Source organism: Brevibacillus borstelensis (genome assembly GCF_036700025.1).
In the GTDB taxonomy this organism is placed as follows: Bacteria; Bacillota; Bacilli; order Brevibacillales; family Brevibacillaceae; genus Brevibacillus; species Brevibacillus borstelensis.
The window spans coordinates 1,183,188-1,240,858 of sequence record NZ_CP144922.1; the positions used below are offsets into that span (position 1 = coordinate 1,183,188).

Genomic DNA, 57,671 nt, shown 5'->3' on the forward strand with positions numbered 1-57,671 from the left:
GGCGGAGGTGACTGGCAATCTCGAATCCGTGCAGGCGGATGACCCGCTGATGAAGTACGTGGACTGGCGGGAAGTGCATGTATCCAAAAGCGCTGTCTGGGGTTCGATTCCCGGCTTGCGCACACTCGTGCGGGCGGGAGAGAACGAGTTGATTGCAGCAGGTACGCTGGAGGGCAAAAAAGTTGTCATCATCGGCTTTGACCTGCACGACTCCGATTTGCCGCTGCGGCCCGCCTTCCCGATCTTCATGCAAAATGCCGTCACCTGGCTCTCTTCGGTGCAAAGCGTCCCGATTGGTCCCGCGTTGCCGGGCGAAGCGCTTGCGGTCTCCTTGACGCCAGGCGCGGCCAAGCGGGTGCTGACGCTGCCTGACGGCACATCGCAAACGCTGGATGTACAGGGAACGACCTGGCTGTTCCAGGTTCCCGAGCAGACCGGGCTGTACCGGCTGACAGAGGAAACAGACGGCGGGTCGGCCCCTGTCGAACGCTATTTTGCCGTCCACATGAGCGAGGCGGAGTCCGATATCGCTCCGCGTATGCTGCGTGTCTCTTCTGGCAAAGCCGCAGGGACGGACAACGATGAGGACAGCATAGAGGGCGATGCCGCTGGACAGAGCCTGGACGGCAACGCACAGGCGACGGGGGCAAGGGAGCTTACGTATTGGATCGCTGCGCTGGCGCTTTTGATTGTGTTTGTGGAATGGAGGGTGTATCGCCGTGGGTATTGACGTACAGCAACCGTGGTTTCTGCTGCTCCTTCTCCCGGCGGTATACGCGGTGCTTCACTGGTGGCGCGGGCAACAGCAGATGCCAGTCAGCCGCAAAAGCGTTATCGCCGCGATCCGGACAGCGGTCTTTTGTCTGCTGATTCTGGCTTTGGCCGGCATCCAGGTTCTCTACCCGGTACGGGCCGAGACCGTTGTTTTCGTCTGGGACAGCTCGGCTTCGATCAAGGACGATCAGCAGCCCAGCCGTTTTCTCAGGGAAGCGGTGGAAGGCAAGCGGGCAGAGGATCAGTACGGCATCGTCGCGACAGGGGCCAACGCGGCGGTAGATCAGCCGCTGACGACGAGCAGCCAGGTCCAGCCTGTCTTTGTGGAAGTAAACCGCCACGCCACCAATCTGGCGGAGGGAATCCGGCTTGCGCAAGCGATGATTCCTACCGGCGCCCGCGGCAAGATCGTGATCATCACCGACGGGATGGACACGCACGGAGATACGGCGCGCGAAGTCAAGCTGGCCAAAGAGCGGGGGATTGCGGTAGAAAGCGTCCTTTTCGAGCAGCCGCAGGGCGATGAGGTCGTGCTGTCTGCCGTTCAGGTGCCGGATCGGCTGTACGCGGGAGAGGAATACGCGATCAAGGTTGAGCTGGAAAGCACCGTTGCGACCAAAGCGGTGCTTCGCCTCTACGAAGGAAACCGCGAAGCCGGGACACAAGTCGTTCAGGTCGAAAAGGGGAGGAACCGCTTTCTCTTTTCCCAAAAGGCTATGAATGAGGGCTTTCACCGCTACCGGGTGGAAATCGAGCCGGAGCGTGATACGGTGCAGGCCAACAATCAGGCATTTGCCTATACGCAAGTGACGGGGACGCCGTCTGTTTTGGTTCTGGAAGGACATCCCGGTGCCGCCAGCAACCTCGTCCAGGCTCTCCAGGCTGGCAATATCAAGGTTGAGACGAAGGACGTGGCGCTGCTGCCAAAAGAGCTGGAAGGCTACAAGCAGTACGCTTCCATCATCCTGGCCGACCTGGCCGCAACACAGGTCAGCGATGCCGATATGGAGCGGATCAGAACGGCTGTCCGCGATCTTGGCGTCGGGTTGATCATGACAGGAGGCTCCGACGGTTTCGGTATGGGCGGCTGGTTCCAGACTCCGATCGAAGAGGCGCTTCCCGTGCATATGGATTTGCGCAGCAAGGAAGAGCAGCCTACGCTGGGACTTATGCTGGTCATCGACAAATCGGGCAGTATGGCATCCGATGCGTATGGCGTCGACAAAATGGAGCTGGCGAAGGAAGCCGCGATCCGGGCCACGACCATGCTCAACCGCCAGGACGAGATCGGTGTGATCGCGTTTGACGGCAGCCCGTGGGAAGTGGTGGCCCCTCAAAACGTCACCGATCTGCCTGCGATCCAGGGGCAGATCGGGAGCATATACGCAGACGGAGGCACCGATATATTCCCGGCGCTGCAGATGGCCTACGACCGGATCAAGACAATGAAGACGAAGCGCAAGCACGTCATCCTGCTCACAGACGGACAATCCGGCCGCGAAGACAATTACCAAGGCATGCTGGAGCAGATGATCGGGGAAAACATCACGGTTTCGACCGTTGCGGTCGGGGATGATTCCGACACAGGGCTCTTGCAGGACATCGCCGATTGGGGAAAAGGACGCTACTACTTTGCGAGCGACGCGACCTCGATTCCGAAGATTTTCAGCAAGGAAACGGCCCTCGCCAGCCGGACGTTTATCGTTGAAAAACCGCAATACCCCGAGCGCACGGGGGCAGGCGACTGGGGGACGCTCCGGCAGCCGCTTCCGCTGCTTCGCGCCTATGTGGCGACGACGCTCAAGCAGACGGCAGAGCCGGTCTTGATGAGCCAGGACGCCGACCCGATCCTCAGCCGTTGGCAGTACGGTTTGGGCCGAGCCGTCGCCTGGACGAGCGATCTGGAAGGCAAATGGGGACCGGATTGGGTCGCATGGCCGGGCAACAGCCGTCTCTGGACGGAGATCGTCGGCTGGACGCTGCCCCAGGTCGAGACCGGACGTTGGCAGGTCGAGACGCAGCTTGACGGGTCCAGAGGAAAAGTGACGGTATCCTTGCCAAAAGGCGAAAAGCTGCCGCAGGAGCTGGAGGCTGTCGTCGTCAACCGGGAGATGAAGCGGGAAGTGGTCCGGTTGAAACCTGTCGCTCCAGGGACACTGGAAGGAAGCTTTGACGCCGCTGAGCCGGGCAGCTACCTGATTCAAGTGACGGAGAAAGCGAATGGAAAGGTGACGGCCGGGCAGACAGCCGGGCTAAGCGTATCGTATTCGCCTGAGTTCGGATTGCAGCAGGACGGCGAAGGGCGGATGCAGGAGTGGCTTTTGGCTGGAGGCGGCACACGAATTGCCGATCCGGCAGAGGTGTTTACCGGAAAGCTTCCTGCCAAATGGGAAACACAGCCGATCGGCGACTGGCTGCTGATGCTTGCGGCTCTCCTGTGGCCTCTCGACGTTGCGGCCAGGCGCTTGCAGCTCCCTGAGCGTTGGTGGGCAAGGGTGACTGGATGGCTTCGGAAGCGAAGGACTGCAGAAGCTGTGGAAGAGACGGAAAGCGCCGCCGTGTTTGCTCGACTCGGGGAGAAACGGGGACAGCGTTTTAGAAGCAGCGAGAGCGGTCAAGACGGGCAAGGCAGCCAAACCAGCCAAACCAGCCAGAGCAGTCATAGCACTTCAACCAGCCAAACGAACTTGGGCAATCAGGCCGGAGGACAATTGGACAATGACTCCCATGCAGCCACTAGTTCCAACGGAGCCACTGGCTCCAACGCTGCCAATGTCTCCGCAGGCTTGAATGCCCGGGATCAAGGCACATCCGCCGGTTCGCTTTTTGACAGACTGGACAGGGCAAAGACCGAGCGCGGGAAAAAAGGGACTGGCACACCAGCGAGCGGGCTGGGGCCGTCTGCAGATTCCTCACGACCGTCCAGTGCTCCCCAGTCGGACCAGCCTCAAGCAGAGAGCAAGGGGACGGAGCAGACTGGAGAGACCTTCAACAGGCTGCTTGCCGCCAAAAAGAGAAAGCAAAAGTAATCACATTCATTAATTATGAAAGTGTGCGTTGGCGCTGAACTCCTGGATATAGAAGTTCTTTTGGGGAAAGAGGAGGAAAAAATGGACCGACAAAAATGGTTTGACTGGTTGCTCGAAGAAGCCAAAGTACCGTTTGAAGGCTGGGATTTTTCCTACGTCGGGAAAACAGGACGGTTGAAGGAAGCGCCACTTTCCTGGAATTACACCGGCCTCGTCATGCGCAAGCTGCCGGAGATCGGCAGCCTGCTCGATATGGGTACGGGGGGAGGCGAATTTCTCTCCATGCTAAAGCCGCTTCCCGCTCAAACATACGCCACGGAAGGCTACAAGCCCAATGTGGCGGTTGCCAAAGGCAGGCTGGAGCCTCTGGGCATTACGGTAGTCGAAGCGGATGGGGAGGACGCCCTGCCGTTTGCAGATGAATTTTTTGACCTGGTTATCAATCGGCACGAGTCTTTTGATGCGGCCGAGGTATTCCGTATCGCAAAAACAGGGGCTTCCTTTCTGACGCAGCAGGTCGGGGGAGAAAACGATCTGCTGCTCAACCGGCTCCTCGGGGCGCCCATTCCAGAGGAATATTTGCATTGGAATGCAGACTACGCAGTCAAGCAGCTAAAAGAGGCGGGCTTTGCCATCGAGGATTGCCGCGAGGAGATGGTGCCGACCCGGTTTTACGATGTAGGAGCGGTAGTCTACTATCTCCGTGCGGTTCCGTGGCAGATACCAGACTTTTCGCTGGAGAACTACGCGGACGGCTTGTGGGAGATGCACTGTCGGATGGAAAAAGACGGATATATCGACATCCCGAGCCATCGTTTTCTGGTCGCTGCAGTCCGCCAGTAATCACGCGAGAAGCAAAGCATAGGCAAAACATTGCAGGCACCTGCTCAAATCAGAGCGGTGCCTGTTTCTGTCTACCCTTTGATTTTCAATCAAGCCTGCTGCTGCCAGTCCCATTCCGGCTTTCATGCGTGCCTGCCGTCGTTTATCGATGACATTCGCTCAAGATGACTTGGGCTCGTTGGTCCATGTCAGAGCAATGGTCCCTTGCCCGCCGTGAACGCCCAGTACCGGACTGAGCGGATACACGAGCACCTCGATATCCTGATACTTGCTTTTGATCGTTTCCTTTAATTCCAGCGCTTTGTCCATGACATTGCCGTGCAAAATTTCCACTTGGGTAATTTTGTGGATTCCCCGGGCCAGGTCAAGCTGATCCATGATTCGCCGGAAGGCTTTTCCTTCGGTTCGAACTTTTTCGAACAATTCGACAACACCGTTCCTGATGCAAAAGATCGGCTTGATTTGAAGCAGCGTGCCAACGATCAACTGAGCGTTTGACAACCGCCCGCCTTTATGCAGCTGTGACAGCTTTCCGATCACGATGTAGTTTTCGTTTTTGCTCGCCTCTTCCCTCAGGGTGGCGGCTATCTCCCGATAGTCCATGCCTTGCTCCGCCAGCGAAATCCCTTTCAACAGCAAGGTGGTGATCGGATAAGAGACGATTTGGGAATCGACGAGCTCGACGGGAAACTCGCTCATGGCAGCGGCTGATTTGCTTGTATTGTACGTGCCGCTCAATTGGCTGGAAAGGTGAATGGCGATCGCGCAATCATAGTCCTCCGCCAGTTGCTCATACAGCTCGACAAATTTGCCGATTGCCGGTTGCGAGGTTTTCGGTACGGTTTTGGAGTGGTCGATTTTTTCATACAGCTCGCTGGAAGATAATTGAATCCCGTCCGCGTAGGCGCCGTCTTCAAAGATAACGTCCAAGGGAACGACGTGGATGTCGTATTTCTCCCGCAATTCATCGGGTACAACGGCCGTGCTGTCTGTAATCCAGGCAATTCGCTGTTTCAAAAAAGAAAGCCCCCTTTGCGTTCACTAGCCCTATCATACTAGAAACGCCAACGCAGGGGACGAAGAGATTATTCCAAAACGTTGACAAGTTCCTGGTAAATCAAGCCAACCGGGTTTTTCACCGATTCTCGTGATATAGAAGATTGTACACAACTGACCGACAGAGTGAGGGCCTCCAAAAAGGAAAAAGCCCACAAGCAAAATAACGAGCGAATGGGGCAGGGCCGGGCAAATTCAGGTGTAAATCGGTGAATTACCTTCCTGTTCCCACAGATACTATATCCGTACATGTTCATGCGAGGCTTGTTTCACAGGAGGGAGAAAAGATGGACAGCTTCGGATTGGTTCTCCAGGGAGGAGGCATGCGCGGAATCTATACGTCGGGGGTTCTCGACTGCTTTCTGGAGCACGAGCTGATTGCTCCGTACATCATCGCTGTTTCCGCAGGGGCTTGCAATGCCCTTGCTTACGTGGCAAGGGAAAAGGGAGTGGGGAAATACATGTTTATCGAGCATCTGTGCGACATGCGGCATTTCTCTCTGCGCAATCTGTATCGGCATGGCTGCATGGTCGGCATGGACTTCATTTTTGAAGAGCTTCCCCGGCGGATTCTCACCTCTTCCTTTCAGGGACTTGCGCAAGCACCGGAGAAATTGGTTGTCGCCGCGACTGATTTTAAGACAGGCGAGAGCATCTACTTTTCCAAGGACGAGCACGATCAAGAGCTGTTTCTCCTTGCGGTTCGCGCTTCGTGCAGCATCCCGCTGCTATCGGGAACGGTCTGTGTTCAAGGGGCGAAAATGCTCGATGGCGGCTTGGCAGATCCGATACCGATCGGCAAGGCGATAGAGGATGGAAACGAGCGGAACATCATCGTGCGGACAGGTACGGAGGAATTCATCCGGCAGCCAGCCAATCTCGCGTGGGCCACAGACCGGCTATTTCCCCGCTACAAGCATCTGATGCGGGTCGTTTTCGATCACCATCGGCGCTACAACGATACGCTTGCCCGCATCCGGCAACTCCGTGAGGAACAACGGGCCTTTGTCATAGCGCCGAGCAGACCGATGAACATCCGGCGTGTGGAGAGGAACCGAAATCGTTTGATGGAGCTGTACACGCTCGGCTACGAGGATGCGAAGAGGTCGCTTCGCCCTCTCTATCAGTGGCTGGAGAAAGTCCGCCTATAGCGGGCTTTTTTTATTGCCATTTTGAAGTGTGCCAGGCCCGTTTGGACCAGGTCCGTTTGTACTGGATAACGTGTTCTTTCCATTCCGCTCCGTTGCACATTTTTTATAGAAATAATGAAAAATCTGGTCAGCGGTACAAGCAATGAAAGCGAGACGGCATATACAAGTAGTATGAGTCCGGAGGGGGTGGGACCTTGACGCCAGAGCATCAGAAGACGCAACAGGAGAATGTACTGCGGATTTCACAACGATTGGACAAATTCGAAGAACGGATCGACAAGCTGGAAGTTCAGATGACGGTAGCGACCAAGTGGCTGGAACGGATTGAGCATCGATTGGTAAAAATGGAAGAATCGCGCTCAGAACTTTTGCAAGCGATAACCAAATTGCAGACAGAGCTTGAGCTAAAACGGGGATCGAAAGAGAAGGAAATTATTTTGCAGATGTTGGACAATGACAAAAGCGATATGGAAAAACTCACACAGCTCATAGAAGGAGACAAGAAAAGAAAACAAGAGAGATTTTTACGAGTATGGGCCGTCCTGGGACCGGTAATCGCCTCCGTTCTCTCTTCTTTTTTCACCAAATACTTCATGTAATCCGTGCTGGTTCGCATTGTGGAAAGGTTGTGGAAAAAGGATTCCATCTTTCTTCCGTACTCTGTGTCTATTATAATGGCACAAGGGATGAGAGAAGAAAGAGAGGACCAATGATGAAGAAGTTCGATTTATCCATGCTAACCATAGCCATACTGGTTTTGGCTCTTGTGATTGTCGGCGTTGCATTGAAGCCGGCTGATGATCCTGTCATTGCAACTACGGGCAAATCTCAAATTACGCAGGGGCAGCTCTACGAGCATATGAAAGAAAGCTACGGAAAACAGACGCTTGGCATTTTGGTCAGCCGCAATCTGGTGGTGGAAGAAGCCAAGGAGCTCGGCGTGTCCGTCCAGGAAAGCGAAGTCGATCAGGAAATCAACAAGCTGAAAGAGCAGATCGGCTCCGAGGAAGTTTATCAAAAAACGCTGAAAAGACAGGGCTACACCGAAGCAAGCTTCCGCGGTACGCTGCGGACACTTCTTTTGAGGGACAAGGTATTCGCAAAAGCATATCCGGTAACGGACGAAGAAATCCAAGACTACTACAATAAATACAAGAGCAACTTCGGAGATCCCGCGCCTGCTTTGGAACAGTTGCGTCCTACGATCGTTGAAGAGTTGAATGCGTCCAAACGCAAAAAGTACATGGACGAATGGCTGGACGGCCTGGAGAAAAAGTTTGGGGTGCAATATCTCGATCCGTCGCTCTCCTTGAAGAAGGAAGAGCCGAAAGCGGAGGAACAGAAAACGGAAGCTTCCAAAAAAGAAGAACCGAAGACGGAAGCTCCGAAAACTGAAGCTCCGAAAACGGAAACGCAGAAAACAGAAACCCCAAAAACGGAAGCACCGAAAAGTAATTGATCCGTTTGGGAAAGGTAAACCTGTGCCGAGTGCAATCGGCGCAGGTTTTTTTATTGACTTTTTTTACTAGTGCCCGTACCATAAAGCAATTCAAGCAACAACAACGGCATACACAACACCCTTGATCGGAATGTTGTCTGGCTTATGTGGAGGGAAGGAAATACGGATGAAACCTGTAACAAATAAGCGTAATGTGACGATTGCGGTTATGATTGCGACCTTTTTGGCCGCTATTGAGGGAACGATCGTCAGTACGGCGATGCCGACGATCGTCAGCGACCTGGGCGGCTTTCACTTGATCAGTTGGGTCGTTTCGATCTATTTGCTCACCTCGGCGGTGACGACGCCCATATACGGCAAGCTTGCCGACTTGTTTGGGCGCAAGCCTGTGTTCAACATTGGGGCGATCCTGTTTTTGCTCGGATCAGCGCTGTCCGGCCTGTCTCAGACGATGGAGCAATTGATCTGGTTCCGGGCCTTTCAGGGACTGGGAGCGGGTGCCATCATTACGATTACGTATACGATTGTCGGCGATATTTACCCGTTTGAGGAAAGAGGAAAGGTACAAGGGTGGATGAGCGGCATCTGGGGCATATCCGGTATCCTGGGGCCGTTGACCGGAGGCCTTCTGGTCGACTATGTTTCCTGGCACTGGATTTTCTACATGAATATCCCGTTTGGCATTGTCTCCATCGTTTTGATTTGGTTGTACCTGCATGAAAATATCGAGAAAGTCCGCAAGCACATCGACTATGCCGGAGCAGCAGTTTTTACGATCAGCGTTTCCGCGCTGCTGTATGCGTTGTTGAGCGGCGGGACTGAACATCCCTGGAGTTCGCCGCTGATCGTCGGTCTGCTGATCTTTTCGGCTTTGGGCCTCCTGCTGTTTATCTACTTGGAAAAAAGATCGCCGGAGCCGATGCTTCCCTTGCAGCTGTTTACGATTCGGAAAATGAGCATCGTGAACTTCGCCGGATTTCTTCTCGCTTCCGTGCTGGTGGCTGTCTCGTTTTATCTTCCGCTGTGGATTCAGGGCGTGTACGGATTGGGTGCGACCGGTTCCGGGCTGACTTTGATTCCGATGTCCGTTGGCTGGCCGATTGGTGCTGCGCTGAGCGGGCGTCTGCTGGCCAAGATCGGGATTCGGCCGACATCGCTCTTTGGCGTATGCGTCTTGATTGTCGCTACCGTCTGGCTGTCCATGATTGAACCGGCGACACCTCATGTCATGCTGTACGGGATTACGTTCCTGTTTGGCCTAGGCTTTGGCTTCGCTTTTACTTCCTTTACCGGAGCGGTACTGAGTGTGTCCTGGAATTTGCGCGGTGTTGCCGTTTCTACGAACTCCTTTATCCGCACGTTGGGACAAACCCTCGGGATTGCGCTGTTTGGAACCTTGCTGAACTCTTATGTACAGAGCGCACCCGGAGCGGAAAACATCGACGTCAACAAGATCCTGAATCCGCATGAAGCAAGCCTGCTGCCGCAGGAGCTGTTGCAAACAGTGAGGGAGCTGGTAGCCGGCGGGCTGCACCAGATTTTCGTCATTCTGCTCGCATTGGCGGCAGTCAGCCTGATCGTAACCTTGGCTTACCCGCGAGAAAGAGAGCAGGAAGCCGCCTAGTTGAAGCGGTCCAGCCAATCATAGGGCGCGTGGGAGGGGCTCGATGACATCCCACGGCACAACAAACGGCTGTTTTTGCTTCGACTAAGCGATTCTGTATACGGGCATACTGTGAAAACCTGAAAAAGGAGGAAGCATGCCTGTGTACGGATTGCTTGTCAAGCTGATTACTGCTCCGCTCGTAGTCGTCCTGGCCGATGCGCTGTTCCCCGAGGTAGACTATGCAACCCTTTACCAGTCCATCGGCGTCGGCCTGGTGCTTGGCGTTGCCGGACATATGCTGGAGCTATTGCTGCTTCGGCGCGGGACGCTGTGGATGAGTACGGCAGCCGATATGATTTTGGCTTTTCTGGTCGTCTGGCTGAGCAGCGGCCTCTTGGTGGGAGCGAGAATCACGCTGATCGGTGCCGGTTTTACTGCGATTCTGTTTGGTGCAGTTGAATACATTCACCACGTCTCCCTGATCAAGAGCGGACGTGCAGAAAAGACATAGGGCACATCTTTCAAAAGGTGTGCTCTATTTTTTTCGGGATTTTGACAGCGAGACTGCAGAGTTATATGCTTACAATTGAGAATCTTCAGAGAGTGGAACTGGAAAGAGGGAGTCAACATTTGAAGGCGATTGTACTTGGAATTGTCGCTGCATTTTTCTTCGCTTTTACATTTGTATTAAACAGAGCGATGGAGCTGGACGGAGGAAGCTGGATCTGGAGCGCATCCCTGCGTTATCTATTTATGGTGCCGTTTCTGCTGCTGATCGTGGCCATCCGGGGCAACCTTGGGCCGCTGTGGCAGGAAATGCGGAAGCATCCGTGGCAGTGGCTGCTCTGGAGTTTTGTCGGGTTTGGCTTGTTTTATGCTCCGCTCAGCTTTGCCGCTGCATACGGTCCTGGCTGGCTGATCGCCGGTACCTGGCAAATCACGATCATCGCCGGGTCGCTGCTCGTACCCTTTTTCGGGCAGAGGATCCCGTACAAGGGGCTGGCCATGTCTGTCCTGATTTTGGCGGGAGTGGCGATCATGCAACTGCACGAGGCGAAGATGCTGGGAGCGGCGGAGGTGCTGTACGGGATCGTGCCGGTCGTGATCGGAGCGTTTGCCTATCCGCTCGGGAACCGGAAAATGATGGCCTTGACCAGTGGGCGAATTGACGCGTATCAGCGCGTTCTCGGAATGACGCTTGCCAGCTTGCCGTTTTGGCTGGTCCTCGCAGGCTTTGGCGTGACGACGGCGGGAATGCCCAGCATGGGTCAATTGGCGCAGTCGCTGCTCGTCGCGATCACATCGGGAATTATCGCGACCGTGCTGTTCTTTCAGGCTACAGATCTGGTCAAGGGCAATCCGGTTCAGTTGGCCGCGGTAGAAGCTACCCAGTCTGCGGAGGTCGTCTTTGCCGTCCTTTTGGAAATCGCGATTCTCGCGGCCCCGCTGCCCTCGCTGTGGTCCGGTACGGGCATGCTCGTCGTCATGATCGGCATGGTCCTGCACAGCTATGTCTCTCATCTGCCAAAGCAGCCTTCCGCTCCGGTGAAATCGCCATCAGCCGCCTCATGAACGAGGCGGCCGCATCTGCTTATTCACCAGCGTCTCAAACCAGCGCCAGGGAAGCCACTGCTTGGCGAGGATGGAAAGCCTGACCCCGCTCCCGACAGGGTAGCGGAAGGAAGGCCGTGGAGCCAGAGCCGCGCGAACGATTACTTCTACCACTTCATCCGGGGCAGGGGCCCGCTCGGCTATTTTGGTTACCATAGTTGTCAGGGACTCCATTTGCCTGCTGTAGGGAGAAGCGGGGCGAGAGGGGGCATTTCCGAGTCCCTTTTCCCAGATGCTTGTCTTGTACGAGCCCGGCTCGACCAGGACGACATTGATGCCATGCGGGAGCATCTCCAGACGGAGCGACTCGCTGAAGCCTTCCACCGCATGCTTGGAAGCGGCATAGGCGGCCAAACCGGGAAAGCCGATTCGCCCGCTGATGCTGCTTATGTTGATGATCGTGCCGTATTGGCGTTCGCGCATATGGGGCAAAACGGCCTGTGTCACGCAAATCAATCCGAACACGTTGACTTCAAATTGCTCCCGCCATGCGGCAAGCCCGATTTCTTCGACAAAGCCGCCGCAGGCAAAGCCCGCGTTGTTCACGAGCAAATCAATGTTTTGATGACGCGCGAGCACGCCGGAGACTGCAGCTATGACTTCGTCAGGCCGGGTCACGTCCATTTGCACGACTTCCAGACAGTCGGTTACGCCATTTTGGGCAGCCAGCTTGTCAAGCTCTTCACGCTTTGAGATGTCCCGCATCGTGGCGATGACGAAGAAGCCCGCTTTGGCGAGAGCGACAGAGGTGTGCAGCCCAAAACCGCTGGAACTTCCTGTAAGGAAAGCGATTCGTTTGGATGTGTTGGTAGCCAAAACTATCACATTTCTCCCTTCTACTACCTGAATATCCGTCTGCTGGTAGTAAACTTTACGAAAATGTTCATAAATTTGTTAACAGAATTATAACAAATGGACTCCGATATTCAGATAAATTTATGTATACTGAAAGAGTTAATCGCAAAGGTAGTATTTTACTGCGGCCCTTACTCCTTCTTTAAATGTCTTTAAACCGATGTTGCTATTCCTTTTCGCTATTGGTTATCATAGTGGAGGAAAGTAGCAACTCCGACTATTTATTGGCAGCGGAGGAGTACGAAATATACGCTCCCGCCGTACATACGACAGGGCGTAATCAACATGAAAGAAAGAGGGGTTCATTGGTATGAAGAGTTGGCAACAATCATGGCGTCAGCTTTTCCTGTTTGGGTTGCTGGCGCTGACGCTCTCCGGTTGCGGCATGAGAGAGCTCTCTGCACTTCAGCCGCAGGGGCCGGTTGCAGCCATGCAATTCGACTTGATGAAGCTGTCGGCTTCCATCATGATCGGGGTCTTTATCGTCGTTATGCTGATCCTCACCTACGTACTTATTCGTTACCGCAAGCGTCCAGGACAGGAAGGCATTCCCAAACAAGTGGAAGGCAGCCATACCCTGGAGATCATTTGGACGGTCATTCCGTTCCTGCTGCTCATCGTAATGGCAGTACCAACTGTTACTACAGGATTTACTCTTGGTAAAGAATACAACAAAGATGAAGCGCTTCAAGTTCGTGTAACCGCTCACCAGTTCTGGTGGGAATTCGAGTATCCGGACCTTGGCGTATCTACAGCGCAAGACCTGGTATTGCCTGTCAATCAAAAAGTCCAGTTCACTTTGACATCTGCTGACGTTATGCACGCATTCTGGATCCCTGCCCTCGGCGGAAAGATCGACACCAACCCGGGACTGGAAAACAAAATGTGGCTGCAAGCTGACAGAACCGGTGTCTTCTACGGAAAATGCGCAGAGCTCTGTGGAGCGTCTCACGCATTGATGGACTTCAAGGTTGACGTCCTGGAACAAGACGAATTTGCTGCCTGGGCAGAAAAAATGAAGGGCGTTCAATCTGCAGAACCTGCAGCGCCAGCTTCTGCAAACGCTGTCCAAGGACAACAAATCTTCGAAAAGAGCTGCTTGGGCTGTCACGCTGTCGCAGGCAAAGGCGGAAAACTGGGGCCGAACCTGACAAACTTCGCCGATCGCCAACGCGTAGCCGGTATCATGCCTAACGATGCTGAACACTTGGCCAAATGGCTGAGAGATCCGCAAAAAGAAAAGCCGGGCAACAACATGCCAAATCTGAACCTGAGCGAAGATCAAATCAATTCGCTGGTTGAGTACATGTCTACGCTCAAAGTACAGGAAATAAAAAGATAAAGTTAATGAATGGAATCGTCATGAGGCAGTGACGCTAAAAAGGAGGTAAAACCGTGTCTGCACATGCTTCTCATGCACCCAAGCGGTCGGGAATCGCTGATTGGCTCACTACCGTGGACCATAAGAAAATCGGCATTCTGTACCTGATCGCCGGTGGGATCTTCTTCTTGGCCGGCGGTCTTGAAGCCCTGCTTATTCGCTTGCAATTAATGTATCCAGAGCTCCAAGTGGTCGGTGCGAAGACGTTTAACGAACTGATCACCATGCACGGAACTACGATGATCTTCCTGGCAGCGATGCCGGTGATCTTTGCACTGATGAACGCGATCGTACCTCTTCAGATCGGTGCGAGGGACGTTGCGTTCCCGTTTGTGAACGCACTCGGTTTCTGGCTCTTCTTCTTCGGGGGCGTCCTTATCAATACAAGCTGGTTCCTCGGCGGCGCGCCGGATGCCGGTTGGACGTCCTACGCAACTCTTGCTTTGAATCAATATAGTGGATTCGGGATCGACTTCTACGTACTCGGTCTGCAGATCGCAGGTCTGGGTACCCTGATCGGTGGTATCAACTTCCTGGTAACCATCATCAACATGCGTGCACCGGGCATGACCTTCATGCGCATGCCGCTGTTCACCTGGGCGTCCTTCGTGACATCCGGATTGATCCTGTTTGCTTTCCCGGCGATTACCGTCGGCCTTGTACTTCTGATGTTCGACCGTCTGTTCGGGGCAGCGTTCTTCAACCCTGATGCAGGTGGTAACGTTGTTATCTGGCAGCATCTGTTCTGGATCTTCGGTCACCCCGAAGTGTACATTCTGATTCTTCCTGCCTTCGGTATCATTTCCGAGGTAGTAAGTACCTTCTCCAGAAAGCGCCTGTTTGGTTACAGCTCCATGGTATTTGCGACAGCACTGATTGGTTTCCTTGGCTTCATGGTGTGGGCGCACCACATGTTTACGACTGGTATGGGTCCGATCGCCAACACCTTGTTCGGTCTGGCAACGATGCTGATTGCCGTTCCGACCGGTATCAAGATCTTCAACTGGCTCTTGACGATGTGGGGCGGGCAAATTCGCTTCCCTACCGCAAACCTGTTTGCTGTTGGTTTTATCCCGACCTTTACAATTGGTGGTATGACAGGGGTTATGCTCGCGGTTCCGCCTGCTGACTACCAATACCATGACAGCTACTTCGTAGTTGCTCACTTCCACTACGTAATCGTTGGTGGTCTCGTATTCGGTCTGTTCGCCGGTCTTTACTACTGGTGGCCAAAAATGTTCGGCAAAATGCTGAATGAAACGCTCGGGAAATGGAACTTCTGGACCTTCTTTATCGGGTTCCACCTGACCTTCTTCCCGCAGCACTTCCTCGGCCTGATGGGTATGCCGCGTCGCGTATTTACGTACCTGGCTGGCCAAGGTCTGGAACTGGGCAACTTTATCAGTACCATCGGTGTCTTCGGAATGACGATCGGTACGATTCTCTTCCTTGTCAATGCATACGTTTCCGCGAAGAGCTCCAAGCGCGCGCCTGCGGATCCGTGGGATGGCCGTACGCTGGAATGGTCGATTCCTTCTCCGCCGCCGGAGTACAACTTTGCGCAAACTCCGCTTGTTCGCGGTCTGGATGCTCTGTGGGTAGAAAAAATGGCTGGCAACAAAGGCATGACTTACGCAGAACCGCTTGGTTCGATTCATATGCCGAATGGCTCCTTCCTGCCGTTCATCATGTCTCTGGGCCTGTTCATCGCAGGTTACGGTTTCATGTACCACAATTACGTTGTAGTCGGAATTGGTATGGTAATTACGTTCGGATGCATGCTGATGCGTTCTTTGAAAGACGACCCTGGCTACCATATCGAACCAGATGAAATCGAAGAAAAGGGGGTTAAGGCGTAATGGCGACCCATCACGTAAATGCGGTTCTGCCTGATGAACCGGAAAAAGCCACCCTTGAAGGCAAGAACAAGATTCTCGGCTTCTGGCTCTTCCTTGGTGGAGAGACCGTCCTGTTCGGTTCGCTGTTTGCGACGTTTATCGCGCTGCGCGACCAGACAAATGGCGGGCCAACCTCCCAGCAGCTGTTCGATATGCCGCTTGTGGCGTTGGCTACCTTGCTCCTTTTGACCAGTTCGCTTACCAGCGTGTTTGCGGTTCTGGCCTTGCACAAGAAAGACCTGAAAAAAATGCAAGCCTGGATGACTGTCACGGTTATCCTTGGCCTCGGCTTCCTGGCTTTGGAGATTTACGAGTTTATGCACTACGTCCACATGGGACATAAAATGACTTCCGGTGCATTTGGATCGGCCTTCTATACGCTGGTCGGATTCCACGGAGCTCACGTGGCATTCGGGATTCTCTGGATCTTGACCGTTCAACTGCAGACCGTGAAAAAAGGTCTGACAGTGGTAACGGCTCCGAAGTTTTACGTAGCCAGCCTGTACTGGCACTTCATTGACGTCGTGTGGGTATTCATCTTTACCGTGGTATATCTCATGGGTATGATCGGTGGAAAGGTGGGATAAGACGATGGGAGCACATGTACATGATGAACCGCGTAAGCCCAAGGTAAAGCACGATGGTGCGAAAAAGCATGTCATTGCGTTTATTGCATCTCTCGTCTTGACCGCACTGGCATTTGCCGCTGTAGCTTTTGAAGCGATTCCGGTCGGATTTACGGTTCCGTTTATCGTCGGTCTCGCATTTGTCCAGGCGCTGTTCCAGTTGTTCTTCTGGATGCACATGGACCAAAAGGGACACGAGTTTGCACGAATTTCGATTTTCGCCGGATTGACCTTTATCCTGATCGCGATTATCGTGTTCGTATTCTGGGTTTGGTGGTAAAAAGAGAAGAGGCAGACGAAATTTCGTCTGCTTCTTTTTTTGGTGCGCCCAGCATGGGCGATAGCTATAGGGTGAAAGTCCCGAACGGGGGTTGGCTGTACCAACCGTTAGCTCAAGGCAAGGGTGTCGACCGCGAGGTCGAATCTGAAGGAAGCCGGCGGCAAAATCCCGACCTGAGGTACACGAACCCAATTTGAGGCTGTTGTATCCGGGCGAGTCTGCCAAACAAGACAAAGCCCCATACAGCCAAGGGATACAGTAGTAAACTTGGGCAGGTACATGGGATGAAAGTTATCGTTCTTACCTGGGGAGGTCTGCATGAAACGCCTTCAACTGTTGGTAACCGTCTCCGTAAGGAGACGCTGAACATGCAGAAGTCAGCAGAGGCCATAGTACCCGAGTAGAGGACGCTTGAATGGGGAAGGGCCGAACATCAAGTCAGCATGCGATCCATGTCTTTTGATACGGTACGTCGAAGCAGAATTCTGTCAAGGAACTACTTTTGAAGAGCAGGGGTGAAGCCCCGAGGGTACAAAAGAGGGCTGAGTATCGTACAGCAAGCACGGAGTCCGCATGTGCGAAGGAAGGAACATCATTATGGATTTGCTGGAAAAAGTCTTATCACGGGAAAACTTACGGATGGCACTCCAACGAGTGGAGGAAAACAAAGGTGTCGGTGGAGTCGATGGTGTTTCAACCGAACAACTACGCGATTATCTACGTGAACACTGGCAAGCCATCCGCGAGAAGATGGAAAGGGGAACCTATAGACCTTCACCTGTTCGCAGAGTCGAAATCCCGAAACCTGACGGTGGTGTAAGGTTATTAGGCATTCCCACCGTGGTAGACCGCTTTATTCAGCAGGCCATCCTCCAAGTGTTAACGCCGATCTTCGACCCCACCTTCTCGGAATCTAGCTATGGGTTCCGTCCAAAACGTAGCGCTCACATGGCAGTAAGGAAAGCGCAAGCGTATATCTCCGAAGGATATCGTTTCGTGGTGGACATCGATCTAGAGAAATTCTTTGATCGCGTAAATCATGATATTCTAATGAGCCGTGTGGCTCGAAAAGTTCAGGACAAGAGAATTTTAAGACTGATTCGTTCCTACTTGAATGCGGGGATCATGATAAATGGCGTCTGTACAACATCAAGTGAAGGAACACCGCAAGGTGGGCCGTTAAGCCCACTTTTGGCAAATATCCTACTTGATGATTTGGACAAGGAACTCGAAAAGAGAGGCCACCGTTTCTGCCGCTACGCAGACGATTGTAATATCTACGTGAAAACAAAACGGGCAGGGGAACGAGTAAAGCGGTTTAACCCCTTAAAATTTGAGTCTTTCTCCCTTATTCTCGCATTTTCATATGCTTCTTCCCTCCTTCAACCACCTAGGAGTCTAGGAAGGAAAACGCCTAGCGTCAAGGAGATCACTTGACCCCAGACGTTTTCCTTCCTGCTTGTCAGCTAGGTTGAAGTAGGGATCATTCTGCAATCCTTTGCCATACTACACTTTCACAACAAATGGTGTAATGAGTTGCAAGGCAAAGGCTTTACCAAATTCTACAGGTGATAAATCGTACAAGCTTCCATGAATCCGTCGCTGATTATAAAAGAGCAGATAGTTTGTCACGATTTCATAGGCTTCTTGATAGCTCTGAAATTCATTCCGCTGCAAACATTCTTTCTCCAAAACACTGTGAAATGACTCAATGTGAGCGTTTTTATTGGGTGTCTTTGGAGGAATTCGCTCATGCACCGTTTGGAAATGCTGACAGGCTTCTTCAAAGGCATGGCTAATAAACTGTGGACCGTTATCCGTACGGATAACAGGGCGATCATCACAATTGAATTGCTGCCGTTTCCACAAAGCACGTTGGAGAATCTGAGCAGCATGTTTTCCTTCGCAGGTCAGTCCGAAATGGTAGTCCACGATCGCTCGATCATAGACATCAATGAGACTCATCAGGAAAAAGAAACGCTGTTCTCCTACGATAAATCCGTATTTTACGTCTATCTCCCACAATTGATTCGGAGCGGTAATCTCTCGGTTGTTTGCCAACTTTCGAGGATGTTTCCTTTTCTTTTGTCGTTGTGGTTGCAGGAGTTCTTCTTCTTTCAGCAAGCGGTAAACCTTTTTCTTGTTGATGACCAGTTGGTGGTCTCGCCGTAGGCAGACGGTAAGCTTTCGATATCCATAAGCAGATTCTTCATCGGCAATCAACTCGGATAGCCATTCTTTGATTTGTTCGTCACTGACAGGTTGTCCGTCTTTTGACAACGAATAACCGGGTATAGGTCTTCCTCCGTGATAAACGCGAGGTTTTTGGGAGGCTTTGTTTTTTCGGTAATAGTAGGTTGCTTCCAGGATGCCGACAATACGTAGCACTAGTTTGGCTGTGTACCCCAGCTGTATCCACTTGTCGGCTATTTCCATTTTGTCCGATAAGCTGGGTTCACCTTTTTTACAAGATCACGAAGGATCGCGATTTCCAAGTCCTTTTCTCCCAGTAATTTCTTCAGTTTATCATTCTCCGTTTCCAGTTCCCGAAACTCTCCTGGACTTGGTGTATAGCTTGTTACAGCTTTAGCTTCGGAAGACGTATTCTGCCAATCTGCGTGTTTGGAGTCACGTATCCATCGATACAGCATTTTAGGGTCTATCCCATGCCGTCTGGCTACTTGGCTAGCGTTTCCTACTTCGTGGGCTTCCTGGATCAATTGTTGTTTGAACTCGATTGAATAGCGTCTCCGTTGCATAAAAATATCCCCCTGTTCTTCTGATATCAGCTTAACAAGATAAGGGGGTATGACTCAAATCCAATTTTGGGGCTTAAAAGAAGAAGAGTATTCAAAACCACTTGGAGAAGGTACTAAGGCTAAAAGTAAATGAGGAGAAAAGCGCGATAGACCGACCATGGAAACGAAAATTCTTGGGCTTTAGTTTTACCTTTGCAAAACAGACAAGGATTCGCATCCACCCCAAATCCCTCCTCAAGCTAAAAGAGAAAATCCGCACGATCACGAATCCGGTGTGGAGCATCTCGATGGAGAAGCGGATTGAAAGAATAAATCAGTACCTCATGGGCTGGATTGGATATTTCGCCCTTGCAGACGCGAAGGGCATTCTAAAATCCATTGAGGAATGGACAAGGCGCAGGCTCCGTCTTTGTTTGTGGATGCAGTGGAAACGCGTGAGAACCAGATATCGAGAACTTCGTTCTCTTGGCATATCTCACGTAAAAGCCATTGAAATTGCAAATACCCGCAAGGGTGCATGGCGTACCACAAAGTCTCCGCATATACACAAAGCCCTCGGCATTGCCTACTGGCAACAACAAGGGCTGAAAAGCTTAGTGCAACGATATTCTCAAATTCGTCAAGCTTGGTGAACCGCCGTATACCGAACGGTACGTACGGTGGTGTGAGAGGACGGGGGTTAGTCGCCCCCTCCTACTCGATATTCTGTGGAGAAAAAGAGTCTTCTTGAAAACGGCTCTGTTATACTCCGTCAATAGCTTGTTCATGTCAAAAGGTGACATGAATTTTTTTTGTATCATGAACAAATTTCCCTACTTTAAAATTTTTTATGAGAGGGGGCAGCTCCCTTTTTCGTCTATAGTAGTGTACAACCAAAAAGGTACGGCTGCGCAGCAACCTTTTTGCGAGGAGGTAAAAACATGCAGGACGATCGGGAGATCATTGCGGAGGTACTTCAAGGAAACAAAGAAGCTTATGCTCTGATCGTCAACAGGTATAAGGGAAAAGTCGCTTCGATTCTGCGAAAAGCGATGGGGCATTCCCATGAAGTCGAGGACATCGTGCAGGAAGTGTTTATCAAGGCGTACTACAGTCTGCCCGACTATCGACCGGGACACTCCTTTTCGGCCTGGCTCTATCGAATCGCCATGAACCGGGGCATTGACGAATTGCGAAAGCGAAAACGAATGCCTGGTGTAGCCGAGGTGAGCAGTGAACTGAAGGACGAATCTCCGATCCCGGAGGAAGTTTTTTTGGAAAAAGAGCAACGGGTCGCTTTGCGGCAGCAAATCATGGCGCTGAATAAAGACTACGGGACGCTGCTGGATATGCACTATCTCCAATTTTTGAGCTACAGGGAGATCAGCAGCAGATTGTCGCTGTCTGTCGATACGGTGAGGATGCGCCTTTCCCACGCGAGAAGAAAGCTTCGAGACCGCCTGAGCAAAAGCGAAAAATAAGGAGGGAATCCACTTGAAATGCCTGACGCAAGAACTCATGGTCGACTACATGGAAGACAAACTATCTCCGGAACACAGAAGAAAGCTGGAGCAGCATTTCGATCATTGCAAGCACTGCCAACGACAGTTGGAGCAATGGGTCGACGAGCTGGAGGAAGCGGGCAAGGCCCTCGTGGAAGAACCCCTTTCCGAGGATTTGGACCGCAGGATCATCAGCGCCCTTCCCGCGCATCCAGTGAAAATGCTGCACCGGGCTGCCGATACGAGGCAGTTGCCTATTTGGAAAAAGAGGAGTCTGGATATTATGAAAAAGACAACGATAGCCGCAGCGACATTGGCAGTAGTCATTTCCGGCGGCATGATGTATTCACCGACGTTTTCTACTTATGTGAACGGCGTATTTGCCAGCAGTCCGACGAACAAAGCGGAGCCTGTGGGCGTTGCGGGCAACGGCCTGCTTACCAGGCTGGGTGACGATGGCATTGAGGAAGCCGCCAAGAAAGGATTTCTCCAAACACCGAATGCAAGTGTTGCCGACCAAGGGTTTACCCTGACAGTCCATGAGGTAGTAGCAGATCCCTTTCGCATATGCATTCTGACTTCCATTAAGGATAAAAGCAATAAAAAGGAATCGCACTGGGATGCTTATCAGGAAGGACAAATCACGATCAAGGATAAACAAGGGAATGTTTTGCATTCTTCGACAGAAAAAGGAGCTTTGAAATGGGGGCTTACGGGAAAAGGCACGGGTAAAGGCGTGAACGAAGATGGCCCTTACATGGAGCTGGTACACGATCTCAGCAGCCTGAACGGCGGCAAAGGGCTTCCGGATGAGCTGATTGTAGCATTCGACATCAAAAAAATCGGCGAGACAAACGGAAACTGGCAGCTGGAGGTTCCGGTGGACCTCAAAAAAGCGAAAGCGGCGACCAAAACGTATGCTGTAAACAAGAGCTATACCACTCCGCAAGGGTTGAAGCTGGACGTCAAGCAGATTACGTTTGCGCCAACCGGTGTCGAGCTGGTCGTTGACCGGAACACAAAAGAGATGGAATACAGCTTTGAGCTTGTGGATGAACACGGTTCTGTTCTGGGAGCTTGGGCCCCTGGCTTTATTTACGGAAAAAACGGGGAAAGGAAAAATCTGATGAGCGATCCGAGACGGAGCAAGTGGCGTCCTTCTGAGGAAATCGGGGAAAGCGTAAGGGATTTCCACTACTTCCAACCGATCGACGAAACGAAGAACATGATTCTCAGGCTTGGCCCTGTCTATAAACAGGAGCCGGCAGCGTTCCAGGCAAAGCTCGACCTTGCGAAGCTTGAGAAAGCCCCGGTTACGGTAGAGGAACAAGGCAATCGCTACACATTTCAGCATGAAAAGAACCAAGCCGACGAACCTGATCATTACATCGTCAGAGTCGAGGCTACGATTGGGAACGGAACGGCACCGATGAACCCCTTGTCCACATTCGGAGTCATTACGGATGAAAGCGGCAAGAAATACGATAGCGCATTCCTCAACGATGAAAGAAAGTATGAAAACGGACAGCTTCATATTAACGGTGGACTTCTCCTAAAGGGCGTCAAAAAACTGCCGAAGGAACTGATCATCTCCTACGACAAAAAGTATACGGAGCATCACGATGCAAAATGGGAGGTCCCGATCCAGACCGGAAAATAAGAGATGCGGCCAGGCATAGTCACGACAGGCACGGGCAAATGTTTGACAGAAAGCGATGAGTCAGCCAAAATTTGATTGCAGATCCCCTTTATGCAGACAGGAAATTGCATCTTCCTTCCTGTTGGCATGGAGGGGATTTTTCCATATTCGTTTGTCAACATATTGTTCATTTTTAGGAGAGGAAGTCGGGCTGAATTAACGGTATAATGAAGATTGTATAGAGGGCACCCTTTCTAATATGAAAGGAGGATTGAAAAATCCGATGCATGATCATCACCAACATGGAACGCCCGTTGATGGCGGGATTGGTTCGTTTTCTGATATGTGGAGCCCGACTGTCATTTTGATTACCATTTTGCTGACGATCCTTTACTTTGCACTAACAGGGCCGCTGCGTCACCGTTTTGCGGATTCAAAACCGGCAACGGCAAAACAGAAGGTGCTGTTTGTTTTGGCCATGCTGTTTTTTTATGCGGGTGCAGGCAGTCCGATCAACTACGTGGGACACCATTACCTGTTCAGCATGCACATGCTTCAAATGTCCCTCCTGTTCTTTGTATTGCCTCCGCTTTTGATGGTAGGAATTCCGGGATGGCTGTGGACGGCGATTTTCAGCAACAAGAGAATGTACGCCTTGCTGCGAATCTTCACAAAACCGATCGTGGCGGCTGTCGTTTTCAACGCTTTGCTGTCTTTCTACCACGTTCCGTTCATTCTTGATACCGCTTCTCTGAATCACGATGCGATGAATGCTTTCCACGCTTTCCTGTTCTGTACGGCTTTCTGTATGTGGTGGCCGATCGTAAATCCGCTGCCAGGCCAACCGGAGCAGCTCGCGGGCCTGAAAAAAATGGCGTATTTGTTTGCCAACGGGATTTTGATCACACCGGCATGTGCGTTGATTATCTTTGCCGGAGAGCCGATTTATCAGCATTACATGAATGCGCCACAGTTGTTCGAAGGGTATACCGCCTTTGTTGACCAACGGACCGGAGGCATCATCATGAAGCTGGTTCAGGAAATGGTCTACGGCTCTGTTTTGGCCTACATTTTTTATAAATGGCGCAAGGACGAAAAGCAGGACGACTTGCCGATGGATCAGCAGCCTGCAGCCCAAAATATCGGTGTGCTGAAGCCTGCGACCGATCAGCGCAGAGCATAAGGTATTAATAGAAAGAGAAAGTTGCGATACGAGGTGTAGATATGCACATTTTACTGCCTACGATAAGTACGTCCTTCATTGCCATTAGCGGGATTCTCGTAGCTTTTGGCTGGTATTTCATTCGCAGCCGCCAGACAGAAAAACACATCAAGACGATGAAGTGGGCGGCCATCTGTGCGACGATCTTCTTTATTACGTATGTATCCCGTACCGCTCTGCTGGGGAATACTTTGTTCGGCGGTCCGGACAACATTCGTATTTTCTATCAGATTTTCCTCATCTTCCATATCATCCTGGCAACGATAGGGGGAGTGATGGGACTGGTCACGCTTTATTACGGATTTAAAAGAAAGTACGACAAGCATAAGAAAATCGGTCCGTGGACGTCTGTCATCTGGTTTGCCTCTGCCATCACAGGCGTGACTGTTTACACTCTTCTCTACCTGATCTACCCAGGCGGCGAGACGACGGGAGTCCTGGATGTCATTTTCGGCTGGTAATCGAAGAGCTGATCATACAATGATTTTACGGTACGAAAAGTCTTGCAATGATTATGAGGGAATAGATTGCGTGATAAACTGCCACTTCCTTGTGAAGTGGTGGTCTGGCGTGTAAGGGATTTTTAGCAGACAGGAGGTACAAAACGTGGACCAGCAAGTGACGATGCAGGAGTCGATCGACACCGATCCTGCGGCGCAGTCCCAACCGGCAAGAAGGGCCACATTGCAAGATTATGTGCAGCTGACAAAGCCGGGCATTACGATGTCCAACCTGATGACCGCATTTGCGGGTCTGTGGCTGGCATCGTATGGATACCCGAACTGGGTTCTGGCTATTTGGACGATGATCGGAACCGCCCTGGTGATCATGTCTGGTGCAACACTGAACAACTATTACGACCGCGATCTGGATAAAAAAATGAAGCGCACCCAAGACCGGGCGATCGCTTCCGGCCGCATCTCCCCGCTGAAGGCATTGTTGATCGGAATTGGTTTGCTGCTTGTTGGACTTGTTGTTCTGGCCTATTTCGTCAATCCATTGGCAGCCGTATGGGGATTAATCGGCCATATCTTTTATGTGCTGATTTATACGCCGCTCAAGCGGGTAACCACGCTGAATACAGTTATCGGCGGCATTTCAGGCGCTGTTCCGCCAGTGATCGGCTGGGTAGCTGTCACCAACAATATGGACCCGGCTGCATGGCTTCTGTTTTTGATCTTGTTCTTGTGGCAGCCGCCGCATTTCCTCGCTTTGGCGATGCTCAAAACGGAGGAATATCGGGCAGGGGGCATTCCGATGCTGCCCGTCGTAAAGGGGTTTGCCGAGACGAAACGTCAGATGTTTATCTGGGGTGCCGTACTCATTCCCGCTTCGCTGCTGCTCTTTTTCTACAGCAGTGTCGGGTATCTGTATCTGGGTGTCATGGCTGTCATGGGCATCATTTATTTGGTGCTGTTGTTCAAGGGCTTCCAGCTTAAAGAGGAAGATGAACTGCCCTGGGCGAGAAAGCTGTTTGGCTATTCCATCCTGTACCTCACTGTTTTCTGCGCTGCAATTGTTGTGAGCACGATGCTGGACAACTTTTGACACGTAACGATCACAAAATGGAACGGAACATCCCTTGCACGGCAGGGGATGTTTTATTATCGTGATAGTGGGGATACGCAACATGAGCATTTTGTACGATAAAATATGGAGGTTGTTCAAAAAGCTGAAATACCCCTCTTTTTGAACAGTTCTCTCTCGAAGTCAGGTGTAACAATTATGGACAAATGGCTGAAATGGTTTGCCATTGCATCCACCATTATTACCTTCATGGTCATGATCGGTGGCTCACTGGTGACCAAGACTGATTCGGGTTTGGGCTGTGGCAATGACTGGCCACTCTGTAACGGAAGATGGGTACCCGAATACACGTTGGAATCAATGATCGAGTATATGCACCGCTTCGTCACCGGAATGACCGGTATCATCGTCGGGATTTTTTCCATCCTGGCATGGCGGAGATACCCGCGGAATCGGGAAGTTCGCGGACTTGTGATGTTCAGCATGTTTTTCTTGATCCTGGAGTCTTTCCTGGGAGCATCCGCGGTTATTTGGCCGCAGTCCTCTGCCGTAATGGCCTTGCACTTTGGGTTTTCACTTCTGGCCTTTAGCGGGGTTTTGCTGTTGAGCATCTTCGTTCTGCAGCGGAACAAGGTGGAAAAGCTGGTCCGGGGAACGGTTTCCAAGGGGTTTCGATGGGCCATATGGATTGTGACCATTTACGCATATGGTGTCGTTTATTTGGGCGCGTATGTGCGTCACACCGGCTCCAATCTGGGCTGCAGCGATTGGCCGCTTTGCCAGGGCAAGCTCATACCGGAGCTGTCGGGACAAACAGGGATTCATTTTATGCACCGTGTAGCCGCGATTGTGTTGGCGATTCTACTGGCCGCCGTGCTGGTTTATGTTTTGCGCCACTTCAAAGAGACGCGGCGTGACTTGTACGGTGCGGGCATCTTGTCATTTGTGCTCGTGGTCATTCAGGTGCTGAGCGGCGGCTGGGTTGTCTTGTCCCGCCTGACGCTGTACTCGACGATTTTTCACTCTGCCGTCATTACATGTCTCTTCGGAACGATGTGCTATATGTGCCTGCAATCGTTGAAGGCACCGGAGAAGGGGACAAAAAGACAGCAACAATAGCAAGCGCAAGCAAGCAGAAAGCCGCCTTTCCCGGGATCGCCGGAGAGGCGGCTTTTTTATGGAGCAGCAAAGATGCCGGGCTTTGAGCGGGCTGAAATCCGCTGGTCAGTTCTTTGCGGCAGCAGCAGATGTAAAGCGGCCGTTTTCAAACGGAAAGACGTGAACTTCTGTCTGCACAGAGGAAGAAGAAAGGGGCTTTCCGCTATCAGGGTCCAGCTCACGCATCGTTTTCCAGTAGTAAAGCAGAGGAACAGGGCCCGTCTGGACAATTTGATATTGGCCGATCGTCTGGAATGACTGGCCTCCGGGTACGGAGCCCGTTTCCAGCATTGTCCCTTCCCAAGCCTCCACAAACTTTCCGTTCTCGATATACCACAGATGGGCGTAGTAGACGCTTATGCCGGTGCCCCCGGATTTGTTAAGCGTTTCAAACAGCCGTTTTCCCCCTACCTTGCCTTCTTCACCTGAAGGGATGGTTGACCAATTGGGATTGTCAAAATGATTGTAGTCCCAACGCTCCAGGTCCAAATGCGGGACATTCCACGGCTGCTCGGTCAAGAGCGCATAGGTGCCGTTGGGGCGGCGGTCGAGTACATAGAAGTGGCCCAGCCGCACACTGTCATTTATTTTTGCCACAAGCTCCAGCTCCGGGTCGTCATCCAGTTGAATCCAGCGATAGCTGAAGTCTTCCAGTCGATCGTCCGCTATTTTCCTCTTCGCTTCGGCATTGATCCATGCCTGTACCTGCCGGATTTCATCCTTTGCAGAAGAGGCAGCCTTTACTGATGGAGTTTTAGGTGAAGCTTTGGCCGGAGCTTCGACAGGAGCTGCTTTGGCCGGAACTACCGCAGAAGCTGTATCAGCCAAAGCTGCTGTACCGGCTTGATTGTTGCCGGGCGGAGATGACGCAGCATCGGCAGAGACAGAAACCGAAAACGCCAGCAAGAGGGCAGGGACAGCGACGAACAGGTTGGCAGGTTTCACGCGTTTGGTTAACCCCTCTCATGTTTTCTACAGGTGAGGACGAGTTTGAGAGAGAAAAAGTTACATGGAAGTGGCGATTATTGTTAACTGTTCAATGGCTCGGCAAACACCGGGTTTTCTGTGATACAATGAACGCAAACACATGATCGGGAGAAGGTGCAAGCATGCGTATTTTACATACGGCGGATTGGCATTTCGGTCGTCAGCTGGAGGGGCGTGACAGACGGGGAGAACAATCTGATTTTGTGGACGAGCTCTGCCGGATTGCGGAGGAAAAAGACGTTCAGCTCGTGTTGATTGCCGGGGACGTCTATGACTCAGTCAACCCCCCTGCCTGGGCGGAGGAGCTGTTTTATACGGCGCTGGAGCGCTTGTCCGCTGGAGGGCGGCGGGCTGTCGTCGTCATTGCGGGTAACCACGATCAGCCGGAGCGGGTTCGGGCGGCGGCGCCGATTGCGTCGAAACAGGGCATCGTTCTGTTGGGACTGCCCAAAGAAACGCCGATCTTGTCGGGGAGCGACGCCCCCAGAGATAAGGTGCGGGTACTGGACGGAGGGCCGTCGTGGATGGAGCTGGCCGTTCCCGGCGTGGAACACCACGCGGTCATTCTGGCCCTGCCGTATCCATCGGAAGCCCGCCTCAAGGAGCTGTTAAGCGATACGTTTACCCAGGAGCAGATGCAGCTCGCATTTTCTGAGCGGATCAAGACGCTGCTTGACGAGCTGTCGGTACATTTCCGTGAGGATACGGTCAATCTGGTGACGAGCCACCTGTTTGTCATGGGCGGCAGGGAAAGCGATTCCGAGCGGCCTATTCAGATCGGCGGAGCCTTGACCGTCTCCCCGTCGGCTTTCCCGGAAAAAGCGGATTACGTGGCGCTCGGCCACCTGCACCGTCTGCAAAAGCTGGGAGAGAAGCCGCTCATTCGCTACAGCGGGTCGCCGCTCGGGTACTCCTTTTCGGAGGCAGGACAGAGCAAGGCTGTCGTGATCGTGGATGTCGTTCCCGGAGAGGAAGTGCAAGAGGAGATCGTCTACCTGACAAGCGGCAGGCCGCTGGCGCGCTGGAAGGCTACAGAAGGGATTGCGCAGGTGGAAAAATGGCTGGAGGAAGGCAGGGACGCCGGCGCATGGATCGACTTGGAGCTGCACGTATCGGACGTGATCGACCCGGCTGAATTTCAGCGGCTGCGCAAAATGAGCGATGATTTTCTCAAAGTACAGCGGGTTGTGGTGCGCGAGGAAACGGCGGACTCGGCGAGCGAGCAGCGAGCGGAGCTGAGCGAGCTGCTGCCTGACCAGCTGTTTCGCCGCTTCTATGAACGAAAGCGCGGGGCAGAGCCGGACGAGAAGCTGGTCGCCTTGTTTCAGCGTCTGCTGAACCAAATCGGTGAAGAGGAGGGAACGAGATGAAGCCGATACGACTGAAGCTTGCCGGCTTGCATAGCTATCGGGAGATGCAGGAGATCGATTTTGAAAAACTGTGCGAAGCCGGTCTCTTTGGAATCTTTGGCCCGACCGGGAGCGGGAAATCGACGATTTTGGACGCGATCACGCTCGCGCTTTACGGACAGGTCGTCAGGCTCGGCGGCGGCAGCCATCCCAAGGATGTGCTCAACCAGTTGGAGCAGCGGGTATTTGTCTCGTTCACCTTTGAGCTGGGATCGGGTGCTGAGCGGAAGCGGTATACGATCGAACGGGAATTTGGCCTGAATAAAAACGGAAACTGGAGACAGCCGGAGGTCCGCCTGATCCAGTGCGGAACAGACGAAGAGACGCCGGATGTCGTGCTGGAATCGAAGGCGACTATGGCAACGGCGGCTGTCGAGTCTTTGATTGGGCTTACGCTGCAGGATTTTACCCGGGCTGTCGTGCTGCCGCAGGGACAGTTTTCCCGCTTTTTGACGCTCAAGGGGAGCGACCGCAATGAGATGCTGCAGCGGATGTTTCATCTACATATCTACGGTGAAAAACTGAGTGAGCGCGTTCGGGCGGGACTGGAAGCGACTCGGGAGCGGCTTCATAAAATCGAGCTGGAGAAGGCGGCGCTCGGGGATGCTGGACCGGAGGCGCTGGAGCAAGCCCGGAAAACGTGGGAGGAAGCTGCTCGGCAGGAGCGCGTCTATGCAGAGCAGCGGGATGGCCTCGCGGGAATGATCAAGGAGATGGAGCAGGTATACGGGTGGCAGGAGGAGCTGGAGCGTGTCCGCGAGCGCCTCGCAGAGCAGTTGGCCCGGACGGAGGAAGCCGCTGAATGGGAGCGGCTCGCAAAGCGGCTGGAAGCAAGTGTCAGGCTATGGCCGCAGGTCCAGCAGTTTGAACGTCTGGACACTGAGTGGAAGGAGACGGCTGTTCAACTGGAGGACGCGCGCAAGAAGCAGGAAGTCGTCCAGCAAGCGCATCTGCAGGCGGAGGAGTCGTATGTGAAATGCGCTTCCGAGCTGCAGCGGGAGGAGCCGCTTATGATCGAGCGGAAAAGCAGGCTGATCCAGGCTGCGGAGTGGGAAGAAGAGATGTCCGCTCTGCGCGCGGAATGGACCGTGCTTGAACAGGAATGGCAAAAGGTGTCGCAGGAGCTGACTGTGCTAAAACAACAGCTGGCCCGTGACAAAGAGTCCTTGAACCGCCTGGAGAGCGAGCGGGCCGAACTGGAAAAATCGCTGGAAGCGGCCCAGGTAAAGCCGGAATGGCGCGATTTCATCGTCGCCCTGCGGGATGCCAAGCTGATCTGGGAACGGGAAGAACAGAAGCGCAAAGAGCTGGCTACCGAGCTGGAGGGTGTTGAATCGGAGCGGAGGTCTGCCGCCTCGGAGCTGGAGATGGCACAAAAGGAATGGGAGAAAAGCGCCTCGCAGTTGGCGGAAGCCAGGACGAAGCTTGCCCAGCTTGAGGCAACTCCGCCTTCGTCCGAAGCCGAGTGGACCGAGAAACTCGACGCCCTGTCCCAGATCAAGCAATGGGGCAGGCAATGGCGCGAGCAGGAGCAGGCACTCGCCAACTGGGAGGAGAAGCGGCAGACAGCCCAGCGCGAACAGGAACAGGCCGCAACCCGTCTGCACGCATGCGAAGCGAAAGTCAAAATGGAAGAGGAAGCCCAGGCGAGACGGCGGAGCGAACTCGAACGTCTCCGTGCTGAATGGGAGCAGTGGCGGGAAGCGAATATGGCCAGAATGCTGCGTGATCGTCTGAACCCCGGGGAAGCGTGCCCGGTATGCGGTTCGTCCCATCATCCTTGCCTGGAAGAGCCGGAGGAGAAAAAGCCTGAGTCGGACAATCAGCAGGCTGCAGGAGAAAGCATCCGTCAGCAGATGCGGGAGACGGAGGAAGCTGTTCGTCACGCGGAGCAGCAGATCCGGACAGCGTTCGAGGCCTTGCAGACGGCAAAGGGAGAGTGGAAGCTGTGGGAGCAGCGGATGATCTCCCTCGGCGAAGAGCGTGCAGTATTGATGGAAAGAATTGACGCGATCCGTCGCGAGTGCGCTGCCCTTGGAGAAAAATGGGCGGTGGGCGACATCACCAAACTGCTGCAGATGTACAAGCAGGAAGAGGCGGCTCTGAAGAGCGAAGCGGAAGCGCGAGAGGCGTACAGAGCGGAACGGGAACGCCTGCAAAAATGGGCGGATGGGCTGCGCGACCGGGAAGCGGAGAAAAAGCGCATGTATGAGCGAAGCGCCGTTCTCGGCGAACAGCTTTTGAAAAAAGAAGCAGCCGCAAAAGCCCGTCTGGAAGCCGCGGCCGTTCAAGCGGAGGAAGCCAAACGGCGCTTGGAGGACAGACTGGGCGACGTCAAGGTTGAGGAAATAGAAAAGCATTGGGAAGCGATCGGAAAGCGCGACCGGGAAACGTCGGTTCTGCAGCAAGCGAGGGCGGAAAAGGAGTCGCTGTACCAGTCGCTTTTGGCAGGCTATCAGGAAGCGGTCTCGCGCCATGCCGCCCTGCACTCGCAGCAGGCGCTGCTTGGTGAGCGGCTGGAGGAAAAAAAGCGGCTGTGGGAGCAAAAGCACGGGATGTGGCTGGAGCGGACGGGCGGACAGCCCGCGCGGAAGCTGCTGACAACCGTGGAGCAGACTCTGCAGCAGCTTCGCACCTCTTTGGACGAAGCGGAAAACAAGCGCAAAGAAACACGAGAGGCCCGGGAAGAGGTGCAAAATGCCGTAGTCAAGCTGTCAGAAGGCTATGCGGTACTGTCCCGGCAGCGAACGGAAGCGGCAGAACAAATGCACCGCTCGCTGGCGGAGAGCGGCCTCGGCACTCCGGAACGGGCAGGAGAGCTGTACCGTGAGCGGGATCGGCTTGTGTCTTTGCAGGAGCAGCTTTCCGCGTACCAGACGGAGCTAGCCCGTTTGCGGTACGATGAGGAGCGGCTGCTGAAGGCATTGGACGGAAGGCATGTCACCAAAGTGGAATGGGAAGCGGCCAAGCAGGCCTGGGACGAAGCGGAAGAGGGGCATCAGGCGGCCAAGGAGCAGGTGGCAGTCACCCGGCAAACGTTTGCCCAGGTAGAGCAGAACCATGAAAAATGGCTTTCAATCGAAAAACGGCTCGCAGAGGAGATGGACGAGCAAAGCCGTTTGGAGGAGCTGAAAAAGCTGCTGGAAGGAAAGGCGTTCGTGCAGTTCATCGCCGAGGAAAAGCTCGCCTCGATCGCCAGAGACGCTTCCTACCACCTGATGCGGATGACCAAAAACCGCTATGCGCTGGAAATCGGCGACGAAGGCGAATTTATCTTAAGAGACGAGGGCGCGGGAGGAATGCGCAGGCCGATCAGCACGCTGTCAGGGGGAGAGACCTTCCTGACGTCCCTGTCGCTGGCCTTGGCCTTGTCCATGGAGATTCAGATGCGGGGCGGCAGATTGGAGTTCTTTTTCCTCGATGAAGGCTTCGGTACGCTTGATCCGGAGCTTTTGGAGGTGGTCATGGACGCATTGGAGAGATTGCGCATGGACGACTTTACAATTGGCGTGATCAGCCATGTTCCGGAGATTCGTGTACGCATGCCGCGAAGACTGATCATCACGCCGGCGGAGCCTATGGGCGAAGGCAGCACGATCAGGATGGAGACAGAATAATCAACAACGACGAGGAGGAGTGCTCATGGCAGTACAATTTGTCCTGGGCCGTGCCGGAACAGGCAAGACGCAAACCATCCTGAACCAAATGGAAGCGCGGCTGAAGCAGTCCGCGCTCGGTTCGCCGATGATTTTGGTCGTTCCTGAGCAGGCCAGCTTTCAAGCGGAGTACGCACTCGCTTCCATCCCGGGACTGCACGGCGTGATCGGCACACAGGTCCTCAGCTTCGGGCGGCTGGCGCATCGGCTGCTGCAGGAGCTTGGCGATTTGACGCTCGTGCCTGTCGATGACCTGGGCAAGCAAATGGTCCTGCGCCTGCTGCTGGAGCGCTACAAGGAAGAGCTGCAGGTATTCAGGCGGGCAGCGCTGCAGCCCGGTTTTACGTCCCAGTTGGGCCGTCTGATCAGCGAGTGCAAGTCATACGGCGTCAGCTTTACCCATACGGAAAACGTCGATTGGGGAAGCGGGACGCTCAATCAAAAAATACATGATCTGAGACTGGTCATGAATGCGTACGAGGCTCATCTCGCCCAAGGGTACTGGGATGCGGACGATATTTTGAACCGCGTTGCTGTCATGATCAAAGATTCCGCTTACATCGCCCAGACCGAGATTTTTATCGACGGTTTCAGCGGATTTACGAACCAGGAGCTGCGGGTGATCGAGCAACTGATGGTCTGCGCCAAAAAGGTCACGATTGCGCTTTGCCTCGACCCGTCCGAACGGGATGCCTCCCCTGATGAGCTCGGATTGTTTCATCCGACTCTGCGCACCTATCAAACATTGGAGAAGATGGCCAAAGAAGCGGGCGTAGCGGTCGAAAGCCCGATTCTGTTGACCGGGCCGGGGAGATTTGCCGGCAGTCCGTGGCTTCGCCAGCTGGAGGATCGTTACTTTGCGTGGGGAGACCCGGGTACTCCTCCGCCTCCCGCAAGAGCGGATGAAGTAAGTCTGCTGTCGGCCGCCAATCGCCGGGCCGAGGTGGAAGCGGTCGCTCTGCAGATTCTCGAGCTTGCGCGCACGGAGGGGTATCGCTGGCGCGACATGGCGATACTGCTGCGCGAGATCGGCACCTATGCGGACGAGCTTGCGACCGTGTTTACCGATTACGGGATCCCGTTCTTCCTGGATCAGAAGCGCACGGTCATGCACCATCCGCTGATGGAATTGGTCCGTTCCGCTCTGGAGGTGGTCACGGCCAGATGGCGGTATGAAGCGGTATTCCGCTGCCTGAAGACAGATTTGGTCACACCGGAGGGACGCGTTTCCGACAGCGGGGAGCAGGTTCCACTGAACGTGATTCGGCGAGAAGTCGACTTGCTGGAAAACTATGTGCTGGCACATGGCGTATACGGCTCTTATTGGTCGGATGAGAAGCCGTGGCGGTTTGGCGGAGAGTCTGCGGAGGATCAGGCGGCAGATGAATTGCGAAGACAGTACGCAGCGCCCTTGCGCCGGTTTGAAGAAGAGCTGAAGCAGGCGGAAAAGAAAGATGTCCGCGCGATGGCGACAGCTCTCTACCGCTTTTTGGTCAGTCTCGACGTACCAGGCATACTGGAAAAGTGGCAAAGAACGGCAGAGCAGTCGGGAGAGCTGGACGATGCCCAGATGCACGGGCAGGTCTGGAACGGGCTGATGAGCCTCTTTGACCAGGTCGTCGAAGTGATGGGCGAGGAGCAGATGGACATCGACACGTTTGCCAGCGTCCTGGAGAGCGGACTGGAAAGCATTGAGCTTGGCCTGGTGCCGCCTGCGCTGGATCAGGTATTGGTCGGGTCGATGGAGCGTTCCCGCCAGCCGGATGTACGGGCTCTCTTTCTGCTTGGGGTCAACGAAGGAGTCATTCCCCTCAAGCCGAAGGAAGACGGCGTGCTGGACGAGGCGGAGCGGGAAAGGCTCGCGGAAATGGGAATGGAGCTCGCGCCGACAGCCAAGCAGCGGCTGATGGCCGAACCGTTTCTGCTCTATCAGGCGATGACCCGTCCGGCGGAGCGGCTGTATTTGAGCTGTGCGCTGGCAGATGAAGAGGGGAAAGCGCTTTTGCCTTCTTCGGTGTTTGCCCGCATCCGGGAAGTTATCCCGGATGTGCCTTACCGGTTTTTCCACAATGAGCCGAGTGGGAATGCCGAGGCGGACTCCTTTTTGCTGGGCTCGCCGCGACGCGTATTCAGCCATTTGCTTACGCTCGTGCGGGAAATGAAGGAGAGCGGCAGCCTGCCCGTTTTCTGGTGGGAGGTATACGACTGGTTTCTGCGGCACTCTCCCGACGCGAGCAGAGAGAAGTGGCTTCTGTCCGGCTTGCGCTACACAAACCGGCCGATGCCGCTGGACAGGAAGACGAGCCAAGCCCTTTACGGGGACCGTCTCAAGATGAGCGTCTCCCGGCTGGAACGCTTCCAGACCTGTCCATTTTCTCATTACTCCTCGCACGGCCTGCGCTTGCGAGAGCGGCAGCTATACAAGCTGGAGCGTTTTGACGTGGGCGAGCTATTCCACGCCTCGCTCAAGCGCGCAGTCGAAAAGATGAACGAGGAACATTTGGAATGGAGCCGTTTGACCGAAGCGAACAGCATGCAGTTGGCCGGTGAAGTAGTTGACGAGCTGGTGCCGTCGACCCGCAGCAGCATCCTCACCCGGACGGCCCGGTACCGATACCTGTCGGGCAAGCTGAAACGGGCGGTCGGAAGAGCCATCTACGTCCTGGGCGAGCATGCGAAGCGGAGCCGCTTTGCCCCTGTAGGTCTGGAGGTGGCGTTTGGCCCTGGCGGAGATCTGCCTGGACTCGAACTGCGGCTGGCCAACGGCTCCTCTGTCCAGTTGATCGGGCGAATCGACCGTGTCGACCAATCTCTCGACAGCGAGATCCCGTATTTGCGCGTGATTGACTACAAATCCAGTCCGAAGCAGCTCCTGCTGTCTGATGTGTTCAACGGTCTGAATCTGCAGCTTCTGGTCTACCTCGATGTGGTCGTGACGAATGCAGAGGAATGGCTCGGCCAAAAGGCAGAGATGGCTGGTGTCTTTTACTACCAGGTAGCGGACCCGTTTGTCACGGCAAAGCGGCTTTTGACCAGTGATGAAGCGGCCAAGGAGCGGGCAAAGCGATTGCGGATGAAAGGCTTGATGCTGGCCGACCCGGAATTGGCCCGCATGATGGACGCACAGGTGGAGCAGGGGGCTTCCGAACTGGTTCCGTTTGAATTGAAAAAGGACGGCACCTTGTCGGCTCGTTCCTCTGTGGCAACGGCGGAGCAGTTTCAAGCGCTCCAACAGTTCGTCCGCACCACGGTAAAAGAGCTGAGCGCGCGGATGACAGACGGCGACATTGAGATTTCCCCCTATGTGAGCGGAACGTTGACTGCTTGCGATCGATGCTCGTACAAGCCTGTCTGCCAATACGACCCGGATGGAGACGCAAATCAGCTGCGCCAGCTTCCCAAGTGGAACAACAAGGAAATATGGGATATGCTCCAGAGCGGGCAATTAACAGATGCGGAGGTGGATAGCGATGGAGCAGCAATCGAGTCAGCCGCAGGCAAAGCCTGAGCAGTGGACCGACGAGCAGTGGCAGGCGATAACGAGCCGTGGAAGCAATTTGCTGGTGGCGGCAGCAGCTGGCTCTGGGAAAACCTCAGTGCTCGTAGAGCGGATCATTCGCCGGATCATGGACGAAAGCGATCCCGTCGGGGTGGATGAATTACTGGTCGTTACCTTTACCAATGCGGCCGCCGCGGAGATGAGGCACCGGATCAGCGAAGCGTTGCGAAAGGCGCTCAAGGAAAAGCCGCAGTCCGCTCATTTGCGAAAACAATTGGCCCTGCTGCAGCGGGCCTCCATCACCACGATTCACTCCTTTTGTCTGGGGCTTTTGCGCCAGTATTACTACCTCGTGGAGCTTGATCCCGACTTCCGCATTGCCGACCAGATGGAAGGCGAGCTGCTCCGCCAGGACATTCTGGAGGAAATGCTGGAGGAGTGGTACGAGCGAGACCCGGATTTTCAACGTTTGGCCGATCTGATGCTGGACGGACAGGATGACCAGATCCTTGTCGGGCTGCTGTTGCGCCTGTACGAGTTTTCACGCAGCAATCCGGATCCGAAGGGATGGCTGGAGGAAGCTGCCGAGATGTTTGCGACAGCGTCCGCAAAGTCGATGGACGGCCTCAAGTGGACGAAAAGCATCCTGCAGTCGCTGAGATGGGAATTGCAAGGTCTGGAAGGAAAGCTGAGACGAGCCGTTCTCCTGGCTGCTTCACCGGAAGGGCCTGCTGCTTACGTTCCGCTGTTGGAAGCGGAGGCGGCTGGCCTGGAGCGGGCAGTAGCGGCGTGCCGTCAGGGATGGGCAGAGACGGAGCAGGCAGTCCGAGGCATTTCCTTTGCACGTTTGCCGTCTGTCAAGGATGTCGACCCGGATCTCAAGGAACAGGTGCAGGGGCTTCGCAATGAGGTGAAGAAAGCGCTTGGCGAGCTGGTCGAGCAAAACTTCTCCATGCCGGCGGAGCAGTACCTGGCGGACCTTGAAAGGCTGGCTCCGTCGATGCAGACGCTGGCCCGATTGGTCACGGAGTTTGACGCGGCTTTTGCGCAGGAAAAACGGGCGCGGGCGCTGGTTGACTTCGGTGATTTGGAGCATCTGGCTCTCCGGCTTTTGACGAGAGCCGATGCTGAGGCGGAGGAGTCAGACAGCAGCGGTGGTGGCGGGAAGCAGCCTTCAGCGCTTGCCCTCCAGTTGCGCGATCAGTATGCAGAGGTCCTCGTCGACGAGTATCAGGACATCAACCTTGTTCAGGAAACGATTTTGCGCATGGTATCGCGTGAACCGGATTCGCACGAAATAGCAAACCGCTTCATGGTAGGAGATGTCAAACAGAGCATTTACCGGTTCCGGCTGGCTGAGCCCAATTTGTTTTTGGAGAAATACTTGAGCTATGAGACCGGCTCTGAGAGCGACCGGCTGGAGCAGCACGAAGCGGGTGGAACAGACTTGCAGGATGCATCGGGAAACAGCCGGGGGACGGGACAGCGGATCGATCTGGCGGCCAACTTCCGCAGCCGCCGCGAAGTCGTGGACGCGGTCAACTTCCTGTTCAGGCAGATCATGTCGCCGGGCGTCGGGGAAATCGACTACGACCGTTCGGCTGAGCTGATCTGCCGCGCCTCCTATCCGGAGGTGGAGCCTGACCGTCTGCAAGTGGAGCTGCATCTGATTGACCGGACTTCACAGGAAGAGGCGGAGGATCAGGCGAATCCCCCCGCAGAGGGCGGAGAAGCTTCCGCAGACGGAGGAGCCGCTCCGGGACTGGGAGAAGCCTTGGAAGAAGCGAGCGCGGCCCAAATGGAGGCCCGACTGATCGCAGAGCGCATCCGCCGCTGGATGGAGCCGGGGAGTGGCGAGGCGCCGCTTCTCGTTTTCGATAAAAAGGCAGGAGGGCTGCGACCGCTCGCTTACCGCGACATTGTCATCCTGCTTCGGGCCACCTCGGCGTGGGGAGAGCCGATGATGGAGGAGCTGCGTGCAGCCGGAATCCCCGTCTATGCGGAGCAAAACCAGGGCTATTTCAGCACGACAGAAGTAGAGGTCATGCTCTCGCTTTTGCGGGTGATCGACAACCCGTTTCAGGACATCCCGCTTGCGTCTGTGCTGCGCTCACCGATTGTCGGCATTGCCGAGCCGCAACTGTCGCAGATTCGCATCAGCTATCCGTCGATCCCCTTTTATCAGGCTGTTCATCGGTATATCGAGGAGCAGCAGGGAGAGGCGGATTGGGAGAAGCGTTTGCGCCGCTTTTTCAGCAAGCTGGACAAATGGCGCACGCAGGCCAGAAGAGATTCTCTGGCCGAGCTGATCGCAACGATCTACCGCGAGACGGGCTATCTCGACTATGTGGCGGCGCTATCGGGCGGCCAGCAGCGTCAGGCCAATCTTCGCGTCCTGTACGACCGCGCCCGTCAGTACGAGGCAGGCTCGTATCGGGGATTGTTCCGCTTTCTCCGTTTCGTCGACCGGCTCCGGGAGGCGGGCAACGATATGGGGGAGGCACGCACGATCGGCGAAAACGAGGATGTCGTCCGCATCATGACCATTCACAAAAGCAAAGGGCTGGAGTTTCCGGTCGTCTTTGTCGCAGGAATGGGCAAGCAGTTCAACACGATGGATATGAAAAGCCACTTCTTGCTGCACAAGGACCTTGGCTTTGGTCCGATGGCGGTAGAGCCTGAGCTGCAGGTGCGATACCCGAGCCTGGCTGCACTGGGCATCCGCCAGCAGCTGCGCCGCGAGATGCTGGCGGAAGAAATGCGAGTAATGTACGTCGCTCTCACCCGGGCAAGGGAAAAGCTCGTCCTGCTCGGAACCGCCAAGGATTTGTGCAAGAGCATCGTCTCATGGGGACGCCAGGGGGACGGCGAGCGGCTGCATGACGAAGACCTTTTGCAAGCAAAAGGCTATCTGGATTGGGTCGGCAGAGCGCTTCTGCGCCATCCGCTCGCAAGTCCCCTCCGGTCTTATCCCCGCGAGTGCGGAGGCGGCGACGAAGTGATGGTGCGAACGGTTCCGGACGAGTCCATATGGTCGTTTTTCTTCCACCGCGCGGACGATCTGAGGGCTGAGGCAGACCGGAATTCCGGCCAGCACTCTGACTGGGAGCGAATCACCAGGCGCGAGACCGTACCGGATAGGCCTGTTGATCCTGAAAGCGCGCGGCTGATTGAGCGCAAATTGGGCTGGAGCTATCCACATCAGGCAGCTTCCCAGGTGATGACCAAATGGACCGTCAGCGAACTGAAGCGGCGGGAACAGGCTGTTTCCAGAGGCTATCCGCTTCGCGTCCCGACGATTGTGGAAAAGCCGCGGTTTTTGATGGAGGAGGGCGCTCACACGCTCACGGCAGCCGAGCGGGGAACGATCACCCATCTGATCCTGCAAAACATCGATCTCAAACGATCACTGGACGAGGACGATGTCCGCGACCAGATTGCCTCGCTGTTGTCCCGCCGCTTTTTGACGGAGGAGCAGGTTCAGGCTATCGACGTCATGCAGATCGTTCGTTTCTTCGCCTCGCCGCTGGGAGATCGGATGAAGCGGGCACGGGTGGTCCACCGTGAATTGCCGTTTACCCTGGCGAGGCCAGCTTCTCTCGTGGAGCCTGAAATGAGCGGTGCAAGCGAGGAGCAAATCATCGTGCAGGGCGTTATCGATTGTTTGCTGGAGGAAGATGACGGCGGGCTCGTATTGCTTGACTTCAAGACAGACAGAGTAGCGATGGAGAAGTCCGAAGCTGTGAAACAGAATATGATTGAGCGGTACGGCGAGCAAATACGCCTCTACCGGCAGGCAATCGAGCAGATTGTCGGCAGGAGCGTGAAGGAGAGCTATTTGTACCTTCTCGCTGGCGGCTACGCCCTCTCGTTTGATGACGAGGTCCGGTTCCTTTAAGGGAACCGGAACAGCCTGTAGACAAAGTTCCGTAAGGAACAGGGTCTGCAGGCTTTTTTGTTGAATATAGAACATGTTACGTTTTCAAAAGTTATTTTTTAGAGGTGGCATTATGCTTAATAAGCAAGAGGCCGAAGGGCGTTATCAGATATCTGCATTCTCGCTAGATGAGTTGGTGCCAGAAGATCATCTCGTAAGAAAAATTGAAAATGCAATCGACTTTTCGTTCATCTATGACTTGGTGGAAAGCCTCTACTGTCATGACAATGGCAGACCCAGTGTTGACCCTGTAGTCTTAGTTAAAATTGCTTTCATCCAATATATTTTTGGAATTCGTTCCATGCGACAAACGATTAAAGAGATCGAAACCAATGTTGCCTATCGGTGGTTTATTGGCTATGATTTCAGTCAGCCCATTCCCCATTTCACGACCCTAGGCAAGAACTATGTTCGCCGTTTTCGGGATACTCAACTCTTCGAGTCGATCTTCCTTCGAATATTGGAGGAGGCGGTTCATCATGGATTCGTGAAGCCTGATGTGCTTTTCATTGATGCTACGCATGTAAAAGCCAGTGCGAATAAGCATAAATACGTGAAAGAAATCGTTGAAGAACAAGCGAAGAAATATCAAGAGCTGCTGGACGAAGAAATCAATCAGGATCGTATTGCACATGGAAAGAAGCCCCTTGAAAAAAAGACAGAAACTTCGAAGAAGGAGGTGAAAGTCAGCACAACTGACCCGGATTGCGGATTGTTTGTAAAAGGGGAAAAGGAACGTGTATTTGCTTATAGTTTTCATACAGCATGTGATCGAAATGGATTTGTGCTTGGTGCCAAGGTAACGCCAGGCAATGTGCATGACAGTCAGGTTTTTGAGGATGTTTTGAATCAAGTGCGAAAGACGTTTGCACAGCCTCAAGCTGTGGCAGTGGACTCGGGATACAAGACGCCTTACATCAGTAAAACACTCCTTGATGACCAGATTCGCCCCGTTATGCCCTACACAAGACCACGCACCAAAGAAGGTTTTTTTAAAAAGCACGAATATGTGTATGATGAATATTTCGACTGCTACATCTGCCCGAACGAGCAAATCTTAACATATGAGACAACAAACAAGGATGGGTACCGTATCTATCGATCAAATTCTCAAGTTTGCCGAAGTTGTCCGTTCTTGAAACAATGCACGGAAAGTAAAGACTACACAAAGAGAGTGAGTCGCCACATCTGGGCTGATTACCTCGAAGAGGTAGACCACCTCCGGCATACCGAGGAAAACAAACAAATCTATAGCAAACGGAAAGAAACGATTGAACGTGTATTCGCTGATATGAAGGAAAAGCATGGCATGCGTTGGACGACCTTACGAGGACTGGAGAAGGTCACGATGCAGGCGATGCTTGTTTTCGCTGCCATGAACTTGAAAAAAATGGCGACCTGGCTATGGAAATCAGGTCGCCAAAAGGTGAACGATCAAAACACCTTCGGTATTTTCATCAAATTATTAAACAAACTCCCTCTGCTGTTCGTTCAGCGAGGGAGTTTGTCTGCAACCTGGTCCGGTTCCTTTAAGGGAACCGGAATTTTTTTTGAGCAAAATTGAAACAAATTCCAGATTCACCCGAATATTGGAGTGAAAGCAAGTATGATGGAGAATGGAAGAGGAGGAAATCATTGTGAAAACAAAAAGCTACGCGTTCGTTGCCCTGTTGGCCAGTCTTGCAGTTGCCGCCCCGCTGCAGGTATCGGCAAATCAGCCATTGCCTGCGGCTGGTAAAACCGTCCAGGTACAGGTAGTGCCGGCGCTCATGGAGCAGGCGGACAAAGCGCTGGAGCAAGCGAAAAAAATGCTCCCTTATCTTGATCAATACCCCTATAAAGTAGTCGAGCCGGGAGAGGGTGGCCAGGTGGTGGTCGTCTTGCAGCAATCCAAGGAAACGCCATTTCCCCGAATTTCCTTGTACGTGGACGGAAGTACGGGAGAGTGGAAGGGATTTCACCGGATGAACGGAGGGACGACTCCTCCTTCCACATATTCGCTGGACAAAGCCATTGAAAAGGCGACAGCTTTTATGAAGAAGTGGTACGGAGAAGGCATGGGCGACTATCAGTACAATCCGAGCTTGACTGCCTCTGCGGACTCGATCGTTTTTTCCCGGGGTGTGAATGGAATCCCCTTGCAAAATGACAGTGTCATGATCGATGTGGACAGCAGCGGTGAAATTGTCGGCAAGACCGTTATGGCTTCTCTGGCGCTTTCCCGGGACAAATATGTATTTCCGAAGCCCGAGGGAGTGATAACGAAGGACCAGGCCGAAAAGGAGCTGGCACAATACCTGCGTTTGCAGTACGAAACGAAGGAGGGCAGTGCAGCTCTCCGCTACACCTTCGCTTTCTCTGGTGAGCTGGATGCCAAGACAGGGAAGGACACAGGAGAGAACAGCTATCACAAGATCATTCAGGTCCAGCCCAAGGGCGAGGCTCCTGTCGCAAAAAATGCTGCAGAAGCCGCCGCTTTCCTGGCAAAGCGGGGCATTCAGACAGAGGGAGCCGTCGCAAGCGAGGACATAATGGAAAAATTCAATCGAAAGACCATCGAATGGACGAAAGACGAGGAACGGATCGCTACTGTCGTCATCGATACCAAGACCAACAGCCTTCTTTCCTACGAAAATACGGCACATGTCATTGCCGGAGGAAGCAAAGAGAAAAAGATCACAGCGGAGCAAGCCCTGCAAACGGCAATCAAGGAGATCGAAACGTATCTGCCCGCGAGCGAAAAGGAAGTCATGCTGCTGGAAAGCCCGCGCTACATGAAACACGGCAACACCTATCGCGCAGAATTTGCCCTGTTGCACGAGGGAATTCCGGTACGGGAATGGCGATACGAAGTGAACGTCGATGCGGAAACAGGAAAAGTCATCAAAACATCGCTCAGTGTCCGAAAGCAAGTGAATTTCCCGAAGGCTGATCAAGCGATTGATCCGGCGGAAGCGGCAGCTCATTACGTGAAGGAATTTCCGTTGACGCTTGTATATACGCTCGGAGAAACGGATCAGCAAGCAAGGCTTGTGTACAAGGCAGCAGACGTCGTCCGCGGGCAAAGAGTTGACGCGGTTACGGGCAAAGTGCTCTCCTGGAAAGAGTAATTTTGAGGAAGCGCAAGGCTTCTTTTAAATGGCTGGCAAATATACAACCTGGAATGGCTGGCAAACATCCGACCACGCAGAGGAGAAGGAGGGGAAGCGGTGACGGACGATCTCGAGCAGCGCATTCGAACGATCTACAAGACCTATTACGAGGATGTTTATACGTTCCTGTATTACTTTACCGGGCGCCGGGAGGATGCAGAGGATATGACCCAGGAGGTGTTTACGCGCCTCTTGAAAGCTCTGCCTCGCTATGACGGACGCGTCTCGATGAGAACCTGGCTGTTTTCCATCGCAAGGCATGCCGCCATAGACCAATACCGGAAGCAAAAGTGGCTCCGTCTGTTTTCCGCCACCCTGCTGGATGACATGAGGTCCCAGGACGGGCTTCCGGAAGAATCGCTTGCGGCAAAGGAAGAGATGCGGATGGTAAAAGAAGCGCTGCAAAAGCTGAAGCCGCACTACAGGGTAATCGTGATCGTCAGAGGCATCAAAGAGTATTCGATCAAAGAAACAGCCGAGCTTTTGCACATCTCGGAGGCAAAGGTCAGGGTCGACTATCACCGGGCGCTGAAAATGCTGCAAAAATATATGGGCGGAGAAGAAGGAGGGGTGATCAGTGAGTTTGCCAGATGAAGAACAGATCGAAAAATCTCTTCGCAGGTACCGGGCGACGGTGCCGGCTCCGCGGGAAGAGTGGGTCCGATATGGGGAGGAAATGCTGGCCCGGCAGGCGAGAAAGATGAAACGGACAGAGAGGATCACCAGAGTAATGACCTACTCGCTTGGCACTTCTGCCGCCATTTTGATCGGCGTGTGGATGCAGGGAGCAGTTACAGAAAAAGCGAATCTTCCCTCCACAGCAGATCACGGACAAAGGGAGGAAAGCGCCTACGCAGCTTCGGCACCCGTACAAGTCCCGGGCATTTTCCGCTCCCCGGTTGTCCCCCCGTATTCAACAAACGGAGAGCTTTCTTCTGATGGGGAGAAAAGCTTGGTTTTGCCGCAGACGGCAAATGGGCAGGGAACAGGACAGAAGCTCGGTATAGAGGAAGCAGGGGAAACAGAAGAAGCCGGAGAAGCCCGGGCGCAGCGCGAAAGAACCGTCCACAGCGAAGAACAGTCCGCAGAACGATCGGCAGCAGTTACGGGAGACGGTTTGTCGGCAGCGGACCAGAAGTCGGTCAGCACGAGCGGGCTTCAGAGGCAAGCGGAGAGATATTTGCAGGAAAAGCTGGGGCAAGAGAGCAGGCAATACCGTTTCAACCCTGCCCGCTCCCGGTTGGCAGAGGGGATCGTCGCTTTCAGTCGCGTCGTAGAGGGAATTCCCGCAGAGGAAAGCAGTTTGGTTGTGAAAATAGACAAAGGGTCGGAAGTAGTCGGGATGGAAATCTATCCAAGCGAGCAACATTCATTTTCTTCCGGCTCCGCTCAGAAGCCAATGATCGATCAGGCAGAGGCCGCACAAAAGCTGGCGACTACGCTGCGACTCGTCTATGCCAAAGGCGAAAAGCCTGTCTTGCGGTATCAGCCGCTGCAAATCAGCTATGTGGACGCCCTTAGCGGAAAAGTAGCGGCACATGGAAGCCAGGCAGCGGAAACCATCCGCGTACAGCCTGAAGCAAAACCGCTCCGGGCATTAGACGTCGATGCGGCTTCCGGGCTGCTGCGAGATGAGTTCGGAGTAAAGATAAAGAATGGAAGTAAGCCTGTCAGAATGATCAATGGTTCAACCTTCGAATACCTTTGGGAGTGGGACGGAGGAAAATCCGCGAGAATCCGCATGGACAAAAAGGGAAATGTTCTTTCGTTCACGACCAGAAACGCTGCTGCGAAGGCAGGGAATCAAGAAATCGGAGTGGAGGAAGCCCGGCGGATCGCGATAGAAAGGCTGGCCCGTTATCTGCCTGCCGGCGTGGAAGAGATAGAAATGATCAGTCAGGTGCAGGACGGACAACAAACGCTGTACCGGTTCTCCTGGGTGCATCAGGGGATTCCGGTGATCAATCACAGCTTTGACGTATATGTAGACAGAACCAGTGGAACAATCGCGGGCATGGCTGGTCCATTCGGAGAAGCACTCCCCCAGTTGCCAAACGCAAAGGATGTTATTTCGCTGGAGGAGGCCATGAAGGTGTTCGCGGAGAAGGTGAAGCCAGAGCTGGCTTATCGCACAAATGACCAGGGGAAAACAGACACAGGTATGCAACTGGTTTATCCATACCCCATGCGGAACGAGAAGCCGCTTGCCATTGATGCAAAAACAGGGACACTCATTCAACCATAAAAGAGAGAGCATTTGCAGCCGGTCAGGATATGGCCGGTTTTTTTTGTATGCCGGCTTGCTTTTTTACAGGAACAGGGAAAACATGTTACAGTGAACGTGGAAACTAGGGAAAAGGAGAATGCAGGATGAAACGAAAAAGAGCCGATCGGCCCAACTGGCGGCGGGTAAAAAAGCTGGGCTACCTGGAGAAACGGGTGGAATCTGCGGAGTTCACGGGCTATGCTGTCCGCTTGACACTGGATCAGGTGCATGAGCCGGCATTTATGACGGTGGGCGGAAAGCGTATGTGTGTAGGCGACAAGGGGTATTGCTACCTGCAGTATTTCCCGGACGGCTGCGGCTACGCTGTGACCAAAATGCTGGATGCCCAGGGAAGAACGATCCAATGGTATATCGATATTTGCAAGCGGCACGGAAAGGATGAGCAAGGATATTTGTATTACGACGACCTGTATCTCGATATCGTGGTGCTGCCGAACGGCGAAGTGTATTTGCTGGATGAGGACGAACTGGAGGATGCCTTGAAGAAAGGGGCCATCGATGAGGAGGAGCATCAGTTTGCCTGCAGGACTGCGGCTGCCCTGCTGGAAAAATACAGCGCCGGACAAAGAGAATGGTTTGACTATCCAAATCCTTGGAAATAGGTCTTTACAGAAGAGAGGAGATGCTCCTATAATGCGAGTATAAACAAGTGAGTAATCACTCGCTTTTGGTTTGCAAGGAATTTCATGCATCTTTTTCACCACAAACGGACGTACCGAGCAGGCAGCCATTGTCTTTGGTGGACAGGATGTTTTTTTATTCGCCTAAAAATGAGTGAGTACTCACTATTAAAAATGAGGTGATCCGATGTTTCGCACAATGCCGTTTTCTTTGCTCGCTGTATCGCTTCTCTTTTTATCCGGCTGCTCGCTGTTTCAACCGGATGAACGGCCGCTTTCCGGAACGATTGAAGCGGAGGAGGTGCCGATCGTAGCAGAAGCGGCCGGGCTTGTTCAAAGCGTCAAGGTCGGGGAAGGAGACGTTGTTCACAGTGGCTCGGTGCTGGCGGAGATTGACAAGCGAAATTATGAGGCGGCAGTAAACGAAGCCGAGGCGGCCAAAGCGCAGGCGCAGGCCAAATTGGATGAAGCCAAAGCGGGAAGCCGCAATCCGTCCATCCAAAAAGGAATTGCCCTCGTTCAGCAAGCGGATGCCACAATTGTTCTTCAGGAAGCGCGCGCCAAGCAGGCCCAGGCGGCTCTGGCCCAAAGCAAGGATCAGGTTGCCCAGGTCGAAATGCAGTGGGAAGGTGCCAAAAGAACGCTGGCCTTTCAGGAAAATCGCTTGAAGGAAGCAGTTGCCTTGTTTCAGCGGGGGGCGATTGCCAAAAAGGAGTATGAAGCCGCCCAGGAAGCGGTCAACCAGGCCCAGACCCAGGCAAATCAGCTGGCGGCACAGTTGGAGGCAGCGCGTTCCCGGTATGATTCCGTTCAGCAGGACATTGCGGCAGCCCTCGCGCAAAAAGGGACGGCAGAGGCACAGAGAAAGGGAGCTGTCGCTGATCTGGAGCTTTTAAAGGAGGGAAGCACGAGCCATTCAATCCGGGCATTGCTGGCCGCGGTACAGCAGGCGGACGCCCGTCTTGACCAGGCGAAATGGCAGATGGAAAAGACCGTAATCAAAGCGCCTGCTGACGGCATTCTGCTCAGATCCTCCGTAGTGGAAGGGGAGGTAGCCAAGCAAGGGGCGACGCTTTTTACCATGATGAAAACCGATCATCTGAAGCTGAAGGTATACATCCCGGAAGCGGAATTAGCCCGGGTGAAGATCGGGGAAAAGGTGGAAATACGAGTGGATGCGTACCCGGACGAAGTGTTTGCGGGCCAGATTCAGACTATCGCCGACAAAGCGGAATTCACGCCGAAAAACGTACAAACCCCGGATGAGCGGACCAAGCTGGTGTTTGCTGTCACGATTCGGATCACCGAGGGCCTGGATAAGCTGAGGCCCGGCATGCCTGCCGATGTCCGCTTTCTCGCAGAGGGGGAAGCGCGATGAAAAGGAGAGAGGCCGACAAGCAAATGCACGACAATCAGCCAAATGACGTCGCGATCAGCTGCGAGCGGCTGACCAAGCGATTCCAGGAGCGCATCGCGGTCAACAGCTTGACGCTTTCCGTGCCCAAAGGCTCCATTTACGGCTTTCTCGGCCCGAACGGCTCCGGGAAATCGACGACGATACGGATGCTCTGCGGACTTTTGACGCCGACCTCGGGGCGTGGCACTGTTCTCGGCTACGATGTGATGACGCAAAGCGAAGCGATCAAACAACGAATTGGCTACATGTCGCAAAAGTTTAGTCTGTATGAAGATTTGAGCGTAGATGAAAATCTTGACTTTTACGCCGGTGTGTACCAGCTCGGCAAAGCGGAACGCATCCAGCGGAAGAGGGAGCTGATTGAAATGGCCGGTCTGACCGGGCGGGAAAAACAGCTGGCCGGCTCTCTTTCCGGAGGGTGGAAACAACGGCTGGCGCTCTCCTGCGCCCTTTTGCACCGTCCTGAATTGTTGATCCTCGACGAACCGACCGCAGGGGTCGACCCTGTTTCCCGCCGCATTTTTTGGGAGGTCATTCACGACCTGGCGAGACAGGGAATGACCATCCTGGTGACGACCCACTATATGGATGAGGCGCAGACTTGCGACTGGATCGGATTCATTTTTTTCGGCAACTTGCTCGTTCAGGGATCGCCGTCCGAGCTCATTGAGCACCACGGGGCAGACAATCTGGAGGACGTGTTTATCAAGCTGGTAAAAGAGGAAGAAGCGCGGCAGGCGGCTGGGCAAAAGGGCGGCGGCGGGGGAACAGGAGACGTCCTCGTGCCGGTAAAGGGGGAGGGGAGATGAGCCGCTTTTCACCTGCACGCTACTGGTCCGTAGTGAAAAAGGAGATCATTCAAGTAAAGCGGGACCGCCCCAGTCTCGCCATTGCGCTGGCGATGCCGCTGATGATGCTGTTTTTGTTCGGGTATGCGGTCAACACGGACGTCAGTGACATCAAGACGGCAGTCTGGGATCAGAGCCCTTCCGCCTACAGCCGTGAGCTTGTCAGCCAGTTGGAAAACACCCGCGTCTTTCAGGTAGTGGCGCATGCGGGCAGCTACAGCGAGATCGAAGCCATGCTGGACGACGGGAGTGCCAGTGTAGCGCTCGTCATCCCGCCGGATTACGCCCGAAAGCGCGATCGGGGGGAAATGGCAGAGGTGCAAATGCTGATCGACGGCTCCGACCCGAACATCGCCCGGACGGCTTCTTCGAATGCCCAACTGATCGTCCAGAACAACGCGATCACGATACAGGAGGAGCGCATGCAAAAGCAGGGCCTCGGCCCGATGGAGCCAGCCGTTGAGCTGGACACCCGCGTCCTGTTCAATCCCAACATGGAGAGCATCGTCTTCAACATCCCCGGCCTGATCGGCCTTATCATGCAGAACGTAACGATGATCCTGACCGCGTTTTCCCTGGTGAGGGAAAAAGAGCGGGGAACGATGGAGCAATTGATCGTCACGCCGATCCGTCCGTTGGAGCTTTTGCTCGGCAAGATTACGCCTTACGTCTTCATCGGATTTTTCTCGTTTTGCCTGGTGCTGTTGCTCGGTACCGCCTGGTTTGGCGTCCCGGTAAAAGGCAGCGCTGCACTCCTGGTTTCTCTGTCAGTGCTGTTTCTCGTCACTACGCTGACGCTCGGCATCTTCATCTCCACCGTGGCCCGCACTCAGCTTCAGGCCATGCAGATCGCCTTTGCCTTCATTCTGCCCAGCGTCCTGCTGTCCGGCTTCATGTTTCCGCGCGAGACGATGCCAGTCGTGATACAATGGTTAGGCGGGATTGTCCCGCTGACGTATTTTCTGGAAATTCTGCGGGGGATCTTTCTCAAGGGCGTCGGTTTGGAAGCCCTGTGGAAGGATATGATCGGAATGGTTGTCTTTTTCCTGCTGATGATCAGTGTAGCCATTCTTCGTTTCCGCAAAAAAATAGAGTAGATGCACGAGTGCAATGATAGAGAAGGATGGAGGAGCGAGGCCGTGGATTCTGGTAAATCGTTTGAAGAGAGTCTGTTGCAGTTCGTCGAGGAGCTGAAGGACGAGAGCGAAATGACGGAAAAGCAGCGCAGCATCATGCAGGCGTCGATCAAGCTGTTTGCGACCAAAGGCTTTCATGCAAGCTCGACAGCGGAGATCGCCAAGGAGGCGGGCGTGGCGGAAGGGACCATTTTCCGCCACTACAAATCCAAGAAGGACATTTTGCTGGCTGTCGTGGCGCCTGTCCTCGTCAAAATTGCCACCCCGTTTATCCTCCGTGATGTGCGGGAGATTTTCAACAGACAAAAAGAGCTTTCGTTCGGCGAAATTCTTCAGGAGCTGTACCAAAACCGCTTGAGCCTGGTGGCGGCCAACGAGAAGCATGTCCGCATTTTGCTGCAGGAGGCGTTTTTCCACGACGAGATTCGCGAGACGCTTTTGTCTACGGTCTTTCAGGAAATCAAGCGGCTTGCCGCCCAGTTGATCAAGGATCGGACGGAGGCAGGCGAGCTGCGGCCGCTCCCGTCTGATGCCGTGTTCCGGGCGATCCTCTCCTCCCTGATTGGTTTGGTGCTGTTCAAGCATGTGACCGATCCGGACGAGTTTGCCAAGCGCACGGACGAGGAACAGGTCGCAGCCACGGTGGATATTCTGTTGTACGGTATCGCCAACCGTCCATGACAGTATGTTCCTTACTCTTTTTCATTGAGGATGTAGCGGAGCGTACGCTTGGAAATGCCCAGCTTTTCGCTGAGCAGCTGCCTGTTTCCGTCCGTCTCTTTAAGGCCTTTCAGGATGATGTGACGGCCGATCTCTGTCTCCAGCCTGCGAATTCGTTCCATTAGCTGCTCAAAATGAATCTCGTCTACCGACCCAATCCGGTCGACGACGCTCTCGACAAAGCGGATCGCTTCCTGCTCCACAAAACGGTGGACAGCAAGCGGTCCGTTTGTATTTGCGAGGGAACGAGGCGAGCTTTCGACGATATTTGCGGGCAGGTGTTCCGGCAGCAAAACCGAGCAATCGTGTATGGCAGCGGTTTGGTTCATTACGTTGAGCAGCTGCCGCACATTTCCCGGCCAGTGATAGGCTGTAAGCAGGGCCATCGCTTCCGCATCGACCCGGCGTGTGCCGCCAAATTTCTTTTCCAGATAGTCCTGGACGATGAACGGTATATCATCGGGCCGCTCCCGCAGCGGCGGGATGGACAGCTTTACCCCCTCCAGCCGGTACAGCAAATCGGCGCGATACCCGTTCTTTTCCACTTCCTGCTCCAGACTTCGGTTCGTCGCCGAGATGAACCGGATGTTGCTCTTCAACGTCTGCTCCCCGCCGATGCGCATGAACTCGCCCGTCTCGATGACGCGCAGCAGCTTGACCTGAATGGACAGGGGAGCCTCTCCGATCTCATCGAGGAACAGGGTGCCATTATGGGCCAGCTCAAAAAAGCCTTTCCGCGCCTTTACGGCTCCTGTAAAGGCCCCTTTTTCATGGCCGAACAATTCGCTCTCCAGCAGCGTTTCCGGGATCGCGCCGCAGTTTATGCCGACGAAGGGGAAGGATGACCGCGTGCTTGTACCGTGGAGAAAGCGGGCCATCAGCTCCTTGCCGGTGCCGGTCTCGCCCTCGATCAGGATATTGATTGCCTTTTTGGCCAGCTTCTCGGCGAGGGACAATACTTTCACCATGGGGCTTGCCGGTGCGTAAACCATGCCGTAGTGGCGGGCTGTCTGGGCCAGCCGATCATAGCGCTCGGTGCTTTTCTCCAGGACGGAAAAGATGGCCGTCTCCAGGCTGTCCAGGTCGTCAAAAGGCTTTTCCAGGTAGTCTCTGGCACCGAGCTGCATGGCGGTGACAGCGGATTTGATCGTGCTGTAGCCGGTCATGACCATGGCTTCGCACGCGGGAAACCGGTTCTTGATGGCCGTCAGCAGCTCCAGTCCATTGGCATCGGGCAGCTTCAAATCAATCAGCGCCAACTGATACCCGGCGGAAGCGTTGTCTGCGAGCAAAAGCTCCACTTCTTTTCCAGAATGGGCGACGGTCACATGGCAGTTTTTCGCCTTGAGAAAATACGTAAAGAAGGAAGTCACTTCCACTTCGTCATCGATGATGAGTACGTTTTTCCTATTCACCGTCATTCTCCTCATGAGCTGTAGTTGGCAGCAGCAAGGTGAAGCAGCTGAACTTGCCCGCCTCGCTTTGGGCCATCAGCTTGCCGTCGTGGGACTCGGCAATGCCCAGACTGACCGACAGGCCGAGTCCCGTTCCCTTGGCTTGCTCCTTGGTCGTAAAAAAGGGATGAAAGATTTGCGGAAGATGCTCTTTTTCAATGCCGACGCCGTTGTCGTGAACGGATAAGCCGACAAATGGGCCTTCTGGCAAAAAGGTTTGGAAGGTTTCGATGGTGATCGTCGGTGACGGCACACCTTGAAGGGCGTCGCGGGCATTGAGCAAGAGATTGATGATGATCTGTTCGATCTGGTGCCGGCTGCCCCGGAAAAGCAGCGGCTTGTCCGACCGTTTTTTGGCGATGGTCACCCCGGAGACGGTAAGCTGGTAGCCGATCAAGCCGAGAACATCCTCGACCAGATCGTTCATGTTCAGCCGCTCGAAGGGATATTCCTCCTGCCTGGAGAAGGTCAGCAGATTTTGGATGATCTTCTTGGAACGGACACCGCATTGATATATATCGTTCATCATTTGCGAATACGGCTCTGTCTTGATTTCCCTCATCAGGAGCTGAATGTTGCCGAGAATCGCCGTCAACGGGCTGTTCAACTCGTGAGCCACGCCCGCTGCCATCTCGCCGATTGCTGCCATTTTCGCCGATTGAACAAGCTGTGCTTCGATTTTCACTTTCTCGCTCACATCTTTGAACAAAATCATGTTTTCCACGGAAACGCCGACGTGCTCGGCGATTTGCTGGAACAGGACAAGGTGCTCGGAATCATTTTCGACAGGTGTATCGTGCAGCAGCGTGAGAAAGCCGAATACGCGCTGCAGCCTGCTTTGCAGCGCAACCGATGTCACATGGCAGTCCGGATGCTCCGTTTGAAGCAGGGCGTTCAACTGTTCGGTGCTGACAGGTGTTTTTTGCTGAAGCGGACGCGTAACTGTACGGCAGTGCCAGTCATCCTGCTCGCGCTGTGCGATGTGGGAAAACATCATCGCTCGCTCGACCAGGGTAAGGATGAACTGATCGAACGGGATCAGCCGGGAAAGCTGCTCGGCCAAATAGAGACTGACTTCCGTCCAGTCGGCGTCTACCTGGATTTTGGTCAGGCGATTCATAACCTCCAGCTGTCGGTTTTTCTTTTTCATCTCATCGACGACGAGGTTGAGCTCCTTATAGTACGTTTTGCGCGACGATTCCACGCCGGTCAGCTTTTCGAGGATTTCCCTTTTGTGATGCATACGTCCTCCTACATGGCTTTTTGGAACAGGGCCTTGACGTCTTCTGCGCTCATGTCGCGGGGATTGGTGGCCATGCATACGTCCTGAACGGCGTTGCGGCTCAATAGCTCGATATGCTCGGGCTGCAGGCCCAATTCGGACAAAGTGACAGGGATCTGCAGGTCGCCGGTGAGATTGGTAACGGCTTTCATCATCAGCCGCGAAGCATCGTGGAGGCTGAGTCCGGCGACGTTTTCACCCATCGCTTCCGCCATCTTGCGGTATTTTTCCGGAGCGGCAATGTAATTGTATTCCAGCACGTAGGGAAGCAGAATCGCGTTCACCTCGCCGTGTGGAGTATCCAGCAGGCCTCCGAGCTGATGCGACATGGCGTGAACGGCCCCTAAAATGGCGTTGGAAAAGGCGATGCCGGCTTGCAGACTGGCCATCGCCATCGCTTGCTTGGCTTCGAGATTGTATTGGCTGGCAACAGAAGGCCGCAGGTTTTGGGAGATGATCCGCATCGCGGAAAGAGAGAGCACTTCGGTTAGCGGCGTGGCGGCCAGCGAAATGTAAGATTCGATAGCATGGGTCAGGGCATCGATGCCGGTGTTGGCAGTCAGCCGGCCGTCCTTTGTCATCAGCGTCTGTGGATCGATGATCGCGATGTCGGGAATCAGCGACTTGGAGATGATCGCCATTTTCACCTTGCGGGCAGAGTCGACGATGATTGAAAATTGCGAAACCTCAGAGCCGGAACCGGCTGTGGTCGGAAGCATCACCATGGGCGGCAGAGGCCGTTCGATTTTGTCCACGCCTTCGTATTGAAGAATGCTTCCGTCGTTGGTGCCGAGCAGGGCGATTGCTTTGGCTGCATCCATCGCGCTGCCTCCGCCGACGCCGACGATGGCGTTGCATTCGTGGGCACGGTATTCCGCGGCACCGGCGTGAACCTCGTAGTCTTTCGGATTGGGGGTCACATGGGTCCAGAGGTGGTAATCCAGGTTGCTCTCTTTTATATGCTTGATGGCCTGCTCTGCCCATCCGGCATCAAGGACTCCCGGGTCGCTGACGAGAAAGACCTTTCTGGCGCCCAAGCGGCTCAAGCTTTCCCCGATCTGGCTGATCGACTGGTTGCCAAAAATGATTTCCGGAGTGGCGAACTTGGATATTTGCATCTGAACACCCCTTTATTTCCAAATTAGCTGTTCTCGTTTTCATTGTAATATATGCCTGAAATCGTTTCCAAGGACAAATCGTCGGCTGATGGGCCGTTATTTTGTCCCGGGTGCCAAAATTTTGGCCGAACCTGCATATTTTTCCTGAAAATTGGTATTATTTAGAACTGGCATGTTGGTTGCATGAAGAAAACTCCAGAGTGACCCACTCAATTTTCAAGGAGGGATTCTTCATGAAAGCAGCAGTCGTCAATCAGTTTCACGAGAAATTGGAAGTGAAGGAAGTGCCTGTTCCAGAAATTGGTCCAGGGGAGGTGCTGGTAAGGATCAAAGCATGCGGCGTCTGCCATACGGATCTGCACGCAGCTCACGGGGACTGGCCCGTCAAGCCGAAGCTTCCGGTCATTCCCGGTCACGAAGGCGTCGGGGTCGTCGAAAAAGTGGGAGAGGGAGTCGCCTCCTTGAAGGTGGGAGACCGTGTGGGCATCCCCTGGCTGTACTCTGCCTGCGGCGAGTGCGACTATTGCCTGACCGGCTGGGAAACGCTGTGCCAGAAACAGCAGAACGGCGGATACTCGGTGGACGGCGGCTATGCGGAGTACTGCAAGGCTCCGGCAGCCTATGTAGCCAAAATCCCGGACGGAATCAGCGATGTGGATGCAGCTCCGATCCTTTGCGCCGGCGTCACGACATACAAGGCGCTCAAGGTAGCAAATGTAAAGCCGGGCGAGTGGGTGGCGATTTACGGCATTGGAGGACTGGGACATTTGGCGCTCCAGTACGCCAAGGCGATGGGCTACAACGTGGCGGCGGTAGACATCCACGATGAGAAGCTGGAGCTGGCCAAAGAACTGGGAGCCGATGTCACGGTGAACGGGGCCAAGGTCGATCCGGTTCAGGCGATTTCCGAAGAGATCGGCGGCGCGCATGCAGCGATCAGTGTTGCCGTTACCAAAAAGGCTTTTGAACAGGCGTACCGTTCCGTTCGGCGCGGGGGCTCAGTCGTCGTCGTCGGTCTGCCCAATGACGAGTTGCCGATCCCGATCTTTGACACCGTATTGAACGGCGTTTCGGTAAAAGGGTCGATTGTCGGCACGCGCAAGGATATGCAGGAGGCGCTTGAATTCGCCGCCCGCGGAAAAGTGAAGGCCATTATCGAGACACAGCCGCTCGACAAGATCAACGAAGTGTTTGACCGGATGGTAAAAGGACAGATCAACGGACGCGTCGTTCTGACGATGGAGTAAGCGGGTAATTTATGGGAGGGATTTTGAGGATGATCTACACACAGCCGGGACAACCCGCCAGCAAAGTAACGTTTCGCACGCGCTATGAAAACTATATTGGCGGCGAGTGGGTAGCTCCTGTACAGGAGGAGTATTTTGAAAACGTTTCCCCGGTCAATGGAAAGGTGTTCTGCGAGGTAGCCCGGTCCCGGGCGGAAGACATTGAAAAGGCCCTGGACGCTGCCCATGCTGCAAAGACAGCGTGGGGCAGTACGTCTGTCGCAGAGCGAGCCCTTATTTTAAACCGGATCGCAGACCGGATGGAGGCAAATCTGGAGATGCTGGCCGTGGCGGAGACGTGGGACAACGGCAAGCCGATTCGCGAGACGCTCAATGCCGACCTGCCGCTTGCCATCGACCATTTCCGCTATTTTGCCGGTGTCGTTCGGGCCCAGGAGGGAACCATCAGCCAAATCGACAATGACACGGTCGCCTACCATTTCCATGAACCGCTGGGCGTGGTGGGGCAGATCATCCCCTGGAATTTCCCGCTCTTGATGGCGACGTGGAAGCTGGCTCCGGCGCTGGCGGCAGGCAACTGCGTCGTCCTGAAGCCGGCAGAGCAGACACCCGCCAGCATCATGGTGCTGATGGAGCTCATCGGGGACCTGCTGCCGCCCGGCGTGGTCAACGTGGTCAACGGCTTCGGCATCGAGGCAGGGAAGCCGCTCGCCACCAACAAGAGAATCGCCAAGATCGCCTTTACCGGGGAAACCACGACAGGGCGTCTGATCATGCAGTACGCTTCCGAGAACATCATTCCCGTGACGCTGGAGCTGGGCGGCAAGTCTCCGAATATCTTTTTCAAAGATGTCTTTGACCAGCAGGATGCTTTTGCCGACAAAGCCCTGGAAGGCTTCACGATGTTCGCCCTCAATCAGGGCGAAGTGTGCACCTGCCCGTCCCGCGCCTTGGTACAGCAAAGCTTTTACGGGGAGTTCATCGAGAGAGCCGTCGAGCGGACCAAACAAATCAAACAAGGCAACCCGCTGGATACGGAGACGATGATCGGGGCCCAAGCGTCCAGCGATCAGCTAGAGAAAATTCTTTCCTACATCGATATCGGCAAGCAGGAAGGGGCAGAGGTGCTCACCGGGGGCGAGCGAAATGTGCTGCCGGGCGATCTGGCGGACGGATACTATGTGAAGCCGACGATCTTCGCCGGGAACAACAGCATGCGCATTTTCCAGGAGGAAATCTTTGGACCAGTCGTGTCGGTCACTTCCTTTGCAGATTTTGACGAAGCGCTGGCGATCGCCAACGACACGCTCTACGGCCTCGGCGCAGGCGTCTGGACGCGTGACATCAACACGGCTTACCGGCTCGGACGCGGAATCCAGGCGGGCCGTGTCTGGACCAACTGCTATCACGCCTACCCGGCCCACGCGGCCTTTGGCGGATACAAACAGTCAGGCATCGGCCGTGAAACGCACAAGATGATGCTCGGCCACTATCAGCAAACGAAAAACCTGCTGGTCAGCTACAGCCCGAATGCACTCGGATTTTTCTAATTGGTGAGAGAAGTCATCATACGGAGGGCAAAGTGATGGTCCAAAAGGTAGTAGCGACTCCGGAAGCGCTGGTCTGGATCGACAAGCTCCGAGAGCAGCATGGCCCGCTCATGTTTCACCAGTCAGGCGGCTGCTGCGATGGCAGCGCTCCGATGTGCTATCCCCAAGGGGAGTTCCGGGTGGGCGATCAAGACGTGCTCCTCGGGGAAATCGGCGGCTGTCCGTTCTACATCGGAGCAGCGCAGTACGAATACTGGAAGCACACGCAGCTTATCATCGACGTCGTAGTCGGCAGGGGCAGCGGCTTTTCTCTGGAAGCTCCTCACGGCGTCAGGTTCCTCACTCGTTCGCGCTGTTTTACGGAGGAGGAAGGGCAGGGGGGAGTATAGCGGGTCGAAGGACAGGAGAAAGATCAGAGGATCTGATGTTTAAAAGAAATCTGGGTAATCTCACCATACTATGCGTGACTTATCAGATGGAAATCAATCTGAGGCAGGATTCAGGATTGAAAAGAACTTAGGTGGATAAAGGCTCCGGGACCAAGAAAGTCCTGGGGCTCTTTCATTTCTCCTTTGTAAAATTCAATCATTTGCCGGTCATAGAGGCGGACTCTTCCTTCATGAAGCAGCCGAAAACGAGCGAGCGTTCATCTTGAGAAGGTAGTTGAAAAACACACTGGTTAAGCACTTTGTTTTTTCAGCTATCGGCAAACCCCTAAAGGATTTCCGTCCGGGTCGTAAAAAGTAAAAAATCGGGTAGCCCCTTCACCGCCAATCGAATTGACTTTCACTCCCTGCTCAATCAAAAGCTGGTGAGTTTTTTCAATGTCATCCGAAATAAAGTTGTAGTATTTGCCTGCGCCGAAGTTATTTTCGGGAAACTCCATCGGCTGGTGTTGTACCGTTTTTACAAGGCATACGACCGTTTTTGACTCATCTGAAATCTTCAAAACAGCCGCTTCCGCTTCCACATAAAGAAGTTTGAAGCCCAATTTTTC

45 protein-coding genes and 1 pseudogene (2 of these 46 cut by a window edge) are annotated in these 57,671 nt (G+C 54.1%); 37 read left to right on the forward strand and 9 right to left on the reverse strand.

Features of this window, described 5'->3' with window-relative positions; all coding sequences use genetic code 11:
• The 3 genes from V5G20_RS05480 to V5G20_RS05490 all read left to right on the forward strand — a co-directional run.
• On the forward strand, positions 1-730 hold the 3' end of the coding sequence (locus V5G20_RS05480; protein WP_122958209.1) for a vWA domain-containing protein. 1,187 nt of this gene lie to the left of the window's left edge; only the last 730 of its 1,917 coding nucleotides appear in the window; its start codon lies off the left edge, out of view; the stop codon is at positions 728-730.
• Positions 720-3,803 (forward strand): VWA domain-containing protein, encoded by a 3,084-nt coding sequence (locus V5G20_RS05485; protein ID WP_338463251.1) that lies wholly within the window; start codon positions 720-722, stop codon positions 3,801-3,803. Before V5G20_RS05480 ends, V5G20_RS05485 begins: the two co-directional genes overlap by 11 nt.
• An 81-nt stretch (positions 3,804-3,884) precedes the next feature.
• Complete coding sequence (locus V5G20_RS05490) at positions 3,885-4,646, forward strand: class I SAM-dependent methyltransferase (RefSeq protein ID WP_172920668.1); 762 nt, start codon at positions 3,885-3,887, stop codon at positions 4,644-4,646.
• A gap of 159 nt (positions 4,647-4,805) precedes the next feature.
• Here the strand turns inward: V5G20_RS05490 and V5G20_RS05495 are convergent, their stop codons facing one another.
• Complete coding sequence (locus tag V5G20_RS05495) at positions 4,806-5,663, reverse strand: DegV family protein (protein ID WP_338463253.1); 858 nt, start codon at positions 5,661-5,663, stop codon at positions 4,806-4,808.
• Between the two features lie 326 nt (positions 5,664-5,989).
• On the opposite strand from V5G20_RS05495, the gene V5G20_RS05500 reads away from it, so the two are divergent.
• The 6 genes from V5G20_RS05500 (at position 5,990) to V5G20_RS05525 (ending at position 11,490) form a co-directional block, all read left to right on the forward strand.
• On the forward strand, positions 5,990-6,853 hold the full coding sequence (locus tag V5G20_RS05500; protein WP_003391782.1) for a patatin-like phospholipase family protein: 864 nt from the start codon (positions 5,990-5,992) through the stop codon (positions 6,851-6,853).
• A 194-nt stretch (positions 6,854-7,047) separates the two neighbouring features.
• The gene (locus tag V5G20_RS05505) at positions 7,048-7,452 is read left to right on the forward strand and encodes a hypothetical protein (RefSeq protein WP_003391780.1); all 405 of its coding nucleotides are present in this window, start codon (positions 7,048-7,050) and stop codon (positions 7,450-7,452) included.
• Between the two features lie 110 nt (positions 7,453-7,562).
• Positions 7,563-8,312: a SurA N-terminal domain-containing protein gene (locus V5G20_RS05510; RefSeq protein ID WP_081924232.1), complete on the forward strand. Its 750-nt coding sequence runs from the start codon at positions 7,563-7,565 to the stop codon at positions 8,310-8,312.
• 166 nt (positions 8,313-8,478) lie between these two features.
• Positions 8,479-9,936, forward strand: coding sequence for an MDR family MFS transporter (locus tag V5G20_RS05515; protein ID WP_171505793.1), 1,458 nt, complete (start codon positions 8,479-8,481; stop codon positions 9,934-9,936).
• A gap of 136 nt (positions 9,937-10,072) precedes the next feature.
• Entirely contained in the window at positions 10,073-10,429 is a 357-nt protein-coding gene (locus V5G20_RS05520) for a DUF2512 family protein (RefSeq protein WP_338463254.1), read from the forward strand.
• 119 nt (positions 10,430-10,548) lie between these two features.
• Positions 10,549-11,490 (forward strand): multidrug resistance efflux transporter family protein, encoded by a 942-nt coding sequence (locus V5G20_RS05525; protein WP_003391774.1) that lies wholly within the window; start codon positions 10,549-10,551, stop codon positions 11,488-11,490.
• On the opposite strand, the gene V5G20_RS05530 is transcribed toward V5G20_RS05525, so the two are convergent.
• Positions 11,485-12,354, reverse strand: coding sequence for an SDR family oxidoreductase (locus V5G20_RS05530; protein WP_081924230.1), 870 nt, complete (start codon positions 12,352-12,354; stop codon positions 11,485-11,487). The two genes, V5G20_RS05525 and V5G20_RS05530, sit on opposite strands and share 6 nt — an antisense overlap.
• A 340-nt stretch (positions 12,355-12,694) precedes the next feature.
• Here V5G20_RS05530 and coxB point away from each other — a divergent pair, with 340 nt between their 5' ends.
• The 5 genes and pseudogenes from coxB to ltrA all read left to right on the forward strand — a co-directional run.
• Entirely contained in the window at positions 12,695-13,726 is a 1,032-nt protein-coding gene (gene coxB / locus V5G20_RS05535; RefSeq protein ID WP_003391770.1) for a cytochrome c oxidase subunit II, read from the forward strand.
• A gap of 53 nt (positions 13,727-13,779) precedes the next feature.
• Positions 13,780-15,624: a cytochrome c oxidase subunit I gene (ctaD, locus tag V5G20_RS05540; protein WP_003391768.1), complete on the forward strand. Its 1,845-nt coding sequence runs from the start codon at positions 13,780-13,782 to the stop codon at positions 15,622-15,624.
• Positions 15,624-16,250 (forward strand): cytochrome c oxidase subunit 3, encoded by a 627-nt coding sequence (locus tag V5G20_RS05545; protein ID WP_003391767.1) that lies wholly within the window; start codon positions 15,624-15,626, stop codon positions 16,248-16,250. Before ctaD ends, V5G20_RS05545 begins: the two co-directional genes overlap by 1 nt.
• A gap of 4 nt (positions 16,251-16,254) precedes the next feature.
• Entirely contained in the window at positions 16,255-16,569 is a 315-nt protein-coding gene (locus tag V5G20_RS05550; RefSeq protein ID WP_003391766.1) for a cytochrome C oxidase subunit IV family protein, read from the forward strand.
• A 597-nt stretch (positions 16,570-17,166) separates the two neighbouring features.
• Positions 17,167-17,886: pseudogene (gene ltrA, locus V5G20_RS05555) on the forward strand (group II intron reverse transcriptase/maturase); the annotation flags it as partial.
• 189 nt (positions 17,887-18,075) lie between these two features.
• Here ltrA and V5G20_RS05560 read toward each other — a convergent pair.
• Both V5G20_RS05560 and V5G20_RS05565 read right to left on the reverse strand, forming a co-directional pair.
• A complete protein-coding gene (locus tag V5G20_RS05560; protein ID WP_283858068.1) occupies positions 18,076-19,005 on the reverse strand; it encodes an IS3 family transposase in 930 nt (309 codons plus the stop codon).
• Positions 18,996-19,328 carry a transposase gene (locus V5G20_RS05565; RefSeq protein WP_025848869.1) on the reverse strand — a complete coding sequence of 111 codons (333 nt, stop codon included), beginning with the start codon at positions 19,326-19,328 and terminating at the stop codon, positions 18,996-18,998. The genes V5G20_RS05560 and V5G20_RS05565 overlap by 10 nt, the downstream gene beginning before the upstream one ends.
• A gap of 101 nt (positions 19,329-19,429) precedes the next feature.
• Here V5G20_RS05565 and V5G20_RS05570 point away from each other — a divergent pair, with 101 nt between their 5' ends.
• The 7 genes from V5G20_RS05570 to V5G20_RS05600 all read left to right on the forward strand — a co-directional run bounded on the left by V5G20_RS05570 (position 19,430) and on the right by V5G20_RS05600 (position 26,316).
• Positions 19,430-19,960, forward strand: a complete 531-nt coding sequence (locus tag V5G20_RS05570) for a group II intron maturase-specific domain-containing protein (RefSeq protein WP_338463256.1) — start codon at positions 19,430-19,432, stop codon at positions 19,958-19,960.
• 288 nt (positions 19,961-20,248) lie between these two features.
• Positions 20,249-20,788 (forward strand): RNA polymerase sigma factor, encoded by a 540-nt coding sequence (locus V5G20_RS05575; RefSeq protein WP_122958205.1) that lies wholly within the window; start codon positions 20,249-20,251, stop codon positions 20,786-20,788.
• Positions 20,789-20,801: 13 nt separating this feature from the next.
• Positions 20,802-22,469 carry a DUF4179 domain-containing protein gene (locus tag V5G20_RS05580; RefSeq protein WP_251237982.1) on the forward strand — a complete coding sequence of 556 codons (1,668 nt, stop codon included), beginning with the start codon at positions 20,802-20,804 and terminating at the stop codon, positions 22,467-22,469.
• 262 nt (positions 22,470-22,731) lie between these two features.
• A complete protein-coding gene (locus V5G20_RS05585) occupies positions 22,732-23,631 on the forward strand; it encodes a cytochrome c oxidase assembly protein (RefSeq protein ID WP_338463257.1) in 900 nt (299 codons plus the stop codon).
• A 41-nt stretch (positions 23,632-23,672) separates the two neighbouring features.
• Positions 23,673-24,131, forward strand: coding sequence for a DUF420 domain-containing protein (locus tag V5G20_RS05590; RefSeq protein WP_003391757.1), 459 nt, complete (start codon positions 23,673-23,675; stop codon positions 24,129-24,131).
• A 145-nt stretch (positions 24,132-24,276) separates the two neighbouring features.
• Positions 24,277-25,218 carry a heme o synthase gene (cyoE, locus tag V5G20_RS05595; protein WP_172920671.1) on the forward strand — a complete coding sequence of 314 codons (942 nt, stop codon included), beginning with the start codon at positions 24,277-24,279 and terminating at the stop codon, positions 25,216-25,218.
• 177 nt (positions 25,219-25,395) lie between these two features.
• Complete coding sequence (locus V5G20_RS05600) at positions 25,396-26,316, forward strand: COX15/CtaA family protein (RefSeq protein WP_003391752.1); 921 nt, start codon at positions 25,396-25,398, stop codon at positions 26,314-26,316.
• 105 nt (positions 26,317-26,421) lie between these two features.
• Here V5G20_RS05600 and V5G20_RS05605 read toward each other — a convergent pair whose 3' ends face one another.
• Complete coding sequence (locus V5G20_RS05605) at positions 26,422-27,300, reverse strand: hypothetical protein (RefSeq protein WP_243014892.1); 879 nt, start codon at positions 27,298-27,300, stop codon at positions 26,422-26,424.
• Positions 27,301-27,464: 164 nt separating this feature from the next.
• Between V5G20_RS05605 and V5G20_RS05610 the strand changes: the two genes are divergently transcribed.
• From V5G20_RS05610 to V5G20_RS05670, 13 genes are all read left to right on the forward strand, one after another.
• On the forward strand, positions 27,465-28,712 hold the full coding sequence (locus tag V5G20_RS05610; protein ID WP_024983588.1) for an exonuclease SbcCD subunit D: 1,248 nt from the start codon (positions 27,465-27,467) through the stop codon (positions 28,710-28,712).
• A complete protein-coding gene (locus V5G20_RS05615) occupies positions 28,709-32,368 on the forward strand; it encodes an AAA family ATPase (protein WP_338463258.1) in 3,660 nt (1,219 codons plus the stop codon). Before V5G20_RS05610 ends, V5G20_RS05615 begins: the two co-directional genes overlap by 4 nt.
• Before the next feature lie 25 nt (positions 32,369-32,393).
• Positions 32,394-35,915 (forward strand): helicase-exonuclease AddAB subunit AddB, encoded by a 3,522-nt coding sequence (gene addB, locus V5G20_RS05620; protein ID WP_338463259.1) that lies wholly within the window; start codon positions 32,394-32,396, stop codon positions 35,913-35,915.
• Positions 35,878-39,804: a helicase-exonuclease AddAB subunit AddA gene (gene addA / locus V5G20_RS05625; RefSeq protein ID WP_338463260.1), complete on the forward strand. Its 3,927-nt coding sequence runs from the start codon at positions 35,878-35,880 to the stop codon at positions 39,802-39,804. Before addB ends, addA begins: the two co-directional genes overlap by 38 nt.
• A gap of 112 nt (positions 39,805-39,916) precedes the next feature.
• Positions 39,917-41,407 carry an IS1182 family transposase gene (locus V5G20_RS05630; protein ID WP_338463261.1) on the forward strand — a complete coding sequence of 497 codons (1,491 nt, stop codon included), beginning with the start codon at positions 39,917-39,919 and terminating at the stop codon, positions 41,405-41,407.
• A 73-nt stretch (positions 41,408-41,480) separates the two neighbouring features.
• Positions 41,481-42,953, forward strand: a complete 1,473-nt coding sequence (locus tag V5G20_RS05635) for a PepSY domain-containing protein (RefSeq protein ID WP_035990349.1) — start codon at positions 41,481-41,483, stop codon at positions 42,951-42,953.
• A gap of 99 nt (positions 42,954-43,052) precedes the next feature.
• On the forward strand, positions 43,053-43,589 hold the full coding sequence (locus tag V5G20_RS05640; protein ID WP_003391727.1) for an RNA polymerase sigma factor: 537 nt from the start codon (positions 43,053-43,055) through the stop codon (positions 43,587-43,589).
• Complete coding sequence (locus tag V5G20_RS05645) at positions 43,573-45,240, forward strand: YcdB/YcdC domain-containing protein (protein WP_172920675.1); 1,668 nt, start codon at positions 43,573-43,575, stop codon at positions 45,238-45,240. Before V5G20_RS05640 ends, V5G20_RS05645 begins: the two co-directional genes overlap by 17 nt.
• Before the next feature lie 125 nt (positions 45,241-45,365).
• Positions 45,366-45,884, forward strand: coding sequence for a DUF402 domain-containing protein (locus tag V5G20_RS05650; protein ID WP_122958199.1), 519 nt, complete (start codon positions 45,366-45,368; stop codon positions 45,882-45,884).
• A gap of 205 nt (positions 45,885-46,089) precedes the next feature.
• Positions 46,090-47,280: an HlyD family secretion protein gene (locus V5G20_RS05655; RefSeq protein WP_122958198.1), complete on the forward strand. Its 1,191-nt coding sequence runs from the start codon at positions 46,090-46,092 to the stop codon at positions 47,278-47,280.
• Positions 47,277-48,128 carry an ABC transporter ATP-binding protein gene (locus V5G20_RS05660; protein ID WP_003391717.1) on the forward strand — a complete coding sequence of 284 codons (852 nt, stop codon included), beginning with the start codon at positions 47,277-47,279 and terminating at the stop codon, positions 48,126-48,128. Before V5G20_RS05655 ends, V5G20_RS05660 begins: the two co-directional genes overlap by 4 nt.
• Positions 48,125-49,264 carry an ABC transporter permease gene (locus V5G20_RS05665; protein WP_171505786.1) on the forward strand — a complete coding sequence of 380 codons (1,140 nt, stop codon included), beginning with the start codon at positions 48,125-48,127 and terminating at the stop codon, positions 49,262-49,264. The genes V5G20_RS05660 and V5G20_RS05665 overlap by 4 nt, the downstream gene beginning before the upstream one ends.
• 42 nt (positions 49,265-49,306) lie before the next feature.
• The gene (locus tag V5G20_RS05670) at positions 49,307-49,984 is read left to right on the forward strand and encodes a TetR/AcrR family transcriptional regulator (protein WP_003391715.1); all 678 of its coding nucleotides are present in this window, start codon (positions 49,307-49,309) and stop codon (positions 49,982-49,984) included.
• Positions 49,985-49,995: 11 nt separating this feature from the next.
• Here V5G20_RS05670 and V5G20_RS05675 read toward each other — a convergent pair whose 3' ends face one another.
• From V5G20_RS05675 to V5G20_RS05685, 3 genes are read right to left on the reverse strand one after another with little or no spacing between them, the layout of a single operon-like run.
• Entirely contained in the window at positions 49,996-51,438 is a 1,443-nt protein-coding gene (locus V5G20_RS05675; RefSeq protein WP_338463262.1) for a sigma-54 dependent transcriptional regulator, read from the reverse strand.
• Positions 51,431-52,720 (reverse strand): ATP-binding protein, encoded by a 1,290-nt coding sequence (locus tag V5G20_RS05680; protein ID WP_311068066.1) that lies wholly within the window; start codon positions 52,718-52,720, stop codon positions 51,431-51,433. Before V5G20_RS05680 ends, V5G20_RS05675 begins: the two co-directional genes overlap by 8 nt.
• 8 nt (positions 52,721-52,728) lie before the next feature.
• Positions 52,729-53,877: an iron-containing alcohol dehydrogenase gene (locus V5G20_RS05685; RefSeq protein ID WP_024983579.1), complete on the reverse strand. Its 1,149-nt coding sequence runs from the start codon at positions 53,875-53,877 to the stop codon at positions 52,729-52,731.
• A 233-nt stretch (positions 53,878-54,110) separates the two neighbouring features.
• Between V5G20_RS05685 and adhP the strand changes: the two genes are divergently transcribed.
• Genes adhP through V5G20_RS05700 form a run of 3 tightly spaced genes read left to right on the forward strand, consistent with a single transcriptional unit; the run spans position 54,111 to position 57,063 of the window.
• A complete protein-coding gene (gene adhP, locus V5G20_RS05690) occupies positions 54,111-55,124 on the forward strand; it encodes an alcohol dehydrogenase AdhP (RefSeq protein WP_003391711.1) in 1,014 nt (337 codons plus the stop codon).
• A 29-nt stretch (positions 55,125-55,153) separates the two neighbouring features.
• Positions 55,154-56,674 carry an aldehyde dehydrogenase gene (gene adh, locus V5G20_RS05695; RefSeq protein ID WP_003391710.1) on the forward strand — a complete coding sequence of 507 codons (1,521 nt, stop codon included), beginning with the start codon at positions 55,154-55,156 and terminating at the stop codon, positions 56,672-56,674.
• 35 nt (positions 56,675-56,709) lie between these two features.
• Positions 56,710-57,063, forward strand: coding sequence for a DUF779 domain-containing protein (locus V5G20_RS05700; protein WP_122958197.1), 354 nt, complete (start codon positions 56,710-56,712; stop codon positions 57,061-57,063).
• A gap of 311 nt (positions 57,064-57,374) precedes the next feature.
• Here V5G20_RS05700 and V5G20_RS05705 read toward each other — a convergent pair whose 3' ends face one another.
• On the reverse strand, positions 57,375-57,671 hold the 3' portion of the coding sequence (locus V5G20_RS05705; RefSeq protein WP_172920678.1) for a VOC family protein. The gene runs 81 nt beyond the window's last position; the window shows 297 of its 378 coding nt (coding positions 82-378); its start codon lies off the right edge, out of view; its stop codon occupies positions 57,375-57,377.

Coding starts and splice junctions, on each gene's coding strand:
- coxB (WP_003391770.1), top strand. CDS start 12,695: ATGAAGAGTTGGCAACAATCATGGCGTCAGCTTTTCCTGTTTGGGTTG.
- V5G20_RS05615 (WP_338463258.1), top strand. CDS start 28,709: ATGAAGCCGATACGACTGAAGCTTGCCGGCTTGCATAGCTATCGGGAG.
- V5G20_RS05515 (WP_171505793.1), top strand. CDS start 8,479: ATGAAACCTGTAACAAATAAGCGTAATGTGACGATTGCGGTTATGATT.
- adhP (WP_003391711.1), top strand. CDS start 54,111: ATGAAAGCAGCAGTCGTCAATCAGTTTCACGAGAAATTGGAAGTGAAG.
- V5G20_RS05520 (WP_338463254.1), top strand. CDS start 10,073: ATGCCTGTGTACGGATTGCTTGTCAAGCTGATTACTGCTCCGCTCGTA.
- V5G20_RS05585 (WP_338463257.1), top strand. CDS start 22,732: ATGCATGATCATCACCAACATGGAACGCCCGTTGATGGCGGGATTGGT.
- V5G20_RS05650 (WP_122958199.1), top strand. CDS start 45,366: ATGAAACGAAAAAGAGCCGATCGGCCCAACTGGCGGCGGGTAAAAAAG.
- V5G20_RS05600 (WP_003391752.1), top strand. CDS start 25,396: ATGGACAAATGGCTGAAATGGTTTGCCATTGCATCCACCATTATTACC.
- V5G20_RS05660 (WP_003391717.1), top strand. CDS start 47,277: ATGAAAAGGAGAGAGGCCGACAAGCAAATGCACGACAATCAGCCAAAT.
- V5G20_RS05700 (WP_122958197.1), top strand. CDS start 56,710: ATGGTCCAAAAGGTAGTAGCGACTCCGGAAGCGCTGGTCTGGATCGAC.
- V5G20_RS05665 (WP_171505786.1), top strand. CDS start 48,125: ATGAGCCGCTTTTCACCTGCACGCTACTGGTCCGTAGTGAAAAAGGAG.
- V5G20_RS05590 (WP_003391757.1), top strand. CDS start 23,673: ATGCACATTTTACTGCCTACGATAAGTACGTCCTTCATTGCCATTAGC.
- addB (WP_338463259.1), top strand. CDS start 32,394: ATGGCAGTACAATTTGTCCTGGGCCGTGCCGGAACAGGCAAGACGCAA.
- V5G20_RS05545 (WP_003391767.1), top strand. CDS start 15,624: ATGGCGACCCATCACGTAAATGCGGTTCTGCCTGATGAACCGGAAAAA.
- V5G20_RS05575 (WP_122958205.1), top strand. CDS start 20,249: ATGCAGGACGATCGGGAGATCATTGCGGAGGTACTTCAAGGAAACAAA.
- V5G20_RS05685 (WP_024983579.1), bottom strand. CDS start 53,877: ATGCAAATATCCAAGTTCGCCACTCCGGAAATCATTTTTGGCAACCAG.
- V5G20_RS05610 (WP_024983588.1), top strand. CDS start 27,465: ATGCGTATTTTACATACGGCGGATTGGCATTTCGGTCGTCAGCTGGAG.
- V5G20_RS05500 (WP_003391782.1), top strand. CDS start 5,990: ATGGACAGCTTCGGATTGGTTCTCCAGGGAGGAGGCATGCGCGGAATC.
- V5G20_RS05490 (WP_172920668.1), top strand. CDS start 3,885: ATGGACCGACAAAAATGGTTTGACTGGTTGCTCGAAGAAGCCAAAGTA.
- V5G20_RS05550 (WP_003391766.1), top strand. CDS start 16,255: ATGGGAGCACATGTACATGATGAACCGCGTAAGCCCAAGGTAAAGCAC.
- V5G20_RS05560 (WP_283858068.1), bottom strand. CDS start 19,005: ATGGAAATAGCCGACAAGTGGATACAGCTGGGGTACACAGCCAAACTA.
- addA (WP_338463260.1), top strand. CDS start 35,878: ATGGAGCAGCAATCGAGTCAGCCGCAGGCAAAGCCTGAGCAGTGGACC.
- V5G20_RS05510 (WP_081924232.1), top strand. CDS start 7,563: ATGATGAAGAAGTTCGATTTATCCATGCTAACCATAGCCATACTGGTT.
- V5G20_RS05565 (WP_025848869.1), bottom strand. CDS start 19,328: ATGCAACGGAGACGCTATTCAATCGAGTTCAAACAACAATTGATCCAG.
- adh (WP_003391710.1), top strand. CDS start 55,154: ATGATCTACACACAGCCGGGACAACCCGCCAGCAAAGTAACGTTTCGC.
- V5G20_RS05680 (WP_311068066.1), bottom strand. CDS start 52,720: ATGCATCACAAAAGGGAAATCCTCGAAAAGCTGACCGGCGTGGAATCG.
- V5G20_RS05655 (WP_122958198.1), top strand. CDS start 46,090: ATGTTTCGCACAATGCCGTTTTCTTTGCTCGCTGTATCGCTTCTCTTT.
- V5G20_RS05630 (WP_338463261.1), top strand. CDS start 39,917: ATGCTTAATAAGCAAGAGGCCGAAGGGCGTTATCAGATATCTGCATTC.